This window comes from Klebsiella sp. GB_Kp056, from assembly GCF_040064755.1.
Classification (GTDB): Bacteria; Pseudomonadota; Gammaproteobacteria; order Enterobacterales; family Enterobacteriaceae; genus Klebsiella; species Klebsiella quasipneumoniae.
Window position 1 is genome coordinate 1 of sequence record NZ_JBEAJA010000063.1, and the last position, 57548, is coordinate 57548.

Below are 57548 nucleotides of genomic sequence, written 5' to 3' on the forward strand. Positions count from 1 at the left end.
GAACCAGGGAATGCCGGTATCAAAAACCGGTGCCTTACCGCTTGGCGATACCCCAATACCGTCGCGGTGAACCGCAAATATCGAAGAAATATGGCTGGGGTACCTGGATTCGAACCAGGGAATGCCGGTATCAAAAACCGGTGCCTTACCGCTTGGCGATACCCCATCCGTACAACGCTGACTGGTGAATGGTGCGGGAGGCGAGACTTGAACTCGCACACCTTGCGGCGCCAGAACCTAAATCTGGTGCGTCTACCAATTTCGCCACTCCCGCAAAAAAAAGATGGTGGCTACGACGGGATTCGAACCTGTGACCCCATCATTATGAGTGATGTGCTCTAACCAGCTGAGCTACGTAGCCATCTTTTTTTTCGCGTAACCTTATCGGCGTTGCGGGGCGCATTATGCGTATTGGGCCTGCGAGCGTCAACCTCTTTTTCAAGGAAAATCGTTGTAATGTGACTGTTTGGTTAGGTTGCGAACAGCTCGCTGCAATAATCGGCAATTATTGGTTATTTATCGTTTTTCAGCGGCATAAATCCCGCAAAAAGAAAACGGACCCCGGAGGGTCCGTTTCGCGTTTCATCGCCTGTCAGGGCTTATTTATAGGCCGACTGGTGGACGCCCACCGCGCGGCCTGACGGATCGTTCATGGTTTTGAACGCTTCATCCCATTCAATGGCTTTGGCAGAAGAGCAGGCCACCGACGGACCGCCAGGGACACACTCCGCCGCGCTTGGCAGCGGGAACAGCTCTTCGAAGATCTCGCGGTACAGATAGCCTTCTTTGGAGGTCGGCGTGTTGTACGGGAAGCGGAAGCTTGCGGTTTCCAGCTGCTGGTCGCTGATCTGTTTCGCGGCCACTTCTTTCAGCGTATCGATCCAGCTATAGCCGACGCCGTCAGAGAATTGCTCCTTCTGACGCCACGCCACGCTGGCCGGCAGATAGGATTCAAAGCATTCGCGCAGCACGTGTTTTTCCATTTTACCGTTGCCGCACATCTTATCCTGCGGGTTGATGCGCATCGCCACGTCGAGGAACTTCTTATCGAGGAACGGCACGCGGGCTTCCACGCCCCAGGCGGACATCGCTTTGTTGGCGCGAGCGCAGTCAAACATATGCAGCGCCTGCAGCTTACGCACCGTCTCTTCATGCAGTTCTTTGGCGTTCGGCGCCTTATGGAAGTAGAGGTAGCCGCCGAACACTTCGTCCGAGCCTTCGCCGGAAAGCACCATTTTGATGCCCATGGCTTTTATTTTACGCGACATCAGGTACATCGGCGTCGAAGCGCGAATGGTGGTCACATCGTAGGTTTCGATGTGATAGATAACGTCGCGGATCGCATCCAGCCCTTCCTGAACGGTAAAGTGAATTTCATGGTGCACGGTGCCGAGGTGGTTAGCCACTTCCTGCGCCGCTTTCAGGTCGGGAGAGCCTTCCAGACCGACCGCGAAGGAGTGCAGCTGCGGCCACCAGGCTTCGCTACGCTCCTGATCTTCGACGCGACGGGCGGCGAATTTCTTGGTGATGGCGGAGATGACCGAAGAATCAAGGCCGCCGGAGAGCAGCACGCCGTAGGGCACGTCGGACATCAGGTGGCTTTTCACCGACTCTTCCAGCGCCTGGCGCAGCTCGTTCTTATCGGTAACGTTGTCTTTTACCGCGTCGTAATCGAACCAGTCGCGCTGATAGTACTGGCGAATTTCACCGTCTTTGCTCCACAGGTAGCTGCCCGCCGGGAACTCTTTAATGGTGCGGCACACCGGCACCAGGGCTTTCATTTCTGAGGCGACGTAGAAGTTGCCGTGTTCGTCATGGCCCATATACAGCGGAATAATACCGATATGGTCGCGACCAATTAAGTACGCGTCTTTTTCGCTGTCGTACAGGGCGAAGGCGAACATCCCCTGCAGGTCGTCGAGGAACGCCGGGCCTTTTTCCTGATACAGCGCGAGGATCACTTCGCAGTCGGAGCCGGTCTGGAACTGATAGCGATCGCCATATTCCGCGCGCAGCGCCTGATGGTTGTAGATTTCGCCGTTAACGGCCAGCGCATGGGTTTTTTCGGCGTTGTACAGCGGCTGGGCGCCGGCGTTGACGTCGACAATCGACAGGCGCTCGTGCGCCAGAATCGCTTTGTCGCTGGCATACACGCCAGACCAGTCCGGACCGCGATGGCGCATCAGGCGGGAAAGCTCCAGCGCCTTTTTACGCAGCTCGCCTGCGTCAGTTTTAATATCCAGTACGCCAAAAATAGAACACATAGCCTTCTCCATTACCCTGTCGTGTTTGATGTTGTGCTGGCTTCGTCTCGTGGCGAAGCCTGAGTGCGTGCTTAAGAAAATGCCGTAAAGGGGGAGCCGGCGCAAGGGTTTTACGGCCGGAAAAAGAAAAAACGCAACTGCGATTGTTGAATAGTAAAAAAAGAGTATCTTTTGAACTGCTTTATTGAAGAATACGCAATTATAAGCCGTTTTCATTAGATGGGGGGCTTTTAGCAGGCGTCAGAAATGAACAACCACGTCCTGAGACGTGGCTGGCATTAGAAAATATCGATTTCCGCGACGGAAGGGTAGATCCACGACGGGCGGAACGGCATGCTGTCGATGTCGTCGAGGGTCGAGACGCCGGAGAGCACCAGAATGGTCTCCAGCCCCGCCTGGAAGCCGGCCAGAATGTCGGTGCGCAGATTGTCGCCGACGATCACCGTCTGTTCGGAGTGGGCCTGCATTTTGTTCAGCGCTGAGCGGATGATCCACGGGCTGGGTTTACCGACGTAAAACGGCTTACGGCCGGAGATCTTCTCGATCCCGGCGCACAGGGCGCCGCAGGCCGGGTAGAAGCCGCGACCGTGAGTATCCGGGTTGGTGGCAATGAAGCGGGCGCCATTGGCGACAAAGAAGGCCGCCTTATGCATCATCTCCCAGTTAAAGGAGCGGGTTTCCCCGACGATGACAAAATCCGGGTTGACATCGGTAATGGTAAAGCCGGCTTTATACAGCTCGTGGATCAGCGCCCCTTCACCCACCACATAGGCTTTCTTGCCTTCCTGGCGGCGCAGAAAATCGGCCGTCGCCATCGCCGAGGTGTAAAAGGCGCTATCCGGCACCTCAATCCCGGCGGTGGCGAAACGGTTCGCCAGATCCTGGCCGGTTTGCGACGGGTAGTTGGTCAGCATCACCAGCGGCATGCCTTTATCGAGGATGCGCTTGATAAACTCGGCAGCGCCGGGAACGGCGACGTTATCGTGCATCAGCACGCCGTCAATATCACAAATTATGTTTTGAATGGTCATGGTGGGTCCAGAATCATTAACAAAGACGAAACTATACGCGTCATCGATGCGGTTTCACACCTCTGACGGGCGATGCCCGCCAGTGACAGAGCGACGCGCTTATCTATAAAGGGGGGCGATTAGCTCTCAAGCAAGCGCTGCAGCAGCGTGCCATTGAGCATGGCGCGTTTGACCAGCGCGAAGGCGCCAATCGCTGAGCGATGATCGAGGGTGGAGCGCACCACCGGCAGGTTCTTACGAAACGCCTTCAGCGCCTGGGCGTTAATGCAGCCCTCAATGGCCGGGAGCAGCACTTTCTCGGCTTCCACAATTTCGCCGGCGACGACGATTTTTTGCGGATTGAACAGGTTGATGGCGATGGCGATCGTTTTTCCGAGGTGACGCCCTACGTACTCGATCACCTCGCAGGCCAGGGCATCGCCCTTGTTGGCCGCTTTGCAGATGGTTTTGATCGTGCAGTCATCGAGGGTCAGGCGGCTCTGGTAGCCCTGGTCCAGCAGATGGCGAACGCGATGTTCGATGGCGGCGTTCGCCGCGACGGTCTCCAGGCAGCCGAAGTTGCCGCAGTGGCAGCGTTCGCCCAGCGGATCGACCTGAATATGGCCAATTTCGCCCACGTTGCCGTTACGGCCAATAAAAATGCGTCCGTTGGAGATGATCCCCGCCCCGGTGCCGCGGTGCACGCGCACCAGAATGGAGTCTTCGCAGTCCTGGCTTGCGCCAAAATAGTGCTCGGCCAGCGCCAGACTGCGGATATCGTGCCCGACAAAGCAGGTAACGTTGAAGCGTTTTTCCAGCGCCCCGACCAGGCCCCAGTTTTCCACCGCAATGTGCGGCATATAGCGGATCACGCCGCTTTCCGGATCCACCAGCCCCGGCAGGATCACCGAGATGGCGATCAGCTCGCGGATTTTGCGCTGACAGTTTTCGATAAAAGTGGCGATGATATTCAGCAGGGCGTGTTCCAGCGTTTCCTGGGTGCGCTCGGGCAGCGGGAAATGCTCCTCCTCCAGGGTCTTGCTGCTTAAATCATAGAGGGTCAGGGTGGCGTCATAGCGGCCAAGGCGCACGCCAATGGCGTTGAAGTTACGCGTCTCCGCAATGATGGAGATGGCGCGGCGCCCCCCGGTGGAGGCCTGCTGATCGACTTCTTTGATCAGGCCGCGCTCAATAAGCTGACGCGTGATTTTGGTCACGCTGGCAGGGGCAAGCTGGCTTTGTTCCGCGATCTGAATGCGCGAGATAGGCCCATGCTGGTCAATCAGGCGGTACACGGCCGCGCTGTTCAGTTGTTTTACGAGGTCAACGTTACCAATTTGAGCTTGTCCGCCTGCTGTCATACTTTTACTTACTCAGTGACGACCTCGTTACCATTAACGATGGTCTTGGTGATTTTATAATCGCGTGTAAAGGCGGTCAGGTTAGCGACCATACCCGGCGCAATGCTGCCGAGCTGCTTGTCCACACCAATGGCGCGCGCGGGATAGAGCGTCGCCATCCGCAATACTTCGTCCAGCGCCACACCGCAATGCTCAACCAGATTACGCACCCCTTCAATCATGGTCAGGGAAGATCCGCTGAGGGTGCCGTTTTCATCTACGCACAGCCCGTTGCGGTAGTATATTGTTTTCCCGGCAAAAATGAACTGGTCAATATTCGCCCCCGCCGGCGCGGTGGCGTCGGTGACCAGGCACAGTTTGTCGCCTTTCAGGCGCTTGGCGTTGCGCACGTTGGCGTAATCGACGTGCATCCCGTCGACAATAATACCGCAGTAGACATCCGGCTCGTCAAAAATCGCCCCGGCCAGACCCGGTTCGCGGCCGGTAATGTACGGCATCGCATTATACAGGTGGGTGGCGAAGGTAATGCCCGCGCGGAAGCCCACTTTCGCCTCTTTCAGCGTGGCGTTGGAGTGGCCCGCGGAGACGACGATCCCGGCGGCGACCAGTTTGCGGATCACTTCCGGCTCGACGCGCTCAGGGGCGAGGGTCACTTTGGTGATCACATCGGCGTTGTCGCACAGGAAATCGACCAGCGCCGCGTCCGGTTTACGCACGTAGTCGGGATTGTGGGTGCCTTTCTTAACGATATTCAGCCACGGTCCTTCAAGATGCAGACCCAGCGCCTGGTTCGGGTGCTTTTGCAGGTATTCGCGCATCACGCGGACGCCTTGCTTCATCAGATCGTCGCTGGAGGTAATCAGCGTCGGCAGGAAGCTGGTGCAGCCTGAGCGTTCGTTGGCCTTCTGCATGATTTCCAGCGTTTCGACAGTGACCGCGTCAGGGCTGTCGTTAAACTGCACGCCGCCGCAGCCGTTGAGCTGGACGTCGATAAAACCGGGGGCGAGGATTGCGCCGTTGACTGAGCGCTGCTCGATGTCAGACGGCAAATCTGCCAGCGGACAAAGACGTTCGATAAGGCCATTAGCGATAACAACCGCATGGTCATCGAGAATTTCATGACCGGTATAAACCCGGCCCTGGGTTAATGCATACATTACGACCCCCGGTATATACGCCTCATCAGGCCCGGGAACGTTCGTTTGCCGCCGGCCTGATGATGCATACAAAGAAAAAGATGGTCCCGCGCAAAGTCGCGGGACGCGACTACATTACAGACCTTTAATATTTTCAGCTTCTAATTCGTTGAAATATTTCAGCGTCTTCACTTTCAGCTCCATGGTGGACGGTTCGTCGCAGACGATCACCGCCTTCGGATGCAGCTGCAGACAGGTAATGGTCCACATGTGGTTGACGTTACCTTCAACTGCGGCCTGCAGCGCCAGCGCTTTCTGATGGCCCAGCACCAGAATCATGACTTCTTCTGCATCCAGCAGGGTGCCCACGCCGACGGTCAGCGCATATTTCGGCACCAGATCCACGTCGCCGTCGAAGAAGCGGGAGTTCGCCACACGGGTGTCATGGGTCAGGGTCTTAATACGGGTGCGGGACGCCAGAGAAGAGGCCGGTTCGTTGAACGCGATGTGGCCATCGTTGCCCACGCCGCCCATAAACAGGTGGATTTTACCGTAGGAACGAATTTTTTCTTCATAGCGACGGCATTCCGCATCGATGTCCGGCGCGTTACCATTCAGCAGGTTGATATTTTCTGCCGGAATATCAACGTGGTCAAAGAAATTACGGTGCATGAAGCTATGATAGCTTTCCGGATGCTCTTTCGGCAGGCCAACGTATTCATCCATGTTGAAGGTGACAACGTGCTTGAAGCTAACCTGGCCTGCTTTATGCATTTCAACCAGCGCCTTGTAGGCGGTGAGCGGGGTGCCGCCGGTGGGCAGACCCAGCACGAACGGACGGTCCGCGGTTGGTTTGAATGCATTAATGCGGTTCACGATATGGCGGGCAGCCCATTTACCGACCTGCTCAGCGGTTACCAGGGGGATCAGTCTCATTCTTCACCTCTATAGTTAAAAGTAGAATCTGGCGGATTGGCGCCAGCACTCTGAGGAGAGTATTGCAGCAACTGCGCCGACCGGGGTCAATCCGTGTTGATTTTTTGAATGATAAAATAAGTTTTCGATGTTAGCCAGTCTAAGGGAGGGGTGAATACGATATTTGGTGATAATTATCACAAAAAATACCCGTTTAATTTGCGATACGAATTAATTTTTCACACACTTTGCCGGTAAGTGATAAAACCGACCTTGTTACACAATAAAAAAGTGGCTTTGAAAATGAGCCTCATCGGGGTCTCATAGGGGGAATAAGATGAATATTTTAGGTTTCTTTCAGCGACTGGGTAGGGCGTTACAGCTCCCTATCGCAGTGCTGCCGGTCGCGGCATTGCTGCTGCGTTTCGGGCAACCAGACCTGTTGAATGTACCCTTCATCGCGCAAGCGGGTGGGGCTATCTTCGACAACCTGGCGCTGATCTTTGCTATCGGTGTGGCGTCAAGCTGGTCCAAGGATAACGCCGGTTCTGCGGCGCTGGCCGGGGCAGTAGGTTATTTCGTGATGACCAAAGCGATGGTCACCATCAATCCGGAAATCAACATGGGCGTACTGGCCGGTATCATTACCGGTCTGGTAGCAGGGGCGGTGTACAATCGCTGGGCCGGCATCAAGCTGCCGGACTTCCTGAGCTTCTTCGGCGGCAAACGCTTCGTGCCGATCGCCACCGGCTTCTTCTGTTTGATCCTCGCGGCGCTCTTCGGCTACGTCTGGCCGCCGGTGCAGCACGCTATCCATGCGGGCGGCGAGTGGATCGTTTCCGCAGGGGCGCTGGGTTCCGGTATCTTCGGCTTTATCAACCGTCTGCTGATCCCGACCGGTCTGCATCAGGTGCTGAACACCATCGCCTGGTTCCAGATTGGTGAGTTCACGAACGCCGCAGGCGCCGTGTTCCACGGCGACATCAACCGCTTCTACGCCGGCGACGGCACCGCGGGGATGTTCATGTCCGGCTTCTTCCCGATCATGATGTTTGGTCTGCCGGGCGCGGCGCTGGCGATGTATCTGGCCGCTCCGAAAGCGCGTCGTCCGATGGTGGGCGGTATGCTGCTGTCTGTTGCCATCACCGCGTTCCTGACCGGGGTAACCGAGCCGCTGGAATTCCTGTTCATGTTCCTGGCTCCGCTGCTGTACCTCCTGCACGCGGTACTGACCGGTATCAGCCTGTTCATCGCAACGGCGCTGGGCATTCATGCGGGCTTCTCCTTCTCCGCAGGCGCTATTGACTACGTGCTGATGTACAGCCTGCCGGCCGCCAGCAAAAACGTCTGGATGCTGCTGGTGATGGGCGTGGTGTTCTTCTTCGTCTACTTCCTGCTGTTCAGCGCGGTGATCCGCATGTTCAACCTGAAAACGCCGGGTCGTGAAGACAAAGCCGCTGACGTGGTAACGGAAGAAGCGAACAGCAACACTGAAGAAGGCCTGACCCAGCTGGCGACCAGCTATATCGCCGCGGTGGGCGGAACGGACAACCTGAAAGCGATTGACGCCTGTATCACCCGTCTGCGCCTGACCGTGGGCGATTCGGCGAAAGTCAACGACGCCGCCTGTAAACGTCTCGGCGCGTCCGGGGTGGTGAAACTGAATAAGCAAACCATCCAGGTTATCGTCGGCGCGAAGGCAGAGTCTATCGGCGATGAGATGAAAAAAGTGGTGACCCGCGGCCCGGTAGCGGCAGCGGCAGCCGCGCCGGCTGGCAACGTCGCCACCGCAGCGCCCGCGGCTAAACCGCAGGCGGTAGCGAACGCGAAGACCGTTGAGTCGCTGGTTTCGCCGATTACCGGTGACGTGGTGGCCCTCGAACAGGTGCCGGACGAAGCCTTCGCCAGCAAAGCCGTCGGCGACGGTATCGCGGTGAAACCGACCAGCAATATCGTGGTGGCCCCGGCCGCCGGTACCGTGGTGAAAATTTTCAACACTAACCACGCGTTCTGCCTCGAAACCAACAACGGTGCGGAAATCGTTGTCCACATGGGTATCGACACCGTGGCGTTGGAAGGCAAGGGCTTCAAACGTCTGGTTGAAGAGGGCGCGGACGTGAAGGCGGGCGAGCCGATTCTGGAAATGGATCTGGACTTCCTCAACGCCAACGCGCGCTCGATGATTAGCCCGGTGGTCTGCAGCAACAGCGATGACTACAGCGCGCTGGTGATACTGGCGAGCGGTAAGGTCGTTGCCGGCCAGACGCCGCTGTATGAGATTAAAGGCAAGTAAGGCTCCTGAGTCGAGTTTATGCCTCAGCGGCGAAGGGAAACCTTCGCCGCTTTTTTTTGCAGCAATCGGCTCCATAATCCTCTTCTGATACCTATTTTACGTAACTAATAGTTGTCACTACGCCCTGCTTGTAAGATCATGTGCCGTTATACGTTGTTTACGCTTTGAGGAACCCGTGATGAGTGAGGCAGAAGCCCGCCCGACTAACTTTATCCGTCAGATCATTGATGAAGATCTGGCTACCGGTAAGCACACCACCGTTCACACCCGCTTCCCGCCGGAGCCGAACGGTTATCTGCACATTGGCCATGCGAAATCCATCTGCCTGAACTTCGGCATCGCCCAGGATTATCAGGGCCAATGCAACCTGCGTTTCGATGACACCAACCCGGTGAAAGAAGATATCGAATACGTGGAGTCGATTAAAAACGACGTGCAGTGGTTAGGTTTCCACTGGTCCGGGGACGTTTGCTACTCGTCTGATTACTTTGATCAGCTGCATCAGTATGCGGTTGAGCTGATCAACAAAGGCCTGGCCTATGTTGATGAACTCTCTCCTGATGAAATTCGTGAATATCGCGGCACCCTGAAAGCGCCGGGTAAGAACAGCCCGTATCGCGACCGCAGCGTGGAAGAAAACCTGGCGTTGTTCGAAAAAATGCGCAGCGGCGGCTTCGAAGAGGGCAAGGCCTGCCTGCGCGCGAAGATCGATATGGCGTCGCCGTTCATCGTGATGCGCGATCCGGTGCTGTACCGCATTAAGTTCGCTGAGCATCATCAGACCGGCAACAAGTGGTGCATCTACCCGATGTACGACTTCACCCACTGCATCAGCGATGCGCTGGAAGGCATTACCCACTCGCTGTGTACCCTGGAGTTCCAGGACAACCGTCGTCTGTACGACTGGGTGCTGGACAACATCAGCATCCCGGTTCACCCGCGCCAGTACGAATTCTCGCGCCTGAATCTTGAATACACGGTGATGTCCAAGCGTAAGCTGAACCAGCTGGTGACCGAGAAGCACGTGGAAGGCTGGGACGATCCGCGTATGCCGACTATCTCCGGTCTGCGTCGCCGTGGCTACACCGCTGAATCCATCCGCGAGTTCTGCAAGCGCATCGGCGTGACCAAGCAGGACAACACTATTGAGATGGCGTCGCTGGAGTCCTGCATTCGCGAAGATCTCAACGAAAACGCGCCGCGCGCGATGGCAGTGATCGATCCGGTGAAACTGGTTATCGAGAACTACCCGCAGGGCGAAAGCGAAATGGTGGCGATGCCGAACCATCCGAACAAGCCGGAGATGGGCAGCCGCGAAGTGCCGTTCAGCGCGGAAATCTGGATCGACCGCGCGGACTTCCGTGAAGAAGCCAACAAGCAGTACAAGCGTCTGGTGCTGGGCAAAGAAGTGCGTCTGCGCAACGCCTACGTCATCAAAGCGGAACGCGTGGAGAAAGATGCCGAAGGCAATATCACCACTATCTTCTGTACCTACGATGCCGACACCCTGAGCAAAGATCCGGCTGACGGCCGCAAGGTCAAAGGCGTGATCCACTGGGTGAGCGCGGCGCATGCGCTGCCGGTAGAGATCCGTCTCTACGATCGCCTGTTCAGCGTACCAAACCCGGGCGCAGCGGAGGATTTCCTCGCGGTGATCAATCCGGAATCGCTGGTGATCAAACAGGGTTACGCGGAGCCGAGCCTGGCGCAGGCGGAAGCCGGTAAAGCTTACCAGTTTGAGCGTGAAGGTTACTTCTGCCTCGACAGCCGCTATGCAACCGCAACCAGTCTGGTGTTTAACCGCACCGTCGGTTTGCGCGATACCTGGGCGAAAGCGGGCGAATAACAATTTCCCTACCGTCAAAGCGCCGCACTCTGCGGCGCTTTTTTTGTTTCAGAATCAGCCAATTACTCTTTTTATTTTCGCGAAGCGAATTAATTCTGTTTCAAATCGGAAATAAATAACGCTTCTGATATTTCCTGTCTCATACAAAAAACCAATGTAATCGCTTTCAGGTTTTGCGTTTTTCCCTGATTTTGCAATGACTTCCATGACAAAATCATCAGAGATAAGACTGTAACAAAACGACATAAATTATGTGCGCTTTGTCATAATCTTAAGCTTTGCCTCACGAAAAACATTGATAATTCGCGTCACGAAAAATAGTCTATCTACAGTGGTTTCGCGGCCTTTTTCACCGCCCCACATTTTGCAGTGTTATTTATTTTTTTTAGCGAATGACCCCCTGGTCTTCGCCTTTTAAAACGTCAAAGAGGATATGCACATGCGTACGTTTAGTGGCAAACGTAGTACGCTGGCGCTGGCTATTGCCGCCGTCACCGCGATGTCGGGCTGGGTTGTGATTCCGCAGGCCAGCGCAGCAGGCTTTATCGATGATTCTACTTTAACCGGCGGTATCTATTACTGGCAGCGTGAGCGTGACCGTAAAGATGTGACCGACGGCGACAAATACAAAACCAACCTTTCCCACTCCACCTGGAACGCCAACCTGGACTTCCAGTCCGGCTATGCCGCCGATATGTTTGGCCTTGATATTGCGGCGTTTACCGCGATTGAAATGGCGGAGAACGGCGACAGCGGCCACCCGAACGAAATCGCCTTCTCGTCGCGTAACAAAGCCTATGACGAAGACTACTCCGGCGATAAGAGCGGCATCAGCCTGTATAAAGCCGCTGCGAAATTCAAATACGGTCCGGCGTGGGCGCGCGCGGGCTACATCCAGCCAACCGGTCAGACCCTGCTGGCGCCGCACTGGAGCTTTATGCCGGGTACCTATCAGGGGGCGGAAGCCGGGGCCAACTTCGACTATGGCACCGCGGGCGCGTTAAGTTTCTCCTACATGTGGACGAACGAGTATAAAGCGCCATGGCATATCGAGATGGATGATTTCTACCAGAACGATAAGAAGACCAAAGTCGATTATCTCCACTCCGTCGGCGCCAAATATGATTTCAAAAACGACCTGGTGCTGGAGGCGGCATTTGGTCAGGCTCAGGGCTATATCGATCAGTACTTTGCTAAAGCCAGCTACAAGTTTGACGTCGCCGGCGCGCCGTTGAGCACCAGCTACCAGTTCTACGGCACTCGCGATAAGGTCAGCAACGGCGGGGTCAACGACATCTATGACGGCACCGCATGGCTGCAGGCGTTAACCTTTGGCTATAAAGTGGCGGATGTGCTGGATCTGCGTCTGGAAGGGACCTGGGTGAAGGCCGATGGCCAGCAGGGCTACTTCCTGCAGCGTATGACCCCGACCTACGCCTCCTCCAACGGTCGTCTCGATATCTGGTGGGATAACCGTTCCGACTTCAACGCCAACGGCGAAAAAGCGGTCTTCTTCGGCGCGATGTATGACATGAAAAACTGGGATATGCCGGGCTGGGCGTTTGGCGCGTCTTATGTGTACGCCTGGGATGCGAAGCCGGGCAAAATGTCCTCCCCGGACGCCTACTATGACGCTGATTACCGTCTGAAAGAGTCGGCCTACAGCCTGGATGCGCTGTATACCGTGCAGGAAGGCCGGGCGAAGGGCACGCTGTTTAAACTGCACTTTACCCAGTACGACAACCATTCCGATATTCCGAGCTGGAGCGGCGGCTACGGCAACATCTTCCAGGATGAGCGCGACGTGAAGTTCATGGTTATCGCCCCGTTCACAATTTTCTGATGCCTGCGCGGCGGGCGTGAGCCTGCCGCACCTCTGGGAGAACGACAATGAAAAAAATGCTGCTTATTGCCATGATGGCATCGGCTCTGGTGGCCTGCACCACGTCGCCGGCACCGAAAGAAGACACCAAACTGAAAGATGCCTATAGCGCCTGTATTAATACGGCGGAAGGCAATCCGGACAAAATTGAAGCCTGCCAGAGCGTACTGAATGTCCTGAAAGAGGATAAACAGCACCAGCAGTTTGCTCACCAGGAGAGCGTCCGGGTACTGGATTATCAGCAGTGTATCCAGGCTACCCGTACCGGTAACGATCAGGCGGTGAAAGCGCGCTGCGACCAGATCTGGAAAGAGATCCGCAGCAATAACACCACCCATTAAGCCAGACGGCAGCGGCAAACGGGCGGAGTCTATCTCCGCCCGTTTGTTTTTTTAGCGCTGACTCTCCGCCGGCTGATAGCCGCGACTCAGGCGCACGAACAGCAGCGCGGTGGCGATGAACCCGCACAGCGCAGCGCACATCAGCCACCATCCCGGCGCGCTTTTATCGCCGGTAAGCTCGACCAGGGCAGTGGAGATAGCCGGCGTCAGGCCACCGAAGATGGCGGTGGCGAGGCTGAAGGCCAGCGAAAAGCCCACGGTGCGGACATAAACCGGCATCACTTCGGTGAGCGCCGCCACCATCGCGCCGTTATACATGCCAAAGAAGAAGGAAAACCACAACAGGACCAGCGTCATACGGGTGAAATCCGGCGCGGCGGTGAGCCAGTGCATCACCGGCCAGGTGGTGAGCAGCGCCAGCACGGTAATCCCCATCAGCACCGGGCGACGACCGATCCGATCGGAGATCGCGCCGCCAATCGGTAACCAGATAAAATTGGAGATGCCCACCAGCATGGTGACCAGCAGGCTGTCGCGGGCGCTGAGGTGCAGCACTGCTCTGCCGTAGGTTGGCGTATAGACGGTAATAAAGTAGAAAGTGGTGGTGGTCATCGCTACCAGCAGCGTCCCCGCGGTAATAATGCGCCAGTTTCTGGCGATGGTGGTCAGGATCTCTTTGGTATCCGGGCGATGTTTACGCTGCAGGAATTCCTCGGTCTCCTGCAGCGAGCGGCGCAGCACGAAAACCAGCGGAATGATCATACAGCCAATAAAAAAGGGGATGCGCCAGCCCCAGGCGGCAATCTCCTCATGTTCCAGCGTGGCGTTCAGCGCATAGCCGATCAGCGCCGCCATGATGATAGCCACCTGCTGGCTGGCGGACTGCCAGCTGGTATAGAAGCCTTTATTGCCCGGCGTAGCGATTTCAGAGAGATAGACCGACACTCCGCCAAGCTCGACGCCCGCCGAGAACCCCTGCAGCAGACGGCCCACTAACACGAGGATCGGCGCCAGTACGCCGATAGTCTGATAGCCAGGGACCAGGGCGATGAGTAGCGTCCCGCAGCCCATGATCGCCAGGGTGACCATCAGCCCTTTGCGGCGACCGATTCTGTCGATATAAGCGCCGAGCACCACCGCGCCGATAGGACGCATCAGGAAGCCCGAGCCAAATACCGCAAAGGTGAGCATCAGCGCCGCGAACTCGCTCTCCGCCGGAAAGAAGGTGCGGGCGATATAGGTGGCGTAAAAGCCAAACAGGAAGAAGTCGAACTGTTCGAGAAAATTACCGCTGGTCACGCGGAGGATAGCGCCGACGGTGCCGGCGCGGGTGGGTTGTTGGGTCATAGGGGGTGCTCTCCATTGTCTTTATCTTGTTGTTATCGGGTGCAGAGGGGCAGGTCAGTCGCCGGCGACGCCCGCCTGTTTTCCGCGGCGTTTCTCAATCGCCCACTTGAGTAACGCCGCACAGCGATAAAATCCGTGGGCAAATTTTCCATACGGCAGGGTTAAGAACAGGGCCATCACCACCCCGAGGTGGATGGCGAGCAGGACGCCCATCCACGAAGTATCCCGCCCCGCCAGCAGCGCCAGGCCGGTGAAGCTGGTCAGCAGCAGCAGCAGAATAAATCCGCGATCCATCGGTTTCTGCCGCGCGTCGCCGTGCAGCGGCGAGCGGCGCAGGTTCAGCCACAGCAGGCCCGCCGGGCCGACCAGCAGGCCGATGCCGCCGAGGGTGCCGAGCAGCACCGGCAGGCTGAAGAACGGGTAGGGCGCTTCCTGGCCGGCGATATAGTGATAGCCTGTGGCCACCACGGTGGCGGCGAAACAGAGCATAAAGCCGTAGAAGGTGCAGTGGTGGAAACGGCGGCGCAGCAGGGTGAAGGCGTCATCGGCTTCGTTGCAGCCTTTCCCGTGGCCGCCGTCGAGATATTTCAGCGTCAGCGCATCATGGGATGCCTTCGCAATATCAATCGGTTGCGGCTGGCCCGGGGAGATCTCGCGCCAGAAGCGGATCACCCCGCTCATCAGTAAGCCAATCGCCAGCACAAAGACCGAACCAAACATCCACGCCAGCAGGTTATGGGGGAATATCTGGTAGAAGTCGCCCGCCAGCGGCGGATGGCGCAGCGAGCCTTTGAGCCCCATCGCCAGCAGCAGAAAGACAATCAGGCCGCCGACCAGCGCCAGCACGGTGGTCATGCAGGCCCGACGGTACAGGCTGCCAAAGGCGGCGGGCTGGGCGTAGTGTTGATAGGTCTCGAGCCGGACTTCGGCCATCGCCTTCGGCACGTTAATGGCGAACTCGTGCGGCGGCGCATACTGGCAGGCATGCAGGCAAGCGCCGCAGTTATGGCACAGGTTAGCCAGATAGTTGATATCCGCCTTGCCAAAGGCCAGGCGCTGGGTCATCGCCGGGAACACGGCGCAAAACCCTTCGCAGTAGCGGCAGGCGTTACACACCTGCATCACCCGTTCGACTTCCGCCTCCGGTTCGGTGATGATCTGCGCGTCAATGATCAGCTTTTCAAGCGACTTCATGGTGTTTCTCCTGCTGCGCCGCCCGGGCGGCTTGCTGGCCGGCGATGCGGCCGAAGGTGGTGCCGATCGACATCCCGACGCCGGCGGTGTAGCCCTTGCCCAGCACGTTGCCGGCCATCATTTCCCCGGCGACGAACAGATTACGGCTGGGTTGACCGGCGAAATGGACGGCGGCGGTGTCGTCGACGTAGAGCCCGAGGTAGGTGAAGGTGATCCCCGGCCGCAGGGCGTAGCCGTAGTAAGGCGGTGTATCGATGGGGCGCGCCCAGTGGGTTTTCGCCGGCGTGAGGCCAGAGGTCGCGCAGTTATCCAGGCGGGTGTGATCGAACTGGCCCGGCGCGCAGGCGGCATTATAGTCGGCGATGGTTTGCGCTAAGCGTTCGCCGTCCAGCCCCAGCTGGCGGGCCAGTTCCTCGATGGTATTGGCCTGAGCGCCGGGAAAGACGGGGGGCATAAAGTGGCCGATGGCTTTGCTGTCGATGATCGAGTAGCCGATCTGTCCAGGCTGGTGGGCGACCAGTCGGCCCCAGATGGCGTAGCGTTTAGGCCAGAAATCTTCCCCCTCATCATAAAAGCGCACGGCATCGCGGTTGACCACCACCCCCAGCGAAACGCAGTCGACGCGGGTGCAGATCCCGCCGTCATAGAGCGGCGCCCGGGCGTCAATGGCGACGCAGTGGGACTGGGAAGGATCGCCGATGATATCGGCCCCGGCGTCGATCATAAACTTGAGCAGCACCCCCTGGTTGAAGCGCGTGCCGCGGATGAGAAAGTTATCGGCGGGCCATTCGCCGCGGTCATTTTGCCCCCAGGCCTCGCGCAGCCACTCGCGGTTGGATTCAAATCCGCCGGCGGCGAGGACGCAGCTTCTCGCGACAATCCGTTCCTCGCCCGCCAGCGCGGCGACAAATTCACCGTTGCGCAGTTCCAGAGCCTGCACCGGCGTGTTGTAGCGGATCTGCACCCCCATCCGCTCTGCGCTGCGGTAATAGGCATTGACCAGCGCTTTGCCGCCGCCCATAAAAAAGGCGTTGGTGCGGGCCACGTGCAGGGCGCCGGAGAGCGGCGGCTGAAAGTTAACCCCGTGCTGACGCATCCAGTCCCGGCACTGTGACGAGGTGCGGATCACCAGCCGGGCCAGCGCTTCGTTGGTGTTCCCTTCGGTGACGCGCAGCAGATCCTGCCAGTACTCCTCTTCCGGATAGCTGTCGACCAGCACGTCCTGCGGCGCATCGTGCATACAGCGCAGGTTACGCGTGTGCTGCGAGTTGCCGCCTCGCCACTCCCGCGGCGCCGCCTCCAGCAGCAGCACCGAGGCGCCGGCTTCCCGGGCGGTTAAGGCGGCGCATAGCGCGGCATTGCCGCCGCCAATGACCAGTACATCCACCATTATCGGCTCCCTTACAATTTAATTAATTGTTAAATTTGTAATGGGAATGTAGGCGGTAACGGCGGCGGGGCGCTATGGCGTAACGCTAAAGAGGGGTTTAGTTAACGTAAAGGGTGGCGCCTGGCCAGCGATCGGACTCCACCAGCTGGCGCATGACTTTGCTTAGTATTACCCGTGCCGCAAGGCCTGCCGGGGTGAGCTCATCATCCGACAGGCTGACCAGAAAGTTGGGGCGGCTGAGGATCGGATTAGCGATGCCGATCACCCTCAGCGCCTGATGGTCGAGATGGGAAATAGCGGCCCCGGGCTGCAGAGTGGCGCCCAGTCCGCTGCGCACGGCCTGCATCAGCAGGGCCAGACCGTCAATGTCCGCCACCACCTCAACGCTAAGGCTGTGCTGCTGGCAAACCGCCTCCAGCCTGCCGCGCAGGCCGTGGCCCTGGCTTGGCATAATCAGCGGCAGGGTGGTGAGCTGGTCAGGGGAAACAGGGTCATCCGGCAGCGAGGCCAACAGCGCATGGGTGCCAATCAGGAACAGGCGCTCTTCGAGCACCGGTCTGGCGCTCCAGCGCAGGATCTTCTCCTGCTGGAAGACGATGGCTAAATCCAGCTGGCGGGTGTTGATCATCCGCTCCAGATTGCCGGAGAGGCTTTCCACCAGGTGCAGGCGGACGTCGGGGTAGCTCTCGCGCATCGCGTTGATGAACGGTACGCCAAGAACGGAGGCGGTGCTGGGGGCCATGCCGACGCTGACGTGGCCCGACAGCCGCGCCTCGCGGGCGGCGAGGATGGCATCATCGGCATGACGCAGCGCCAGCTGCGCCTGTGAGTAGAAAGCGAGGCCCGCGCTGGTGGGCGTCACGCCGCGAGAGGTTCGCTGCAGGAGGCGAATGGCCAGCTCATTTTCCAGACGCGCGATCTGCTGGCTGAGCGCCGAGACGCCGATATTCAGATCGAGCGCGGCGCGGCCCATGCTGCCGGTTTCAACAATGCGCGTAAAATAGCGTAGCTGGCGAAGTTCCATATCAACTCTCCGGACAAAGCGGGGACTCGCGAGGGTCGCCGCCGCGACGTGAGCGGGAAGCGCGGCTGAAGCGCCCATAAAAAAGCCAACCGGCTGGTTGGCTTTTCAGAGCAGGCGAAGCAGGGAATTACTTTTCCACCGCGTCGTGGGCGTGTTCGTCCTCGCGGCAATCACCTTCCGCACAGTGACCGTACAGATACAGACTGTGGTTGGTCAGGCGGATGCCGTGACGGGAAGCGATTTCACGCTGGCGCGCTTCGATAGAGTCATCACTGAATTCGATCACTTTGCCGCAGTCGAGGCAGATCAGGTGATCGTGGTGATGCTGCTGGGTCAGTTCGAAAACGGATTTACCGCCTTCAAAATTATGACGAGTCACGATACCGGCGTCATCAAACTGGTTGAGGACGCGGTAAACGGTCGCCAGACCAATCTCTTCGCCCATGTCGATCAGGCGTTTATATAAGTCTTCCGCACTGACATGATGGTTATCCGGTTCCTGCAGCACTTCAAGGATTTTCAGTCGAGGAAGTGTGACTTTCAGGCCAGCCTTCTTTAATGCGGTATTGTTGTCAGTCATGCGGAATCTGTCCTGTTGCTAAACGATCTACTTCCTTCAACGGAAGTCATACAGAAATTAACCCGACGTAATGCGTCTCATTATAGAACTGCCACTGGTAAATGAAAACTGCAAGCATCGGGCCTGGTTTGCTGTCAAAAACGAGGCACCAGCTACAAACTGCGTCACGTGCCTCGTAGAATCAGAGGACATTGTACAGATATGTGATTAAAAGTTAAAAACTTGTAGCTATTAGTTTGATTGCTTTTGTCTATTAATACGACGCAACTCAACGATTGCGCCGCTTAATTATCAGGCGTTTTTGATTTCTTCGAGGTGCAGCTCTTCAGCCACCTGCTTCACCCACTTCTCAACGCGCTCGTTGGTCAGTTCCGGCTGACGGTCTTCATCAATGGCGAGGCCGACGAAGTGGTCGTCATCCGCCAGGCCTTTGGAGGCCTCGAAGTGATAGCCGGCAGTCGGCCAGTGGCCAACGATGGTCGCGCCGCGCGGCTCAATGATGTCGCGGATGGTGCCCAGCGCATCGCAGAAGTACTCTGCGTAGTCTTCCTGGTCGCCGCAGCCGAACAGCGCCACCAGCTTGCCGTTAAAGTCGATCTCTTCCAGCGTCGGGAAGAAGTCGTCCCAGTCACACTGGGCTTCACCGTAGTACCAGGTCGGGATGCCGAGCAGCAGAATGTCGTGGGCTTCCAGATCTTCTTTGCTGCTTTTGGCAATGTCGTGAACATCAGCAACATCTTTACCAAGCTGCTTTTGAATCATTTTTGCAATATTTTCGGTGTTGCCGGTGTCGCTGCCAAAAAAGATGCCGATGATTGCCATGAGTAAAATAACCTCTTGAAACTTAAATGATGTGGTAGGGACGTGATGCCCACAGATAACGGCAATCATAGCAGAACAGGCAAGGACGCGGAAACAGCAATCACGCCCGACTGCACACTCTGCTACATGAATGCGGATTTTTCGCGGAAAGTTAGACTTTTCCCTGGCTGCGCAGGGCGGTTAATTGCGTCATCAGCATCTCTTCGATGAGATCGCTGCGGCTCATATTACGCGCTTCCGCCAGTTCGTTAAGCGCATCGACCGCGTCGGCGTTGAGCTTTAGCTCCACGCGCTTCAGCCCGCGCACTTTATCGCGTTTCAGCTGATTACGTTTGTTGATGCGCAGTTGTTCATCGCGCGACAGCGGATTGGTTTTTGGTCTTCCCGGGCGACGCTCGTTTGCGAACAAATCTAATGTCGTACGGTCCGTTTGTTCTTTTGCCATGATTCTGAGTGACTTCGGGGAAACAAGCTGCCGGGCTCTAGCCGGCGCAGATAGCGCGCCATCATACATCAGGCGAACGGCTGCGCCAACGACCGCGGGCATTCTGCGGCGCGGTCGGGCATATTTTAGCCAATCAGGCGCCAATGCTCGTGAGATAGCGGCGGATCGCGCGCAACACCGCTTCGGGTTTCTCGGCATGGACCCAGTGTCCGGCGCCGGCGATGACGTGGGCCCGGGCCTGCGGGAACTGGGCCAGCAGCGCGTCGCGGTAGGCGTCGGTCACGTAGGGTGAGTTGCCGCCGGGAATAAACTGCGTCGGGTGCGGCCAGGCCGGGATGGTTTCCCAGCCGACGATATGCGGGTACTGGTCCCACAGCACCGGGACGTTGAAGCGCCAGTCGCCGTCGACGAAAGATTTCAGCAGGAACTGAATCACCCCCTCTTCCTGCAGATGCTCGCGCATCACCTGCGCCGCCTGCTGGCGGGTGCTGGCGGCGGATTCGCTGACGGCGCGAATAGCGGCGAAGATCTCATCATGGCGGCGAACATGATAATCCACCGGGGCGATATCGATCGCCACCAGACCGTTGATGCGCTCCGGCGCCAGGGCGGTCAGCGCCATCACCGCTTTGCCGCCCATCGAATGGCCGATAAAGGTGGCGCGCTCAATCTGGTGCGCGTCGAGCGTATCGAGCAGATCCTGCGCCATCGCGGGGTAGGTCATCTCTGGCGACCGCGGCGACAAACCGTGGTTGCGCATATCGACCTGCAGAATATCGTGGTCGGCGACCAGGTCGCGGGCGAGGATGCCCAGGTTGTCCAGGCTGCCAAACAGACCGTGGACCAGCACGATCGGGGGGTGGTTGTGCGGATTCTGTGCAGATTGCGCTCGGCTATTTAATTTCATGGCAAAGTTCTTTTTTTCGCTCCGTCGGGTTAGGGTATTATGTTGGACATTCTGCCATCCGGCTGCAAGACCCAGAAGTTTTCTGAGTTTTACCGCCATCCTGGTTTGACGCTATCCGCGGTTGGGATTTGTACTTATAATCCCAACGATTTGTATTCAGAAAAGATATCGCACTGGATTAAGATGAAAACAATTGAAGTTGATGATGAACTCTATCGCTATATTGCCAGCCACACTCTGCATATCGGCGAGAGCGCATCCGACATTTTACGGCGCATGCTGAAATTTTCCGCCGTTTCCCAACCGGCTACACAGGTCAGCAAAGCCGCGCCGGCGCTGGCGCCCGCGCCTGCCGTTGAGGTGAAACCCGCTAACCCGGCGAAAGATAAAGTCCGCGCCATGCGCGAGATGCTGTTATCTGATGAATACGCCGAGCAGAAGCGCGCGGTGAACCGTTTTATGCTGGTGTTGACCACCCTCTACTCCCTGGACAGTAAAGCATTTGCCGAGGCGACGGAGTCTCTGCATGGCCGCACGCGCGTCTACTTCGCGGAAGATGCGCGTACGCTGCTGAAAAGCGGTAATCAGACCAAACCGAAACAGGTTCCTGGTACACCGTGGTGGGTGATCACCAATACCAATACCGGCCGTAAATGCAGCATGATTGAGCACATCATGCAGTCGATGCAGTTCCCTGCGGAGCTGATTGAAAAGGTTTGCGGCACGATCTAGCTTTTTAACATTTGCACCAGAAGGATCAGGCAATGGCAATCGATAAACGTGCGGGGCAGCCTGCGCAACAGAGTGATTTGATTAACGTCGCCCAACTGACTGCTCAGTACTACGTGCTGAAGCCTGAAGTCGGTAATGCGGAGCATGCGGTCAAATTCGGCACCTCCGGCCATCGCGGCAGCGCGGCGCGTCACAACTTCAACGAACCGCATATCCTGGCCATCGCCCAGGCGATTGCGGAAGATCGTGCGAAGAACGGGATCACCGGTCCGTGCTATGTCGGTAAAGATACCCACGCCCTGTCCGAGCCGGCGTTTATTTCGGTGCTGGAAGTGTTAACCGCCAACGGCGTTGACGTGATCGTGCAGGAAAACAACGGCTTCACCCCGACGCCGGCGGTCTCCAACGCGATTCTGGTGCATAACAAAAAAGGCGGTCCGCTGGCGGACGGCATTGTGATCACCCCGTCACACAACCCGCCGGAAGATGGCGGTATCAAGTACAACCCGCCAAACGGCGGTCCGGCTGATACCAACGTCACCAAAGTGGTGGAAAACCGCGCCAACGAACTGCTGGCCGCTGGCCTGCAGGGCGTGAAACGCCTTCCTCTGGACGCGGCGCTGGCTTCCGGCCACGTCAAAGAACAGGATCTGGTGCAGCCGTTTATTGAAGGCCTGGCGGATATCGTCGACATGGCGGCGATCCAGAAAGCGGGCCTGACGCTGGGCGTCGATCCGCTGGGCGGTTCCGGTATCGAATACTGGAAGCGCATTGGCGAGCACTACAAGCTCAATCTGACCATTGTGAACGACCAGGTAGACCAGACCTTCCGCTTTATGCACCTCGATAAAGACGGCGCCATCCGCATGGACTGCTCCTCGGAATGTGCGATGGCGGGCCTGCTGGCGCTGCGCGATAAGTTCGATCTGGCGTTTGCCAACGACCCGGATTACGACCGTCACGGGATTGTCACCCCAGCCGGGCTGATGAACCCGAACCACTATCTGGCGGTGGCGATTAACTACCTGTTCCAGCATCGTCCGCAGTGGGGCAAAGAGGTGGCGGTCGGTAAAACCCTGGTCTCCTCGGCGATGATTGACCGCGTAGTGAACGATCTGGGCCGCAAGCTGGTGGAAGTGCCGGTGGGCTTTAAGTGGTTCGTCGACGGCCTGTTCGACGGCAGCTTCGGTTTCGGCGGCGAAGAGAGCGCCGGGGCCTCCTTCCTGCGCTTCGACGGCACGCCGTGGTCCACCGATAAAGACGGCATTATCATGTGCCTGCTGGCGGCGGAAATCACCGCAGTGACCGGCAAAAACCCGCAGGAGCACTATAACGAGCTGGCGGAGCGCTTTGGCGCGCCGAGCTACAACCGTCTGCAGGCTTCCGCGACCTCCGCGCAGAAAGCGGCGCTGTCTAAGCTGTCGCCGGAAATGGTCAGCGCTGACACCCTGGCGGGGGATCCGATCACCGCCCGTCTGACCGCAGCGCCGGGCAACGGGGCGGCGATTGGCGGCCTGAAAGTGATGACCGACAACGGCTGGTTCGCGGCGCGTCCGTCAGGCACCGAAGACGCCTACAAGATCTACTGCGAAAGCTTCCTCGGTGAAGAACATCGCAAACTGATCGAAAAAGAAGCGGTAGAGATTGTCAGTGAAGTGCTGAAGAACGCCTAAAGGCGCACGACCATCAGGCCCCTCGCGGGCCTGATTTTTTTCGCAAGGATAGCGATGAAAATACAGCGGAAGTCCCTGTTTTTGTTCTGGGCGTGGATGGATCTCTTTTTCGTCCTGCAATTCTTATGGTGGAATATTGCCCACCGCCGACTCCCTTTTTACGACGACCTGCTGGCTTATCTCCAGCTGCTGCACGCCTGGGGCGCTGCGGCGGTCTGGCTCTATCCGCTGAATGTGCTGCTGATTATCAGCATCCCGCTGTCGATGATCCTCTTTTTCCGTCAGAGCCGCTATGGGCTGTGGCTGGCCTGGGGGCAGGCGCCGCTCAGGCTGGTGTTTATGCAGCCCTCGCTTTCTGTGGGTCTGTGGCTGATTCAGGCCGCCGGCGTCCGGCATTTCGCGATCCTGGCAGGCTTCCTGCTGCTCTCTGAAGGGCTGAAAATCGCCAGCCTCTGGTACTGCAGAGGCGGGGCTCAGGGCATAAAGCGATAGCCAATCCCGGTTTCGGTCAGCAGATGCTGCGGGCGCGCCGGATCGGCCTCCAGCTTTTGCCGCAGGTGACCCATATAGATCCGCAGATAATGGCTGTGCTCCACGGCGTTAGGGCCCCACACCTGATTCAGCAGCTGGCGCTGGGTAAGCACTTTACCGGGATTATTCAATAGCGCCGCCAGCAGGCGAAACTCGATGGGCGTCAGGTGGATCTCTTCGCTGCCGCGCAGGATGCGGCGGGCGGGGATATTGACCTCCAGGTCGGCGAAGCGCACCACCGGCTCGTCGGCCTGCGCCGCGCCGTGACGACGCAGTGCGACGCGCAGGCGGGCCTGCAGCTCGCCGATGCCAAAGGGTTTACTTAAGTAGTCATCGGCGCCGGCATCCAGGGCGGCAATTTTGTCGTGCTCTTCGCTACGCGCTGACAGGACGATAATCGGCATCTGACTCCACTGGCGCAGGTCGCGAATAAAATCAATGCCGTCGCCATCCGGCAGGCCGAGATCGAGGATCGCGAGGTCGGGCTTACGGGTGGCGGCTTCGATCAGCCCGCGCTGCAGGGTTTCCGCTTCAAATACGCGCATGCCGTCGGCTTCCAGCGCGGTGCGCAGAAAGCGACGGATAGCGTGTTCGTCTTCGATAATCAGAACGTTAATCACAATTCCTCAGATAGCTCTTCCAGTTCAGGGGGCGTTTCTCCCGGCAGTGTAACACGGAATGAGGCGCCGCCTTCCGGCCGGTTGCTGGCGGAGATGGTCCCGCCGTGGACGTCGACGATGGCCTGACAGATGGCAAGGCCCAGCCCGACGCCGGGGATCGCCGACTCTTTGTTGCCGCGGGCGAATTTATCAAAGATAGCCTGTTCCTGACCCGCCGGGATCCCCGGACCATTATCCCATACCTCCAGCGACAGCTGCCGGGCGTCCGCTTCGGCGCGAATACCGATGTCCGCCCGGGCGCCGGCATACTTATGGGCATTCTCCAGCAGATTGATCAGCACCCGCTCGAACAGCGGCCCGTCGACATGCACCAGCTGCAGCGGGTCGGGTAAATCCAGTTGAACGTGCTGGCCGCCGAGGCTCGGCTCGAGCATACGCAGCGCGCTGCCGACCACTTCCTCCAGCGTCAGCCACTCTTTGTGCAGATTAAAGCCGCCGGACTGGATCCGCGCCATATCCAGCAGGTTGTTCACCAGCCGGGTGGTATTGAGCACATGCTGGCGGATTTCATTGGCCTGCGGGGCATGCTTCGAACCCTCGCTGGCCAGATCGAGGGTCAGGATTTCCGCCTGGCCAAACAGCACGGTGAGCGGGGTACGCAGATCGTGGGACAGGGCGGCGAGCAGCGAGTTACGCAGGCTTTCGCGCTCGCTGGTCAACCGGGCCTGCTCTTCGCTGGCGGTCAGGGTGAGACGCTCCAGGGCGCTGGCCACCAGCAGGGTGAAGGTCTCCAGCAGCCGCTGCTGCTCCGGGATCATCAGCTGGCGCAGATTCGCCGGCTCCACCACCAGCAGTCCCCAGGTGCGGGCGGCGCTCTTCAGGGGCAGGATCTGATACGGCACGCCGGGCAGGGTATCGGTGCCGGCGCCGGCGGGTTGACCCTTATCAAAGCTCCAGCGGGCGATGGCGTCATCCCACGGCGTCAGCCCGGGCTGGTGGGTTAAGGGCAGCAGTTTCCCCTGGGCGTCCGGGAGCAGCAGCTGGCTGCGAGCCTGAAAGGTGGAGGCGATAAACCGCTCGCTGGTGGTGGCGATATCCTGCTGGCTACGGCCCACCGCCAGCGCTTTGGACATTTCATACAGGTGGCGGGTACGCCGCTCGCGATAGCGCGCCACCCGCGCCTGGTAGCGCACGCCGGCGGTGAGGTTACCGATAAGCAGGCCAACGGTGAGCATCACGCCGAAGGTGAGCAGATACTGGACATCTGACACCGCCAGCGTGCCGCGCGGGGCGACAAAAAAGAGATCGAAGCTGATAACGTTGATCACCGTCGCCAGCACCGACGGCCAGCGGCCATAGAGCAGGGCGATGATCACCACCCCCAGCAGATAGAGCATGACCAGGTTGGCGGCTTCGAAGGCCATCAGCCACTGCATGGCCACCAGGGTAATAATGGCGCACAGGGCCACCGCCAACGCGCAGCCCTGCAGCTGCAGCCGCCATTTCTCCAGCGCCGGACGAGTGTCGCTGGCGCGCGCCGGAAGGGGGAAGGGCTTTTCATCCAGGGCGATGACCACCAGATCGAGGTCCGGCGCGTGACGAGCCAGACGGTCGGCGAAGCCGCTGCGATCCCACCAGCGGCGCTTGCTCTGGCGGCCGATGACAATTTTTCCGAGGTTATGTTCGCGAGCGTAATGGAGGACCGCTTTCTCTTCAGACGGGTCGGAGAGGGTGGCGGTTTCGGCGCCCAGCTCCTGGGCCAGACGCAGCGCGGCGAGGATGGCCCGCCGCCGGGATTCCGGCAGGCGGTGCAGGGAAGGCGTTTCGACATATACCGCATGCCAGACGCTGCCCAGACGGGCGGCGAGGCGGGCGGCGGTACGCACCAGCTTTTCGCTGCCGGTGTTGTGCCCGATACAGAGCAGAATGGCGTCGCGGGTGTGCCAGACTTTCTCCTGGCCCTGGCGGTCGCGCCAGGCGCGCATCTGCTCATCGACGCGATCGGCGGTACGGCGCAGAGCCAGTTCGCGCAGCGCAATCAGGTTCCCTTTGCGGAAAAAGTTCTCGATAGCGCGCTCGGCCTGGCCGCCGATGTAGACTTTGCCCTCATTGAGCCGCTGGCGCAGATCGTCAGGGGGGAGGTCCACCAGCACCACGTCGTCCGCGGCGTCAAAAAAGGGATCGGGGACGGTCTCCCGCACCTGCACGCCGGTGATCCCGCTGACAACGTCGTTCAGGCTTTCCAGATGCTGAACGTTAACGGTGGTGAAGACGTCAATCCCGGCCTCCAGCAGTTCGTCCACATCCTGCCAGCGCTTCGGATGACGGGAGCCGGGGGCATTACTGTGCGCCAGTTCATCCACCAGAATCAGCGCCGGGCGGCGGGCGAGGGCGGCGTCGAGGTCGAACTCATACACGTAGCGCCCGCGGTGAGCGAGCCGCCGCGGCGGCAGGGTGCTCAGGCCCTGCAGCATCGCGGCGGTCTCTTTCCGGCCGTGGGTCTCCGCCACGCCAATCAGAATATCCAGCCCCTGGGCCCGCAGCCGCTGCGCTTCCGCCAGCATCGCCCAGGTTTTCCCCACCCCGGCGCAGGCGCCGAAGAACACTTTCAGTTTGCCGCGATGCGGGGCGGCGGTGTGCTGCAGCAGGCGGTCAGGGTCCGGACGCAGCGGCTCGTCACTCATTTACTTATCCTTCAGGGCATCCAGCGCCATATTGAGTTGCAGTATATTGACCACCGGCTGGCCAAGGAAGCTCAGCAGCGGCGTTTGTGTGGCCTGATTAACCAGCGCGGTCACCTGGTCGACGCTCAGCTGGCGCGCTTTGGCCACCCGGGGCGCCTGCCACAGCGCGGCGGCCGGGGTCAGGTTGTTATCGAGACCGCTCGCCGAGGTGGTGACCAGTTCGACTGGCACCCGCGGGTCGGCATCCGGGTTCGCGGCGCGCAGGGCCTGCACCCGCTCGCTCACCGCCTTATCCAGCGCCGGGTTGCTGGCGGCGAGGTTGCTGCCGCCAGAGGCCATCGGGTTATCCGCTGTCTCCGCGGTGGCTGACGGGCGGCCCTGGAAATAGCCTGCGGCGGTAAAGTTCTGGCCAATCAGCGCCGAGCCGCGCACCTCGCCGTTCAGGCGGATCAGCGAGCCATTGGCCTGTGAGTTAAACCACCACTGTCCCAGGCTGGTGGTCAGCAGAGGATAAACGCCGCCGGTGAGCAGGGTTAACAGAATAAATAGCACAAGTGCTGGACGAATCAATGACATAGTTTGTTCCTCACACCAGACCGCTCAGGGTCAGCAGCAGGTCAATGGCTTTAATACCGATAAATGGCACCAGCAGACCGCCGAGGCCGTAGATCCACAGGTTGCGGCGCAGCATCGCCGAGGCGGAGAGCGGGCGATAGCTCACCCCTTTCAGGGCCAACGGGATCAGGAAGACGATGATCAGCGCGTTGAAGATAACGGCGCTGAGGATCGCCGACGATGGCGAATGCAGGCCCATCACGTTTAGCATCGCCAGCTGGGGATAGACCGCGGCAAACGCCGCCGGAATAATGGCGAAATATTTCGCCACGTCGTTGGCAATACTGAAGGTGGTCAGCGAGCCGCGCGTCATCAGCATCTGTTTGCCGATATGGACCACCTCAATCAGTTTGGTGGGGTTGGAATCCAGGTCGACCATGTTGCCCGCCTCTTTCGCCGCCTGGGTGCCTGAGTTCATGGCCACCGCGACGTCGGCCTGGGCCAGCGCGGGCGCGTCGTTGGTGCCGTCGCCGGTCATCGCCACCAGCCGACCTTCCGACTGATACTGGCGGATCAGCGCCAGCTTGGCTTCCGGCGTCGCTTCGGCGAGGAAATCGTCGACGCCGGCCTCGGCGGCGATCGCCGCGGCGGTGAGGCGGTTATCGCCGGTGATCATCACCGTTTTAATGCCCATTTTGCGCAGCTGGGCGAAACGCTCTTTGATGCCGCCTTTGACGATATCTTTGAGCGAAATAATTCCCAGCACCTTTTCACCTTCGGCAACCACCAGCGGCGTGGCCCCCTGGCGGGCGACCTCTTCCACCTGCTTCTCGACATCGGCAGGGAAGTGGCCGCCGTTGGCCTCCACGTGACGGCGAATCGCGTCCACCGAGCCTTTACGGATCATGCGCTGATCGATATTGATGCCGCTCATCCGCGTTTGCGCGGTAAAGGGGACAAAGGTGGCGTGCAGCGACTGCAGATCGCGTTCGCGCAGGTTGAAGCGCTGCTTCGCCAGCACCACGATGCTGCGTCCCTCAGGGGTTTCGTCCGCCAGCGAGGAGAGCTGGGCGGCGTCGGCGAGGGTTCGCTCTTCCACACCGCGCGCCGGCAGGAAGGCGGAGGCCTGGCGGTTGCCGAGCGTAATGGTCCCGGTTTTATCCAGCAGCAGGACATCGACATCGCCAGCGGCCTCCACCGCGCGGCCGCTGGTGGCGATCACGTTGGCGCCCAGCATACGGCTCATCCCGGCGACGCCGATCGCCGACAGCAGACCGCCGATGGTGGTCGGGATCAGGCACACCAGCAGAGCGACCAGCACGGTGACGCTCACCGCATTGCCGCTCCAGGCCGAGAAGGGCCAGATGGTGGCGGTGGCCAGCAGGAACACCAGCGTCAGGGCGATCAGCAGGATCGTCAGGGCGATTTCGTTCGGCGTTTTACGGCGCTGGGCGCCTTCCACCATGGCGATCATCCGGTCGAGGAAGGTTTCTCCCGGGTTGACGCTGCAGCGGATCACCAGCCAGTCGGAGAGGATGCGCGTCCCGCCGGTCACCGAGGCGAAATCGCCGCCGGATTCGCGGATCACCGGCGCGGACTCGCCGGTAATGGCGCTTTCGTCCACCGAGGCGCCGCCTTCGATGACTTCGCCATCGCAGGGGATAATATCCCCGGCTTCCACCAGCACCACGTCGCCTTTGCGCAGGTCTTCCGCCGGCACATGGTCGACCGTCGCGTCATGCTGCGGGGCGCGCAGCTTACGGGCGAAGGCCGTTTTTTTCACCCCTTTCAGGCTATAGGCCTGGGCTTTGCTGCGGCCTTCCGCCATCGCTTCGGCAAAGTTGGCGAATAGCACGGTAAACCATAACCAGATACTGATGGCGGCGGTAAACGTGGCGCTGCCGGTCAGGGCGCCGCCAGCCATGGCGATGGCCAGCAGGGTGGTTAACAGGCTGCCCACCCAGACGATAAACATCACCGGATTGCGCCACTGCACCATCGGGCTGAGTTTTTTCACGGCATCCAGCAGCGCCTGGCGCACCAGCGTCGGCTCCAGCAGGGCTAATTGTTTGCGACTCATAACAGGGGGCTCCGCATCGCTCAAAGTAAGGAAAAGTGTTCGGCCAGCGGGCCAAGCGCCAGCGCAGGAATAAAGGTCAGGGCGCCCACCAGCAGCACGGTGCCGATCAGCAGACCGATAAACAGGGCGTCGTGGGTGGCCAGGGTACCGGGGCTGGCCGGTTGAATTTTCTTCGTCACCAGCGAGCCGGCGATAGCCATCACCGGAATGATGACGGCGAAGCGTCCAGCCAGCATGCAGAACGCCAGCAGCAGGTTCCAGAAGGGCGTCGCCGCGCCCAGGCCGGCGAAGGCGCTGCCGTTGTTATTGGCCGCCGAGGTGACGGCGTACAGCACTTCGCTAAAGCCGTGCGCGCCGGGGTTGAACATCCCGGCGCGGCCGGCCTCGGTCATCATCGCCAGCGCCGTGCCGAGCAGTACCAGCGTCGGGGTGACCAGAATAGCCAGGGCGATCATTTTCATTTCCCGGACATCGATTTTCTTCCCGAGGTACTCCGGGGTGCGGCCGACCATCAGCCCGGCGATAAACACCGCCAGCATAACGAACAGCAGCATGCCATAGAGACCCGAGCCGACGCCGCCGAACACCACTTCGCCAATCTGCATCAGCCACATCGGCACCATCCCGCCCAGCGCGGTGAAGGAGTCATGCATCGCGTTGACCGCGCCGCAGGAGGCGGCGGTGGTGATCACCGCGAACAGACTGCTGGCGAGAATACCGAAGCGGCTCTCTTTACCTTCCATATTCAGGCTGCTGTCGGCGCCCAGCGTCAACAGGTGCGGGTTGCCGCGGGTTTCCGCCCACATCACCACGGCGACGCAGAGGATAAAGATCAGCGTCATCGCCCACAGAATAGCGCGCCCCTGGCGGCGATCGCTCACCACCTCGCCGAAGGCGAAGCACAGCGCCGCCGGGATCAGGAAGATGGCCAGCATCTGCACGAGATTGGTCAGCGCCGTCGGGTTTTCAAACGGATGGGCGGAGTTAGCGTTAAAGAAACCGCCGCCGTTGGTGCCCAGCAGCTTAATCGCTTCCTGTGAGGCGACAGGCCCCATCGGCAGCAGCTGGTGCGCCCCTTCGAGGGTGGTAAAGGGCTGGTAAGCCTGCAGGTTCTGCGGCACGCCTTGCTGAATAAAGAACAGGGCCGCCAGCAAAGAGAGCGGCAGCAGCAGCCACAGGGTAATGCGCGTCAGGTCGACCCAGGCATTGCCGAGGGTGGACATTTTCTGTCGGGCGAAGGCGCGGGTCAGGGCGAAGACCACGGCGATGCCGGTGGCGGCGGAGAGGAAATTCTGCACCGTCAGCCCCACCATCTGGCTGAGATAGCTCATGGTGCTTTCGCCGGCATAAGCCTGCCAGTTGGTATTACTGACAAAGCTGACCGCGGTGTTGAGCGCCAGATCCCACGGCAGCCCCGGCAGGTGCTGCGGGTTAAAGGGCAGCACGCCCTGGAGCATCAGCAGGGCAAACAGCGCCAGGCCGCCGAGGGCGTTAAACAGCAGGATCGCCAGCAAATACTGCAGCCAGCCCATCTCTTCGGCGCGGATCCCGGCCACGCGCCACAGGACGCGCTCGACGCCGGCCAGGCCGGGAGGCGGGATGTCGTTCACCATTCTCGCCAGACACATCCCCAGCGGGCGCGCCAGCGCCAGCAATACCAGCAGATAGCTGGCTAATAATAAAAATCCCTGGGCAGCCATCAGAATGCCTCCGCATGTATCAAGGCATAAACCAGATAAGCCAGTAACAGGAACACCAGCCCAACGCCAGTGAGTACGCCTGCAGTCACAATCCACCTCCGGGTGTGTTTTTGATTTACCAGGAGAATAGAAATTACGGCGCAAAGATTTCGCAAAAATCCGCGGGCGCGGTGTAAAAAAAGTATAAAAATGGCAAAGGCACAATTTAACTGATGGTTAGTATTAATTTAACTTTTTCGTAACTAATTTACGGGATGAATGTAAATTAAGTATAAATACGTGCTTTTTAGTGGTCGGATGAGTAGTAAAATTACAACCAACGCGGTACTATTTTGCTCAAACAAACATGGTAATTTTTTACCGGCGCGACTTGCCGGCCTGACAAAGGGGAGAGAAATGATGGCGTTGTACAAAGCTTATCCTGCTCATATTATTTTGCTGCGTCGGGCTTTCGCCGTCGTGGCTGGCGTCGCGGCGCTGCCGGTGATGCTGTTCTGGAAAGATCGCGCCCGCTATTACAGCTGGCTGCACCGGGTGTGGTCGAAAACCAGCGAGCAGCCGGTGTGGATGGCGCAGGCGGAAAAAGCCGCTCACGACTTCTACTGATTCGCCCTGCTGCAATGAAAGCCAATAACCGCCGGTTGCCCCCGGCGGTTTTTTTTCGTCGCTTGTCTACACTCGTTGCAAGCGCCGCAGCGGAATTGGCAGGTGCTTATTTTGCCGGAGCGCGCTATTTTTTCCGGCTTAGATCATGAGATGAGTTTTGCTGACGGATAATGAGGAGTGATATGGCCACCCATCTGGTCTGGTTACGCACGGATTTACGCATTCACGATAACCTGGCGCTGGCCGCCGCCTGCCGCGATCCGCAGGCGCAGGTGCTGGCGCTCTATATTGCCACCCCGGGGCAGTGGCGCGAGCATCATATGGCGCCGCGGCAGGCCGCTTTTATCGCCAGCCATTTGCACAGTCTGCACGCCGCGCTGGCGGAGCGTGGCATACCGTTGTGGGTAGAAGAGGCGGACGATTTTAGCGCCAGCGTCGAGCGTCTGGCCCAGTTTTGCCAGCAGCACCAGGTCAGTCACCTGTTCTACAACTATCAGTACGAATTCAATGAACGCCAGCGCGATGCCGCCGTTGAGAACACCTTGCGCGAAGTGATTTGCCAGGGATTTGACGATAGCGTCCTGTTGCCGCCCGGCAGCGTACTGACCGGCGGCGGCGAAATGTATAAAGTCTTCACTCCGTTTAAGAATGCGTTTATTCGCCGGCTGCGGGAAGGGCTGCCGGCGTGCGTGGCCGCGCCAAAGCCGCGCGAGGCACCCGCCCGCCAGGCGCCGCCGCCGCCGGAACTCAACTATCCGCAAACGCCGTTCGATGGGCTGCTGTTTGCCGCGGATGAAAAAACGGCGCTGGCGCGGCTGCGCGCGTTTTGTCAGCAACCGGCGGCGGATTATGAGGGGCAGCGCGACTTCCCGGCCGTGGAAGGGACCAGTCGTCTGTCGCCCTGCCTGGCCACCGGGGTGCTGTCGCCGCGCCAGTGCCTGCATCGGCTGCTGACGGAACACCCCGCCGCGCTGGACGGCGGGGCAGGCGCCACCTGGCTTAATGAGCTGATTTGGCGCGAGTTTTACCGCCATCTGATGGTCTACTATCCGAAACTCTGTAAAGGACGGCCGTTTGTCGCCTGGACCGATCAGGTCGCCTGGCGCGAAGAGGATGGCGCCCTGCAGGCCTGGCAGCGCGGGGAGACCGGCTTTCCGATTGTCGATGCCGCCATGCGCCAGCTTAACGCCACCGGCTGGATGCATAACCGGTTGCGCATGATCGTCGCCAGCTTCCTGACTAAAGATCTGCGCCTCGACTGGCGGGCAGGGGAGCGCTATTTCATGAGCCAGCTGATTGATGGCGACCTGGCGGCGAACAACGGCGGCTGGCAGTGGGCGGCTTCGACGGGCACCGACGCCGCGCCCTATTTCCGCATATTTAATCCCACCACCCAGGGCGAGAAGTTTGATAAGCAGGGGGTGTTTATGCGTCGCTGGCTGCCGGAGCTGGCAAAGGTGCCGGAGAAGGCGCTGCATCAGCCGTGGGCGTGGGCGGATAAACAGGGGATTACGCTGGATTATCCGCGCCCGATAGTCGATCACAAGCAGGCGCGGCAGGAGACGCTGGCGGCCTGGGAGGCCGCCAGAAAGGGGATTACTCCACCGCCAGACGGCGGGTCCTGACCTTCAGCGAGTGATACAGCCAGATGACCAGCACCACGCCGACGCAGGCCAGCGCGCCCCAGGTGATCTGGCTGAAGACGTTGATGTAGGCGTCAATGGAGTAGTTCACCGCCCCGGCGGCGTCGAATGACGCCTGCGAGGTCTGGTCGGCGATAACGCCGGCCAGATAGTTGGCGATGGCCCCGGAGAGCAGCATATAGATGCCGGTCAACACCCCGGTGACCCCCGGGATCTCAATGCGGGTGATTTGCGACATCGCGACCGGGTCGATAAACAGTTCGGCAAAACCCATCACCGCCAGCCCCAGCACCATCAGCGGCATGGACGACTGACCATAGGCCGCCGACCAGCGGGCGCTGAGGGTTAGGATGCAGAACCCGGCGCTCATCAGGCCCAGACCGAGGGCAAATTTTCCCCAGATGCGCACGGTGCGATTACCGCCGACGCTCTCTTTCACCAGCCACGCCAGCACCATGCCGCAGAGCATCACCGCGAAGGCATTGATCGACTGGAACATAGCGGTAGGGACTTCGTAGCTCATGATATGGCGGTTAACGAAGCGGTCAATATACAGGCTGATGGAACTGCCGCCCTGTTGGGCGAAGGCCCAGAACAGCAGGCTGAAAGCGGTCAGGACGACGATCAGGCGCAGATCCTTGCGCTGTTTATCGGTCTCGGCGCGCAGGTAGATCCGCGCCAGCACCGCGAGGCCAATGGCCGTGGCCACGATCAGGGCATATACCGACCACTCCTGCCAGAACAGCACGGCAATCAGCAGGGGAGCAGTGACCAGCAGCACCAGCAGCCAGCCCCAGTTCGGCAGCAGGAAACGACGGGCGCACAGCGCCTGGCGGTTCACGCCGGCGGTATGCTGGAAGTGACGGTTGCCGCAGAGGAAAATCACCAGTCCCGCCACCATGCCGATGGCCGCCAGGGCAAAGCCCATCGCCCAGCTATACTCCTCCTGGACGTAGCCGCAGGCGATCGGCGCGATGATCGAGCCGATATTGCCCGCGGCATACATCAGCGAGAAACCGCCATCGCGACGCGGATCGGCGGGTTCGTACAGCTCGCCCAGCAGACAGCTGACGTTGGATTTAAACAACCCGTAGCCGCAGACGATGATCGCCAGCGACAGGTAGAGGAAGACCGGGGCGGTTTCGCTGGCCCCGAGCACCAGATGGCCAATGGCCATCAGCAGCGCGCCGAGCATGACCGCCATCCGGTTGCCTAACAGCTTATCGGCCAGATAGCCGCCGAGGATCGGCGTCACATAGACCAGCGAACAGTAGGCGCTGAACAGGGCGTAAGCGTGGTTATCGTCATATTTAAGCTGATTGGTGAGATAGAGGATCAGCAGGGCGCGCATGCCGTAGAAGCTAAAGTATTCCCAGATTTGCAGCGCCACGACGTAGTAAATCGCCCGCGGTTGCGATGATGTTGTCTTCATGAGAAGTGTGTTTCCTGGCGTAAAGCGAAAGTCGATCGTTCTGCATGAATAGCGTTTAATTAGTCATATTCATGGCTTGAGGGGCTTTCTGATTATTTAATATGCTTTATTAGTGCATAAATATACACGAATGCGCGGCGGGATGAATAGACAAATTGCGCTATTCGGTAAAAAGTCATCGTCAGTGTCGGAGGCGGACTATCGACGACCCGAATGGATCTGGTTATGTTATGCCTTTGTATACCCTGATTATCTGCTGGAGTGGCGATGAAAAATAGCGAACTGGAACAACTGATAAACGACAAGCTCAATAGCGCAGCCATCAGTGACTTCGCCCCTAACGGTCTGCAGGTGGAAGGGCGCGATACGGTGCACAAGATCGTCACCGGAGTCACGGCCAGCCAGGCGCTGCTGGATGAGGCCGTCCGCCTGCAGGCGGATGCGGTAATCGTCCATCACGGCTATTTCTGGAAAAACGAATCGCCAGTGATCCGCGGCATGAAGCGCCGGCGCCTGAAAACCCTGCTGGCCAACGATATCAATCTCTACGGCTGGCACCTGCCGCTGGATGCCCATCCCGAGCTGGGCAATAACGCGCAGCTGGCGCATCTGCTGGGGATTAACGTGCTGGGCGAAATCGAACCGCTGGTGCCCTGGGGCGAACTGTCGATGCCGGTGTCCGGCCTCGAGCTGGCCTCGTGGATTGAAGCGCGGCTGGGACGCAAGCCGCTGTGGTGCGGCGATACCGGGCCGGACACCGTCAGCCGCGTCGCCTGGTGTACCGGGGGCGGCCAGAGCTTTATCGACGCCGCGGCGCGCTTTGGCGTGGACGCGTTTATCACCGGCGAGGTGTCGGAACAAACCATCCACTCTGCCCGCGAGCAGGGCCTGCATTTTTATGCCGCCGGCCACCACGCCACCGAGCGGGGCGGCATTCGCGCCCTCAGCGAATGGCTGACGGAAACCACCGACCTGGATGTCACCTTTATTGATATTCCTAACCCTGCCTGACGGGAGAGAGAAAAGTGCAGCGAGCGCGTTGTTATCTGTTAGGAGAAACGGCTGTCGTGCTGGAGCTGGAGCCGCCGGTTACCCTTGAAAGCCAGCAACGGATCTGGGGATTAGCCCAGCGTCTGGCGAACCATGAAGAGGTGATTGACGCCATTCCCGGCATGAACAATATCACTGTGGTGCTCCGCCGCCCGCAGGAGGTGGCGTGGGAGGCGATAGACCGTCTGCAGCGCTGGTGGGAGGAGAGCCTCGCGATCGAGCCTGAGTCGCGCTCGCTGTCTGTTCCGGTCGTCTACGGCGGCGAGGCCGGACCGGACCTCGGGGTAGTGGCGCAGCACAGCGGCCTGAGTGAAAAACAGGTCGTGGAGCTGCACGCCTCGGTGGAATATCTGGTCTGGTTTATTGGTTTTCAGCCGGGATTTCCCTACCTGGGCGGGCTGCCTGCGGCGCTGGCGACACCGCGTCGCGCCGAACCGCGCGTGCTCGTCCCGGCCGGGTCGGTGGGTATCGGCGGCGCGCAAACCGGTATCTATCCGCTGGCGACGCCCGGCGGCTGGCAGCTGCTGGGGCGCACCGCGCTGACGCTGTTCGACCCGGCGCGGAAGGAGCCTGCGCTACTGCGCGTGGGCGATAAAATTCGCTTTGTGCCGCAAAAGGAGGGGGTATGTTGACCTTGATCCGCGCCGGCCTGTACACCTCGGTACAGGACGGTGGACGAGAAGGCCTGCGCCAGTCTGGCATCAGCCGCTGCGGCGCCCTGGATTATCCCTCGCTGGTGATTGCCAATCTGCTGGTTGGCAACGAGGCGAATGCCGCCGGGCTGGAGATTACCCTCGGCCAGGTGGAGATCGAATTTGCCCGCAGCGGCTGGTTTGCGCTGACCGGCGCCGCCTGCGAAGCGACGCTGGACGGTAAAGCGGTCTGGGTGGGCTGGCGCACCGCCTACCGGGCCGGGCAGCGGCTGGTGCTGAAAACGCCGCAGCATGGCATTCGTAGCTATCTGGCGGTGGCGGGCGGGATTGCGGTCCCCGAGGTCCTTGGCTCGCGCTGCACGGATCTCAAGGCGGGGATTGGCGGTCTGGAAGGACGCCGCCTGCAGGATGGCGACAAGCTGAAGCTCGGGAAAGCCGCCCGCCGCTTCACCACCCCGCGCGGCGTCAAGCAGCTGCCGCTGGGCAACCGCATTCGTGCGCTGCCCGGGCCGGAGTACCATGAATTTGACGAGGCCTCGCAGGCGTCATTCTGGCGCGCCCCCTGGAAGCTCAGTCCGCAGAGTAACCGCATGGGGTACCGTCTGCAGGGGCAGCCGCTGAAACGCACCACCGATCGTGAAATGCTGTCGCACGGCCTGCTGCCGGGCGTGGTGCAGGTGCCGCACAACGGCCAGCCCATTGTGCTGATGAACGACGCGCAAACCACCGGCGGCTATCCGCGGATCGCCTGCATTATCGATGCCGATATGTACCAGCTGGCGCAGATCCCGCTGGGGCAGCCGATCCATTTCGTGGCCTGCTCGCTGGAGGAGGCGCTGAAGGCGCGGGCCGATCGGCAGCGTTATCTGGAACAACTGGCCTGGAGACTCCACGATGATGATTGATCTTAATGCCGATCTCGGAGAAGGCGGGGCGAACGATAGCGCGCTGCTCCAGCTGGTGTCATCGGCGAATATCGCCTGTGGTTTTCACGCCGGCGACGCCGGGCTGATGGTGCAGAGCGTGCGCGAGGCGCTGAAGTACGGCGTGGCGGTTGGCGCCCATCCGGGATATCCCGACCGGGAAAATTTTGGCCGCACGGCGATGGATCTGCCGCCGGAAACGGTCTATGCCCAGACGCTGTATCAGATTGGCGCTCTGGCGGCGATCGTTCAGGCGCAGGGCGGCGAGATGCAGCACGTGAAGCCGCACGGCATGCTCTACAACCAGGCGGCCAAATCGCCGCCGCTGGCCGACGCGATCGCCCGCGCGGTCCGCGATGTTAACCCGCGGCTGGTGCTGGTGGGTCTGGCGGGCAGCGAATTGATCCGCGCCGGACAGCGCTATGGTCTGACGACGCGTCAGGAGGTGTTTGCCGATCGCGGTTATCTGGCCGACGGCAGCCTGGTGCCGCGCAGCCAGCCCGGGGCGCTGATAGACAGCGAAGAGCAGGCCCTGGCGCAAACCCTCGAGATGGTGCAACACCACCGGGTGCGCAGCGTCAGCGGCGAATGGGCGAATGTGGTGGCGCAGACGGTATGTCTGCACGGTGATGGTCCGCATGCCCTCGATTTTGCCCGCCGTTTGCGGGCGGCGTTCGCCGGGCGCCATATTCTGGTCAGCGCTCAGCCTGAGGCTGAGATATGACAATCGGCATGACCGCGAAGGAGAGGATGGTGGCGGGAGTATTACTCACCGGTTTCGAACCCTTTGACGGCGAGACGGTGAACCCTTCCTGGGAAGTGGTGCAGCAGCTTGACGGCACTATGATTGCTGGCCAGCCGGTGACCGCCCGGCAGCTTCCCTGCGTGTTTGGCGAGGCGCTGTCGGCGCTCGACGCGGCGATAGAGGACCTGCAGCCGAAGCTGGTTATCGCGGTGGGGCAGGCCGGCGGTCGGGTCGATATCAGCGTCGAACGTGTGGCGATCAACGTCGATGATGCGCGCATCCCCGATAACAAAGGCCAGCAACCCATCGACACGCCGATCGTCGACGGCGGGCCGGCGGCGTGGTTCAGCACCTTGCCGATCAAAGCGATCGTCAACGCGCTGCGCGATCGCGGGATCCCGGCCTCGGTGTCGCAGACCGCCGGCACCTTCGTCTGCAACCACGTCATGTACGGCCTGTTGCATAGGCTGCAGGGTCAGGCTGAGGTGAGAGGCGGTTTTATCCATATTCCATGGCTACCGGCGCAGGCGGCGGCCCATCCCGGCGAGCCGAGTATGGCGATCGCCACCGTGCGGGAGGCGCTGAAGACGGCCATTGCCGTGGCCCTGCGCCAGCCGGTGGACAGTAAACTGGGCGGCGGCGCCACCCACTGACAAAAGGATGACAGTATGCCGGAAGGTCCGGAGATCCGCCGCGCGGCGGATACACTGGAGGCGGCAATCAAAGACGAACCCTTAACTGACGTCTGGTTCGCCTTTCCCCGGTTGCAACCCTACCAAACCCCGCTGATAGGTCAGCGGGTGACCCATATCGACACCCGGGGCAAAGCCCTGCTGACCCGCTTCTCCGGCGGCCTGACCCTGTACAGCCATAATCAGCTGTACGGCGTCTGGCGCGTGGTTGACGCTGGCGAACAGCCCGCCTCTAACCGGGTGCTGCGCGTCAGGCTCCAGACCGCCAGCAAGGCGATTTTGCTCTACAGCGCGTCGGACATTGAGATGCTCACAGCGGAGCAGGTGGCCAACCATCCGTTCTTGCTGCGCATCGGTCCGGACGTACTGGATATGACGTTAACCGCGGAGCAGGTGAAAGCGCGGCTGCTGTCGGCCAAATTCCGCCATCGTCAGTTTTCCGGCCTGCTGTTGGATCAGGCTTTTCTTGCCGGGCTGGGAAACTATCTGCGGGTGGAAATCCTCTGGCAGGTGGGGCTGACCGGGCAGCATAAGGCCTCGGAGCTGAATGCAATACAACTGGATGCGCTGGCGCACGCGCTGCTCGATATCCCGCGGCTTTCTTATCGTACCCGCGGCCAGCCCGATGACAACAAGCACCACGGCGCGCTGTTCCGCTTTAAGGTGTTCCATCGCGATGGCGAACAGTGCGAGCGCTGCGGGGGCGTGATTGAGAAGACGATGCTCTCCTCGCGGCCGTTTTACTGGTGCCCGCGCTGCCAGCATTAAGCCGGCGGCCAGGCAGCGCCAGACCTCATCGTCAGGCATAAAAAAACGCGCCATCAGGCGCGTTTTTATCATCCGGACAGCGAGATTAACGCTTGATGTCGGACTGGAAATCGCGTTTTTCGTAGCCGGTATAGAGCTGACGCGGACGGGCGATTTTCATGCCATCGCTGTGCATTTCGTTCCAGTGCGCAATCCAGCCCACGGTACGCGCCATGGCGAAGATAACGGTAAACATGGAGGACGGAATACCCATCGCTTTCAGGATGATACCGGAGTAGAAGTCGACGTTCGGGTAAAGTTTCTTCTCGATGAAGTACGGGTCGTTCAGCGCGATATGCTCCAGCTCCATGGCCACCTGCAGCAGGTCGTCTTTGGTGCCCAGCTCTTTCAGCACTTCATGGCAGGTTTCACGCATCACGGTGGCGCGCGGGTCGTAGTTTTTGTACACACGATGGCCGAAGCCCATCAGGCGGAAAGAGTCATTCTTGTCTTTCGCACGACGAACAAATTCCGGAATGTGCTCAACGGAGCTGATCTCTTCCAGCATTTTCAGCGCCGCTTCGTTGGCGCCGCCGTGCGCCGGTCCCCACAGGGAGGCGATGCCGGCTGCGATACAGGCGAACGGGTTAGCGCCGGAAGAGCCCGCGGTACGTACCGTCGAGGTCGAGGCGTTCTGTTCGTGATCGGCGTGCAGGATCAGAATACGGTCCATTGCGCGCTCCAGCACCGGATTGACTTCGTACTCTTCGCACGGCGTGGCGAACATCATGCGCAGGAAGTTGCCGGCGTAGGAGAGGTCATTGCGCGGATAAACAAACGGCTGGCCGATAGAATACTTGTAACACATGGCTGCCATGGTCGGCATTTTGGACAGCAGGCGATAGGCGGCAATTTCACGGTGACGCGGGTTATTCACGTCGAGGGAGTCGTGATAGAACGCCGCCAGGGCGCCGGTGATCCCGCACATAACGGCCATCGGGTGAGAATCGCGACGGAACGCATGGAACAGACGAGTAATCTGCTCATGGATCATGGTGTGGCGGGTGACGGTGGTTTTGAATTCGTCATATTCGGCCTGGGTCGGTTTTTCACCGTTTAGCAGAATGTAACAAACTTCAAGATAGTTTGATTCGGTCGCTAACTGGTCGATCGGGAAGCCACGGTGCAGCAGGATCCCCTCGTCACCATCGATAAACGTAATTTTAGATTCACAGGAAGCGGTAGATGTGAAACCTGGGTCAAAGGTAAATACGCCTTTTGAACCAAGACTACGAATATCAATAACATCCTGACCGAGCGTGCCTTTTAGCACATCCAGTTCAATAGCAGTGTCACCACCCAGGGTGATTTTTGCTTTAGCATCAGACATTTATGGTCTCCTTAGCGCCTTTATTGCTTAAGACTGCCGGGTGGTGGATTTGCTTTCGGCCCGCGCCCGTATACGTTACCAGTTTGTTATGTTGCACACAGCTCTGCGTCAGCGAAAAGGGCAGGGTACAGAGCAACGGCGCTTGATGGCACGTTCTTCAGGGCTGCGGTGAAACAACAGCAAATCAGCGTTTTAGCAGTCCGAATATTAAAACCTGTATACCACTAATAACTGTCCTGATTACATCGGTCAATACTGACACACTGTTACATAACTTATTCTCAGGTGAAAGCATGACCTCATAACTTTTGAGCATTATTGCATTTAACTGGTAATGGTTGTAACAAGAATGTTTAATATTTGTCAAATCAGGTGATTAAAAATTAAAAAAATGTTGTTATCGTGACCTTGATCACTGTTCCGGAGAAAACCCAACAAACTATATGTAGGTTAATTGTAATGATTTTGTGAACGGCCTATACTGCGGCCAGGTCTCCGGAACACCCTGCAATCCCGAGCCACCCAGCGTTGTTTAGTGATGTTTTAATGCCTGAAAAGACGTTTTAACATGACTTCTGGTTATAGAAAGGACGCTGTCTGACCCGCAAGCAGACCGGAGGAAGGAAACAATAAGAACAGCATGTGGGCGTTATTCATGGTAAGAAATGTGAAAAAACAAAGACCTGTCAATCTGGATCTACAAACGATACGGTTCCCAATCACGGCGATAGCGTCCATTCTCCATCGCGTTTCCGGTGTCATCACCTTCGTGGCGGTCGGAATTCTGCTTTGGCTGCTGGGCACCAGCCTCTCCTCCCCTGAAGGTTTTCTGACGGCGGCCTCGATCATGGATAGCTTCTTTGTGAAGTTCATCATGTGGGGCATTCTCACCGCGCTGGCCTATCACGTCGTTGTTGGTATCCGCCATCTGATGATGGACTTTGGCTACCTGGACGAAACCCTCGAAGCAGGGAAACGTTCCGCCAAGATTTCTTTTGTTATTACTGTCGTGCTTTCACTTCTCGCAGGAGTCCTCGTATGGTAAGCAACGCCTCAGCACTGGGACGCAACGGCGTACATGACTTTATTCTGGTCCGTGCTACCGCCATCGTTCTGACCCTCTACATCATCTACATGGTTGGCTTCTTCGCTACCACCGGTGAAATCTCATGGGAAGTGTGGACCGGATTCTTTGCCTCCGGCTTCACTAAAGTCTTCACTCTGCTGGCTCTCGTTTCCATTCTTATCCATGCCTGGATCGGGATGTGGCAGGTGTTAACGGACTACGTTAAACCACTGGCTCTGCGCCTGGTTCTGCAACTGGCTATCGTTGTGGCGCTGGTGGCTTACGTTCTTTATGGATTTGTTGTGGTGTGGGGTGTGTAATGAAATTGCCAGTCAGAGAGTTTGATGCTGTTGTCATCGGTGCCGGCGGCGCAGGTATGCGCGCGGCGCTGCAAATTTCCCAGAGCGGACAGACCTGTGCGCTGCTCTCCAAAGTTTTCCCGACCCGTTCGCACACCGTATCCGCGCAGGGTGGTATCACCGTCGCGCTCGGTAACTCCCATGAAGATAACTGGGAATGGCATATGTACGACACCGTAAAAGGGTCGGACTATATCGGCGACCAGGACGCCATCGAATATATGTGTAAGACCGGCCCGGAAGCGATTCTCGAGCTGGAGCATATGGGCTTGCCGTTCTCCCGTCTTGACGACGGTCGTATTTATCAGCGCCCGTTCGGCGGCCAGTCGAAGAACTTCGGCGGCGAGCAGGCGGCGCGTACCGCGGCGGCGGCTGACCGTACCGGCCACGCCCTGCTGCACACCCTGTACCAGCAGAACCTCAAAAACCACACCACTATCTTCTCCGAATGGTATGCCCTCGATCTGGTGAAAAACCAGGACGGCGCGGTGGTGGGTTGTACCGCCCTGTGCATCGAGACCGGCGAAGTGGTCTACTTTAAAGCCCGCGCCACCGTGCTGGCGACCGGCGGCGCAGGCCGTATCTATCAGTCCACCACCAACGCCCACATCAACACCGGTGACGGCGTCGGGATGGCCATTCGCGCCGGCGTGCCGGTGCAGGATATGGAAATGTGGCAGTTCCACCCGACCGGTATCGCCGGGGCAGGGGTTCTGGTCACCGAAGGTTGCCGCGGCGAAGGCGGTTATCTGCTGAATAAACACGGCGAGCGCTTTATGGAGCGTTATGCGCCGAACGCGAAAGACCTGGCGGGTCGTGACGTGGTGGCGCGTTCCATCATGATCGAGATCCGCGAAGGCCGCGGCTGCGACGGTCCGTGGGGCCCGCACGCGAAACTGAAACTGGATCACCTGGGTAAAGAGGTTCTGGAATCTCGTCTGCCGGGTATCCTTGAGCTGTCCCGTACCTTTGCTCACGTCGATCCGGTGAAAGAGCCGATCCCGGTTATCCCAACCTGCCACTACATGATGGGCGGTATTCCGACCAAAGTGACCGGCCAGGCGCTGACCGTCAATGAGAAGGGCGAAGACGTGGTGATCCCGGGTCTGTTCGCGGTGGGCGAAATCGCCTGCGTATCGGTCCACGGCGCCAACCGTCTGGGCGGCAACTCGCTGCTCGACCTGGTGGTCTTCGGCCGCGCGGCAGGCCTGCATCTGCAGGAGTCTATCGCCGAGCAGGGCACGCTGCGCGACGCCAGCGAATCCGATATCGAAGGCTCGCTGGACCGCCTCAACCGCTGGAACAACACCCGTTCCGGTGAAGATCCGGTGGCGATCCGCAAAGCGCTGCAGGAATGTATGCAGCATAACTTCTCGGTGTTCCGCGAAGGCGATGCGATGCACAAAGGTCTGGAACAGCTGAAAGTGATCCGCGAGCGCCTGAAAAACGCCCGTCTCGACGATACCTCCAGCGAGTTCAACACCCAGCGCGTTGAGTGCCTGGAGCTGGATAACCTGATGGAAACCGCGTACGCGACCGCCGTATCCGCTAACTTCCGTACCGAGAGCCGTGGCGCTCACAGCCGCTTCGACTTCCCGGATCGTGATGATGAAAACTGGCTGTGCCATTCCCTGTATCTGCCAGAGTCGGAATCCATGACGCGTCGTAGCGTCAACATGGAACCGAAACTGCGTCCGGCATTCCCGCCGAAGATTCGTACTTATTAATGCGGAGACAGGAAAATGAAACTCGAGTTTTCAATTTATCGCTATAACCCGGATGTTGACGACGCTCCGCACATGCAGGATTACACCCTCGACGCGGAAGAAGGTCGTGACATGATGCTGCTGGATGCGCTGATCCAGCTGAAAGAAAAAGATCCGTCGCTGTCGTTCCGCCGCTCCTGCCGTGAAGGGGTCTGCGGTTCCGATGGCCTGAACATGAACGGGAAAAACGGTCTGGCGTGCATCACGCCGATCTCCGCGCTGAATCAGCCGGGCAAGAAGATTGTTATCCGCCCGCTGCCAGGATTACCGGTTATCCGTGATTTGGTGGTGGACATGGGGCAATTCTATGCACAATATGAGAAGATTAAGCCTTACTTGTTGAATAATGGGCAAAATCCTCCGGCTCGCGAGCATCTGCAGATGCCTGAGCAGCGTGAGAAGCTCGATGGCCTGTACGAGTGTATTCTGTGCGCATGTTGTTCGACCTCGTGCCCGTCGTTCTGGTGGAACCCGGACAAGTTCATCGGCCCGGCAGGCCTGCTGGCGGCGTATCGCTTCCTGATCGACAGTCGCGATACCGAAACCAGCGAGCGTCTGGACGGCCTGAGCGATGCTTTCAGCGTATTCCGCTGTCACAGCATTATGAACTGCGTCAGTGTGTGTCCTAAGGGGCTGAACCCGACGCGCGCCATCGGCCATATTAAGTCGATGCTGCTGCAGCGCAGCGCGTAAGTTGTTTTAGTTGCCGGATGGCGACGTAAACGTCTTATCCGGCCTACAGGAGCATATTTTGTAGGCCTGATAAGCGAAGCGCCATCAGGCAATAGATATAGCAGGAAATCTTTAAAAACCGCCAAATATGTACCAGTAATCAAGGCGTTCAGAGCGAGGTAAGGCGGCAACTGAACGCATCCCCGGGAGCATAGTGAACTATGTGACCGGGGAAAGTGAAGGCAGCTAACGCAACCGCAGCCTGAACGCCGAAGATTAATGGCAGTTTTTAAAGGTTCCTTAGCGGATAGAAACCACAACTCGTCCGCAACAAGTGAACCCCGGCACGTGCACTCGGTGTGCGTGGTAGTTTCTACGGCGAAATAAGCATATGAATGCTTAAGGGATCACGATGCAGAACGGCGCAATGAAAGCCTGGCTGGACTCTTCTTACCTCTCTGGTTCGAACCAGAGCTGGATAGAACAGCTCTATGAAGACTTCTTAACCGATCCTGACTCTGTTGACGCCAACTGGCGTTCAATGTTCCAGCAGTTACCTGGCACCGGAGTTAAACCGGATCAATTTCATTCCAAAACGCGTGATTATTTCCGTCGACTGGCGAAGGATGCCTCACGTTACACTTCTTCGATTTCCGACCCAGACACCAATGTGAAGCAGGTTAAAGTCCTGCAGCTCATCAACGCATACCGTTTCCGTGGCCACCAGCATGCGAATCTCGATCCGCTGGGGCTGTGGAAGCAAGAGAGAGTGGCGGATCTCGATCCGGCCTACCACGATCTGACCGAGGCCGATTTCCAGGAAAGCTATAACGTAGGTTCATTTGCCATCGGTAAAGACACGATGAAGCTGGGCGAGCTGATTGCCGCCCTTAAGCAAACCTACTGCGGCTCCATCGGCGCGGAATACATGCATATCACCTCTACCGAAGAAAAACGCTGGATCCAGCAGCGCATTGAATCGGTAGCCGGCAAAGCGAGCTTTACCGCGGAAGAGAAAAAGCGTTTCCTCGGCGAACTGACTGCCGCGGAAGGGCTGGAGCGCTACCTCGGCGCCAAATTCCCGGGGGCGAAGCGCTTCTCGCTGGAGGGTGGCGACGCCCTGATCCCCATGCTCAAAGAGATGATCCGCCATGCGGGTAAGAGCGGCACCCGTGAAGTGGTGCTGGGCATGGCGCACCGTGGCCGTCTCAACGTGCTGGTCAACGTGCTGGGTAAAAAACCGCAGGACCTGTTCGACGAGTTTGCCGGCAAACATAAAGAACACCTCGGTACCGGCGATGTGAAGTACCACATGGGCTTCTCTTCCGATATAGAAACCGAAGGCGGTCTGGTGCACCTGGCGCTGGCGTTTAACCCGTCGCACCTCGAGATCGTCAGCCCGGTGGTGATCGGTTCCGTACGCGCCCGTCTGGATCGTCTGGACGAGCCGAGCAGCAACAAGGTTCTGCCGATCACTATCCACGGCGACGCCGCGGTGACCGGTCAGGGCGTGGTTCAGGAAACCCTGAACATGTCCAAAGCCCGCGGTTACGAAGTGGGCGGGACCGTGCGCATCGTTATCAACAACCAGGTGGGCTTCACGACCTCTAACCCGCTGGATGCGCGTTCGACCCCGTACTGCACCGACATCGGTAAAATGGTGCAGGCGCCGATTTTCCACGTCAACGCCGACGATCCGGAAGCGGTCGCTTTCGTCACCCGTCTGGCGCTGGATTTCCGCAATACCTTCAAACGCGATGTCTTCATCGACCTGGTGTGCTACCGCCGTCACGGCCATAACGAAGCCGATGAGCCGAGCGCAACCCAGCCGCTGATGTATCAGAAGATCAAAAAGCACCCGACCCCGCGCAAAATCTATGCTGACAAGCTGGAGCAGGACAAGGTCGCGACCCTGGAAGATGCTACCGAGCAGGTTAACCTCTACCGCGATGCGCTGGATGCCGGCGAATGCGTGGTGAAGGAATGGCGTCCGATGAACATGCACTCCTTTACCTGGTCGCCGTACCTCAACCATGAGTGGGACGAGAGCTATCCGGATAAAGTGGAGCCGAAGCGTCTGCAGGAGCTGGCCAAACGCATCAGCACGGTGCCGGAAGGTATCGAAATGCAGTCCCGCGTGGCGAAAATTTACGCCGACCGCCAGGCGATGGCGGCAGGTGAGAAGCTGTTCGATTGGGGCGGCGCTGAAAACCTGGCCTACGCCACGCTGGTTGACGAAGGTATTCCGGTGCGTCTGTCCGGGGAAGACTCCGGTCGCGGCACCTTCTTCCACCGTCATGCGGTGATCCATAACCAGACCAATGGTTCAACCTACACCCCGCTGCAGCATGTCCATAACGGTCAGGGCCAGTTCCGCGTTTGGGACTCCGTGCTGTCTGAAGAAGCGGTGCTGGCGTTTGAATATGGTTACGCCACTGCAGAGCCGCGCACCCTGACCATCTGGGAAGCGCAGTTTGGCGACTTCGCCAACGGCGCGCAGGTGGTGATCGACCAGTTCATCTCCTCCGGTGAGCAGAAGTGGGGCCGGATGTGCGGCCTGGTGATGCTCCTGCCGCACGGCTACGAAGGCCAGGGCCCGGAGCACTCCTCCGCCCGTCTGGAGCGTTATCTGCAGCTGTGCGCTGAGCAGAATATGCAGGTATGCGTGCCGTCCACGCCGGCGCAGGTGTACCACATGCTGCGTCGTCAGGCGCTGCGCGGTATGCGTCGTCCGCTGGTGGTGATGTCGCCGAAGTCGCTGCTGCGTCATCCGCTGGCGGTCTCCAGCATGGATGAGCTGGCAAACGGCACTTTCCTGCCGGCCATCGGTGAAATCGATCAACTTGATCCGCAGGCTGTGAAGCGCGTGGTGCTGTGCTCTGGTAAGGTTTACTACGACCTGCTGGAACAGCGCCGTAAAAACGAGCAAAAAGATGTCGCTATCGTTCGTATCGAGCAGCTCTATCCGTTCCCGCATCAGGCGGTGCAGGATGCGCTGAAAGCGTATGCGCACGTACATGATTTTGTCTGGTGCCAGGAAGAGCCGCTCAACCAGGGCGCATGGTACTGCAGCCAGCATCACTTCCGTGAAGTGATTCCGTTTGGGGCCTCTCTGCGTTATGCAGGCCGCCCGGCCTCCGCCTCTCCGGCGGTAGGGTATATGTCCGTTCACCAGAAACAGCAACAAGATCTGGTCAATGACGCGCTGAACGTCGATTAATTAAAGGATACACAATGAGTAGCGTAGATATTCTGGTTCCCGACCTGCCTGAGTCCGTAGCTGACGCAACCGTCGCCACCTGGCACAAAAAACCGGGCGACGCGGTCGTCCGTGACGAAGTCCTGGTCGAAATCGAAACTGACAAAGTGGTACTGGAAGTACCGGCATCAGCGGACGGCATTCTGGATGCAGTGCTGGAAGACGAGGGCGCTACCGTCCTGTCTCGCCAGATCCTTGGCCGCCTGCGCGAAGGTAACAGCGCAGGTAAAGAAAGCAGCGAAAAAGCCGATGCGAAAGCGTCCACGCCGGCGCAGCGTCAGCAGGCCTCTCTGGAAGAGCAGAACAACGATGCGCTGAGCCCGGCGATCCGTCGTCTGCTGGCTGAACACAACCTCGACGCGGCGGCCATCAAAGGCACCGGCGTCGGCGGCCGCCTGACCCGCGAAGATGTCGAGAAACATCTGGCGAAAGCCCCGGCGGCGGCAGAAGCCAAAGCGCCAGCCGCTGCCCCGGCAGCCGCGCCGGCGCCGCAGCTGGGCCACCGCTCTGAAAAACGCGTCCCGATGACCCGCCTGCGTAAACGTGTGGCCGAGCGTCTGCTGGAAGCGAAAAACTCCACCGCCATGCTGACCACGTTCAACGAAGTCAACATGAAGCCAATCATGGATCTGCGTAAGCAGTACGGCGACGCGTTCGAAAAACGTCACGGCATCCGTCTGGGCTTTATGTCCTTCTACGTGAAAGCGGTCGTGGAAGCGCTGAAACGCTATCCGGAAGTGAACGCCTCTATCGATGGCGACGACGTGGTGTACCACAACTACTTCGACGTCAGCATGGCCGTATCCACTCCACGCGGCCTGGTCACCCCGGTTCTGCGTGACGTTGACCTGCTGGGCATGGCGGATATCGAAAAGAATATTAAAGAGTTGGCGGTGAAAGGCCGTGACGGCAAGCTGACCGTAGACGACCTGACCGGCGGTAACTTCACCATTACCAACGGCGGCGTGTTCGGCTCCCTGATGTCCACGCCGATCATCAACCCACCGCAGAGCGCCATCCTGGGTATGCATGCCATTAAAGACCGTCCGATGGCGGTGAATGGCAAGGTAGAGATCCTGCCGATGATGTACCTGGCGCTCTCCTACGACCACCGTCTGATCGACGGACGTGAATCGGTAGGCTTCCTGGTGGCGATTAAAGAGCTGCTGGAAGATCCGACCCGTCTGCTGCTGGACGTGTAGTCAGCAAGCGTATTACCTACCGTAGGCCGGATAACACGCGTTAACGCCGTTATCAGGCCTACAGGTTTAAAGATAATTACACCCTGAAGGATGGACTGAACACATGAACTTACATGAATATCAGGCAAAACAACTTTTTGCCCGCTATGGCTTACCGGCGCCGGTGGGTTATGCCTGTACTACTCCGCGTGAAGCAGAAGAAGCCGCTTCAAAAATCGGCGCGGGTCCGTGGGTAGTGAAATGTCAGGTTCACGCTGGTGGCCGCGGCAAAGCGGGCGGTGTGAAAGTGGTGAAGAGCAAAGAAGAGATCCGCGCATTTGCCGAGCACTGGCTGGGCAAACGTCTGGTGACCTATCAAACAGATGCGAACGGCCAGCCGGTTAACCAGATCCTGGTTGAAGCGGCGACCGATATTGACAAAGAGCTGTACCTGGGCGCGGTCGTGGACCGTAGCTCCCGTCGCGTAGTGTTCATGGCCTCTACCGAAGGCGGCGTGGAAATCGAAAAAGTGGCGGAAGAGACCCCGCAGCTGATCCACAAGATCGCCATCGATCCGCTGGCGGGCCCGATGCCTTATCAAGGTCGTGAACTGGCGTTCAAACTGGGTCTGGAAGGTAAACAGGTTCAGCAGTTCACCAAGATTTTCATGGGTCTGGCGACCATTTTCCTGGAGCGCGATCTGGCGCTGATCGAAATCAACCCGCTGGTTATCACCAAGCAGGGCGACCTGATCTGCCTCGACGGCAAACTGGGCGCTGACGGCAACGCGCTGTTCCGCCAGCCGGATCTGCGCGAAATGCGCGACCAGTCGCAGGAAGATCCGCGTGAAGCGCAGGCGGCGCAGTGGGAACTGAACTACGTCGCGCTGGACGGCAACATCGGCTGCATGGTTAACGGCGCAGGCCTGGCGATGGGTACCATGGACATCGTTAAACTGCACGGCGGCGAACCGGCTAACTTCCTCGACGTGGGCGGCGGTGCGACCAAAGAGCGCGTCACCGAAGCGTTCAAAATCATCCTCTCTGATGACAACGTGAAAGCGGTGCTGGTGAACATCTTCGGCGGTATCGTGCGTTGCGACCTGATCGCTGACGGCATCATCGGTGCGGTAGCGGAAGTTGGGGTTAACGTTCCGGTCGTGGTTCGTCTGGAAGGTAACAACGCCGAACTGGGCGCGAAAAAACTGGCTGACAGCGGCCTGAATATTATTGCAGCGAAAAGTCTGACGGACGCAGCACAGCAGGTTGTTGCCGCAGTGGAGGGGAAATAATGTCAGTTTTAATTAATAAAGATACCAAGGTTATCTGCCAGGGCTTCACCGGTAGCCAGGGGACCTTCCACTCTGAACAAGCGATCGCTTACGGTACGCAAATGGTTGGCGGCGTGACGCCAGGCAAAGGCGGCACCACTCACCTGGGCCTGCCGGTGTTCAACACCGTGCGCGAAGCCGTTGAAGCGACCGGCGCCACCGCGACCGTGATCTACGTTCCGGCGCCGTTCTGCAAAGATTCCATTCTGGAAGCGATTGACGCGGGCATTAAGCTGATTATCACCATCACCGAAGGTATCCCGACGCTGGATATGCTGACCGTGAAAGTGAAACTCGACGAAGCGGGCGTGCGTATGATCGGCCCGAACTGCCCAGGCGTGATCACGCCGGGCGAATGCAAAATCGGCATCATGCCGGGTCACATTCACAAGCCGGGTAAAGTGGGCATCGTTTCCCGTTCCGGTACCCTGACCTATGAAGCAGTTAAGCAGACCACCGACTACGGCTTCGGTCAGTCTACCTGCGTCGGTATCGGCGGCGACCCGATCCCGGGCTCTAACTTCATCGATATCCTGAAGCTGTTCCAGGAAGACCCGCAGACCGAAGCGATTGTGATGATCGGTGAGATCGGCGGTAGCGCGGAAGAAGAAGCGGCTGCCTACATCAAAGAGCACGTAACCAAGCCGGTTGTCGGTTACATCGCGGGCGTGACCGCGCCGAAGGGCAAGCGTATGGGCCATGCTGGCGCCATCATCGCTGGCGGTAAAGGTACTGCCGATGAGAAATTCGCAGCCCTGGAAGCAGCCGGTGTGAAAACCGTTCGCAGCCTGGCCGATATCGGCGAAGCGCTGAAAGCTATCATCAAGTAAACCCTCTCTGCTTATCCGCAAGCAGAAATCTGTCCGATTTCGACATGGTTGGCCACCGTCAGGTGGCCTTTTTTTTTGGCCGTTGTCCGCTTCTTCCGAAAGCCGCTGCGTCAGCAAACCCTGCGTTTGGCAAAAACCTTATCTATCATATTGATTTTATGAATTATTTCATAAATATTATCGACGCGCGGTTGTCGGAAATGAAAATTTGCCCTGGTCGTACCGCAGGGTAACGAAACAGACAGTAAAAAAAAGAGTGGGGGAGGGGAGAAGAAAGCAGGAAAAAATACTGTGAGCGGTCTAGCATTAATCGGATCGGCTCTTTTTTTTATTTTTTTCCTGTGGCGTTAAATAATATTACCTATGATTCTCATCTTTCCCTTTTTAGTAACCAATCAAGGCATACTTTAAACACAGTATTAACATTGGGTTTACCAATATTCTTTATTGAGCTACATAATTAACACGTAGAGTAAAAATTGATTTATATCAATACTTAATGCTTGGAAAAATCCTTCAAAAAACGTTAAATTGTCTCAAGTCAAATTGGCCTAAACCGGCCATCTTCGCTATATATTGATCACCGTCGAAAAATGTAAAACTGGAACAATAAAAACATATTTATTGTAAGGTTATTGCGGCGTAATATATTGGGGAATCAATTGGGTTTTTCGTTAACGTATTTGTAACCTTGTCCTGGCGTGGTTTCACTTTTGGTTGAAACCCGCTCCGGGCGGGCGACAAATAAAAATTTGTATTGGGGCATGCGTATGAGCCAGAGCTTCTCGGTTCATTTTCGGAGTCTTCATGCGATGAGCAAGGAGTCATGATGTTAGATATAGTCGAACTGTCGCGCTTACAGTTTGCCTTGACCGCGATGTACCACTTCCTGTTTGTGCCACTGACGCTCGGTATGGCGTTCCTGCTGGCCATCATGGAAACGGTCTACGTCCTTTCCGGCAAACAGATTTATAAAGATATGACCAAATTCTGGGGCAAGTTGTTTGGTATCAACTTCGCGCTGGGTGTGGCGACCGGTCTGACCATGGAGTTCCAGTTCGGGACTAACTGGTCGTATTACTCACACTACGTGGGCGATATCTTCGGTGCGCCGCTGGCCATTGAAGGTCTGATGGCCTTCTTCCTCGAATCCACCTTTGTAGGTCTGTTCTTCTTCGGTTGGGATCGTCTGGGTAAAGTTCAGCATATGGCCGTCACCTGGCTGGTCGCTCTGGGCTCCAACCTCTCCGCGCTGTGGATCCTCGTCGCTAACGGCTGGATGCAGAACCCTATCGCATCGGACTTCAACTTTGAAACCATGCGTATGGAGATGGTCAGCTTCTCCGAACTGGTGCTCAACCCGGTTGCTCAGGTGAAATTCGTTCACACTGTGGCGTCTGGCTATGTCACCGGTGCGATGTTTATCCTGGCTATCAGCTCCTGGTACATGCTGAAAGGTCGTGACTTTGCCTTTGCTAAGCGCTCCTTCGCCATCGCAGCCAGCTTCGGTATGGCGGCGATCCTCTCCGTTATTGTGCTGGGTGACGAATCCGGTTACGAAATGGGTGACGTGCAGAAAACCAAACTGGCGGCTATCGAAGCAGAGTGGGAAACCCAGCCTGCGCCGGCGGCCTTTACCCTGTTTGGTATTCCCGATCAGAATGCGCAAACCAACCACTTCGCCATCCAGATCCCCTACGCGCTGGGCATCATTGCCACCCGCTCGGTGGATAAGCCGGTTATCGGTCTGAAGGATCTGATGGTTCAGCACGAAGAGCGTATCCGTAACGGCATGAAAGCCTACGCGCTGCTGGAGCAACTGCGCGCCGGTTCCACCGACCAGGCCGTTCGCGACCAGTTCAATAACGTGAAGAAAGATCTCGGCTATGGTCTGCTGCTGAAACGCTATACCCCGAACGTCGCTGACGCCACGGAAGAGCAGATCGCCAAAGCCACCAAAGACTCTATTCCAAGCGTCGCACCGCTGTACTTCGCCTTCCGTATCATGGTGGCGTGCGGCATTCTGATGCTGTTGATTATCGGCGCCTCCTTCTGGAGCGTGATTCGTAACCGTATCGGCGAGAAAAAATGGCTGCTGCGCGCCGCGTTCTATGGCCTGCCGCTGCCGTGGATTGCCGTGGAGTCGGGCTGGTTTGTTGCCGAATACGGCCGTCAGCCGTGGGCGATTGGTGAAGTCCTGCCGACGGCGGTGGCCAACTCGTCGCTGACCGCGGGCGATCTGATCTTCTCTATGTTGCTGATCTGCGGTCTGTACACGCTGTTCCTGGTGGCTGAACTGTTCCTGATGTTCAAGTTTGCCCGCAAAGGACCTAGCAGCCTGAAAACCGGCCGCTATCACTTTGAACAGTCCTCTGCGGCTATTCAGTCGGCACGCTAAGACAGGAGTCGTCAAATGATCGATTATGAAGTATTGCGTTTTATCTGGTGGCTGCTGATTGGCATCCTGCTGATTGGCTTCGCCGTCGCCGACGGGTTCGACATGGGGGTGGGCATGCTCACCCGCTTCCTCGGCCGTAACGACACCGAGCGTCGGATTATGATCAACGCCATCGCCCCGCACTGGGACGGTAACCAGGTGTGGCTGATCACCGCCGGCGGCGCGCTGTTCGCTGCCTGGCCGATGGTCTACGCCGCGGCGTTCTCCGGTTTCTATGTGGCGATGATTCTGGTGCTGGCCTCGTTGTTCTTCCGTCCGGTCGGTTTCGACTACCGTTCCAAGATCGAGGACACCCGCTGGCGCAACATGTGGGACTGGGGCATCTTCATCGGCAGCTTCGTGCCGCCGCTGGTGATTGGCGTGGCCTTCGGCAACCTGCTGCAGGGCGTGCCGTTCCATGTCGACGAATACCTGCGTCTGTTCTATACCGGTAACTTCTTCCAGCTGCTGAACCCGTTTGGTCTGCTGGCCGGTATCGTCAGCGTGGCGATGATCCTCACCCAGGGCGCGACCTACCTGCAGATGCGTACCGTAGGCGAACTGCATCTGCGCACCCGCACCGTCTCCACGGTGGCGGCGCTGGTGACGCTGGTCTGCTTCGCGCTGGCGGGCGTGTGGGTCTACTACGGCATCGACGGCTATGTGGTGAAATCGGTGATTGACCATACCGGCCCGTCTAACCCGCTGACCAAAGAAGTGGTGCGTGAAGCGGGCGCGTGGATGGTGAACTTTAACAATATGCCAGCGCTGTGGGCGATCCCTGCCCTGGGCGTGGTGCTGCCGCTGCTGACCGTCGTTTCGACCAAAGCGGATAAAGGCGCCTGGGCATTCCTGTTCTCCTCGCTGACCCTGGCCTGCATCATTCTGACTGCCGGTATCGCGATGTTCCCGTTCATCATGCCGTCCAGCACCATGCTGAACGCCAGCCTGACGATGTGGGACGCGACCTCCAGCCAGCGGACGCTGAACCTGATGACCTACGTGGCGATTGTCTTCGTGCCGATCATTCTGGGCTACACCAGCTGGTGTTACTGGAAGATGTTTGGCCGCATCACCCGTGAAGACATCGAAAAGAACACCCACTCGCTGTACTAAGGTAAGGAGCTATATATGTGGTACTTCGCATGGATTTTGGGAACGCTTCTTGCCTGTGCCTTTGGGGTGATTACCGCGCTGGCGCTTGAGCACGTGGAAGCCACCAAAGCAGGTAAAGAAGAACACTGATGAGTATTATCGTGATGCGATATACGAAATCATTCGGGTTGCATCGAGGCGGCAAGTCTGTGAATCCCCAGGAGCTTACACCAGTAAGTGACTGGGGTAAGCAGACGTAGCCAACAAAGAGGCGACGTGAATGATAAAGTATATGTATGCGATAATGGACAAGCGCCCGTTAAGGGCGCTTTCCTTGTTGATGGCGCTGCTGCTGGCAGGCTGCATTTTCTGGGATCCGTCGCGCTTTGCCGCGAAGACCAGCGAGCTGGAAATCTGGCACGGTTTCTTGCTGATGTGGGCGGTTTGCAGCGGCGTAATTCACGGCGTGGGCTTCCGCCCGCGTGCCGTTCACTGGCAGGGGATTTTTTGTCCGCTTATCGCTGATATCGTGCTCGCTTTAGGTCTCTTCTTTTTCTTCTTTTGAATAAGAGATCTCTGTTAATGCTATGGGCTTGCATAAGCCCATAAAAATTTACGCCCCGTTTACTTTCCCCCATTCCAAACCACCTTTCCCGCGCGTATAGTAGCGAAGTTTGAAAGCTCTAACCTTTTTTTGCATTACCGGGATGTAAAGTGAATACAACGCTGTTTCGATGGCCGGTTCGGGTCTACTACGAAGATACCGACGCCGGTGGTGTGGTTTACCACGCCAGTTACGTCGCTTTTTATGAAAGAGCACGCACAGAGATGCTGCGCCACCATCACTTTAGTCAACAGGTTCTGTTGGCTGAACGCGTTGCCTTCGTGGTTCGCAAAATGACGCTGGAGTATTTTGCCCCCGCCAGACTCGACGACATGCTCGAAGTTCAGACGGAAATTACCTCGATGCGCGGCACCTCTTTGGTTTTCACGCAGCGAATCGTCAACGCCGAGAATACAGTGTTAAACGAAGCTGAGGTTCTCATTGTGTGCGTTGATCCACTCTTAATGAAGCCACGTGCGCTTCCCAAGTCTATTGTCGCGGAGTTTAAGCAGTGACTGACATGAATATCCTTGATTTGTTCCTGAAGGCGAGCCTTCTGGTTAAACTTATCATGTTGATTTTGATTGGTTTTTCTATCGCTTCCTGGGCTATCATTATTCAGAGAACGCGTATCCTTAACTCGGCCGCGCGCGAAGCTGAAGCGTTCGAGGACAAATTCTGGTCCGGGATTGAACTGTCCCGTTTGTATCAGGAGAGCCAGGGACGTCGCGATAATCTGACCGGTTCGGAGCAGATCTTCTACAGCGGCTTCAAAGAGTTTGCGCGCTTGCATCGGGCTAACAGCCATGCGCCGGAGGCGATCGTCGAAGGGGCATCGCGCGCGATGCGTATTTCGATGAACCGCGAGCTGGAAACGCTGGAGACCCATATTCCGTTCCTCGGCACCGTAGGCTCCATCAGCCCGTATATCGGTCTGTTCGGCACCGTCTGGGGGATCATGCACGCCTTTATCGCCCTTGGCGCGGTGAAGCAGGCCACCCTGCAGATGGTGGCGCCGGGTATCGCCGAAGCGCTGATCGCCACCGCGATCGGTCTGTTCGCCGCTATCCCGGCGGTGATGGCGTACAACCGCCTGAACCAGCGGGTGAACAAGCTTGAACTGAATTACGACAACTTTATGGAAGAGTTCACCGCTATTCTGCACCGTCAGGCCTTTACCACCAGCGAAAGCAATAAGGGGTAAGCCATGGCCAGAGCACGTGGACGCGGACGTCGCGAACTGAAGTCCGAGATCAACATCGTTCCGCTGCTGGATGTCCTGCTGGTGCTGTTGCTGATCTTTATGGCAACGGCGCCGATCATTACGCAGAGCGTGGAGGTCGATCTGCCGGACGCCACGGAATCGCAAGCGGTGAAAAGCAATGACGATCCGCCGGTGATTGTGGAAGTCTCCGGGGTAGGGCAGTACAGCGTGAAAGTGGGGCAGGAGACGCTGTCCCAGCTGCCGCCGGAGCAGGTGATTGCCGAAGCGAAGCGTCGTCTTGAAGCCAATGAGAAAACGGTATTCCTGATCGGCGGTGCGAAAGACGTCCCTTACGATGAAATTATTAAAGCGCTGAACCTGTTGCATAGCGCAGGGGTTAAATCGGTCGGCTTGATGACCAAACCTATTTAATCGCTTCAGGTAGGTGCGTCCGCACGGCGTTCGGCGGCGAGTATCGCTCGCCGTCGGTGCGCATCGCGGGTACAGGCGAACAGTTTTTGGGAACCGATAG

At 58.5% G+C, this 57548-nt stretch carries 52 protein-coding genes, 3 tRNA genes and 1 pseudogene (1 of these 56 running past the window's edge); 31 read left to right on the plus strand and 25 right to left on the minus strand.

Annotated elements, in window-relative coordinates; translation table 11 throughout:
- Positions 1 to 91 precede the first annotated feature (91 nt).
- From ABLV52_RS22000 to nagB, 8 genes are all read right to left on the minus strand, one after another.
- Positions 92 to 166: transfer RNA gene (locus ABLV52_RS22000), tRNA-Gln, on the minus strand.
- 23 nt (positions 167 to 189) lie between these two features.
- Positions 190 to 274 (minus strand) — tRNA-Leu (locus ABLV52_RS22005).
- Between the two features lie 10 nt (positions 275 to 284).
- A tRNA-Met gene (locus ABLV52_RS22010) sits at positions 285 to 361 on the minus strand.
- 238 nt (positions 362 to 599) lie between these two features.
- Positions 600 to 2264 carry an asparagine synthase B gene (gene asnB / locus ABLV52_RS22015; RefSeq protein ID WP_004885914.1) on the minus strand — a complete coding sequence of 555 codons (1665 nt, stop codon included), beginning with the start codon at positions 2262 to 2264 and terminating at the stop codon, positions 600 to 602.
- A 278-nt stretch (positions 2265 to 2542) separates the two neighbouring features.
- Positions 2543 to 3295, minus strand: a complete 753-nt coding sequence (locus tag ABLV52_RS22020; protein WP_023288846.1) for an HAD-IIA family hydrolase — start codon at positions 3293 to 3295, stop codon at positions 2543 to 2545.
- A 119-nt stretch (positions 3296 to 3414) separates the two neighbouring features.
- A complete protein-coding gene (locus tag ABLV52_RS22025) occupies positions 3415 to 4635 on the minus strand; it encodes an N-acetylglucosamine repressor (protein ID WP_032455136.1) in 1221 nt (406 codons plus the stop codon).
- An 8-nt stretch (positions 4636 to 4643) separates the two neighbouring features.
- Complete coding sequence (gene nagA, locus ABLV52_RS22030; RefSeq protein WP_032455137.1) at positions 4644 to 5792, minus strand: N-acetylglucosamine-6-phosphate deacetylase; 1149 nt, start codon at positions 5790 to 5792, stop codon at positions 4644 to 4646.
- A gap of 114 nt (positions 5793 to 5906) precedes the next feature.
- Positions 5907 to 6707: a glucosamine-6-phosphate deaminase gene (nagB, locus tag ABLV52_RS22035; RefSeq protein WP_012542446.1), complete on the minus strand. Its 801-nt coding sequence runs from the start codon at positions 6705 to 6707 to the stop codon at positions 5907 to 5909.
- Positions 6708 to 7023: 316 nt separating this feature from the next.
- On the opposite strand from nagB, the gene nagE reads away from it, so the two are divergent.
- Positions 7024 to 8979 carry a PTS N-acetyl glucosamine transporter subunit IIABC gene (nagE, locus tag ABLV52_RS22040; RefSeq protein WP_023288849.1) on the plus strand — a complete coding sequence of 652 codons (1956 nt, stop codon included), beginning with the start codon at positions 7024 to 7026 and terminating at the stop codon, positions 8977 to 8979.
- Positions 8980 to 9157: 178 nt separating this feature from the next.
- Positions 9158 to 10825: a glutamine--tRNA ligase gene (gene glnS, locus ABLV52_RS22045; RefSeq protein ID WP_004885933.1), complete on the plus strand. Its 1668-nt coding sequence runs from the start codon at positions 9158 to 9160 to the stop codon at positions 10823 to 10825.
- Positions 10826 to 10879: 54 nt separating this feature from the next.
- On the opposite strand, the pseudogene ABLV52_RS22050 reads toward glnS, so the two are convergent.
- A pseudogene (locus ABLV52_RS22050) lies at positions 10880 to 11188 on the minus strand (methionine synthase).
- A gap of 76 nt (positions 11189 to 11264) precedes the next feature.
- Between ABLV52_RS22050 and chiP the strand changes: the two are divergent.
- The gene (gene chiP / locus ABLV52_RS22055; protein WP_023288850.1) at positions 11265 to 12668 is read left to right on the plus strand and encodes a chitoporin; all 1404 of its coding nucleotides are present in this window, start codon (positions 11265 to 11267) and stop codon (positions 12666 to 12668) included.
- Positions 12669 to 12715: 47 nt separating this feature from the next.
- Positions 12716 to 13048 carry a ChiQ/YbfN family lipoprotein gene (chiQ, locus tag ABLV52_RS22060; RefSeq protein ID WP_101861816.1) on the plus strand — a complete coding sequence of 111 codons (333 nt, stop codon included), beginning with the start codon at positions 12716 to 12718 and terminating at the stop codon, positions 13046 to 13048.
- Positions 13049 to 13099: 51 nt separating this feature from the next.
- On the opposite strand, the gene ABLV52_RS22065 is transcribed toward chiQ, so the two are convergent.
- From ABLV52_RS22065 to ybfF, 8 genes are all read right to left on the minus strand, one after another.
- Positions 13100 to 14395 carry an MFS transporter gene (locus ABLV52_RS22065; protein ID WP_348890931.1) on the minus strand — a complete coding sequence of 432 codons (1296 nt, stop codon included), beginning with the start codon at positions 14393 to 14395 and terminating at the stop codon, positions 13100 to 13102.
- A 54-nt stretch (positions 14396 to 14449) separates the two neighbouring features.
- Complete coding sequence (gene tcuB, locus ABLV52_RS22070) at positions 14450 to 15589, minus strand: tricarballylate utilization 4Fe-4S protein TcuB (protein WP_348890932.1); 1140 nt, start codon at positions 15587 to 15589, stop codon at positions 14450 to 14452.
- Positions 15576 to 16979, minus strand: coding sequence for an FAD-dependent tricarballylate dehydrogenase TcuA (gene tcuA, locus ABLV52_RS22075; RefSeq protein ID WP_032455143.1), 1404 nt, complete (start codon positions 16977 to 16979; stop codon positions 15576 to 15578). The genes tcuB and tcuA overlap by 14 nt, the downstream gene beginning before the upstream one ends.
- A gap of 97 nt (positions 16980 to 17076) precedes the next feature.
- Entirely contained in the window at positions 17077 to 18003 is a 927-nt protein-coding gene (tcuR, locus tag ABLV52_RS22080) for a tricarballylate utilization LysR family transcriptional regulator TcuR (RefSeq protein WP_049014752.1), read from the minus strand.
- Between the two features lie 127 nt (positions 18004 to 18130).
- Positions 18131 to 18583, minus strand: coding sequence for a ferric iron uptake transcriptional regulator (fur, locus tag ABLV52_RS22085; protein WP_004885952.1), 453 nt, complete (start codon positions 18581 to 18583; stop codon positions 18131 to 18133).
- A gap of 291 nt (positions 18584 to 18874) precedes the next feature.
- A complete protein-coding gene (fldA, locus tag ABLV52_RS22090) occupies positions 18875 to 19405 on the minus strand; it encodes a flavodoxin FldA (RefSeq protein ID WP_002894765.1) in 531 nt (176 codons plus the stop codon).
- 151 nt (positions 19406 to 19556) lie between these two features.
- A complete protein-coding gene (gene ybfE / locus ABLV52_RS22095) occupies positions 19557 to 19850 on the minus strand; it encodes a LexA regulated protein (protein WP_002894767.1) in 294 nt (97 codons plus the stop codon).
- A 133-nt stretch (positions 19851 to 19983) separates the two neighbouring features.
- A complete protein-coding gene (gene ybfF / locus ABLV52_RS22100) occupies positions 19984 to 20757 on the minus strand; it encodes an esterase (protein ID WP_348890933.1) in 774 nt (257 codons plus the stop codon).
- A gap of 183 nt (positions 20758 to 20940) precedes the next feature.
- Between ybfF and seqA the strand changes: the two genes are divergently transcribed.
- The 3 genes from seqA to ABLV52_RS22115 are packed head-to-tail and all read left to right on the plus strand — an operon-like array spanning position 20941 to position 23654.
- A complete protein-coding gene (gene seqA / locus ABLV52_RS22105; RefSeq protein ID WP_032428668.1) occupies positions 20941 to 21489 on the plus strand; it encodes a replication initiation negative regulator SeqA in 549 nt (182 codons plus the stop codon).
- Between the two features lie 32 nt (positions 21490 to 21521).
- Positions 21522 to 23162, plus strand: coding sequence for a phosphoglucomutase (alpha-D-glucose-1,6-bisphosphate-dependent) (pgm, locus tag ABLV52_RS22110; protein WP_023288859.1), 1641 nt, complete (start codon positions 21522 to 21524; stop codon positions 23160 to 23162).
- 54 nt (positions 23163 to 23216) lie between these two features.
- A complete protein-coding gene (locus ABLV52_RS22115; RefSeq protein ID WP_048334415.1) occupies positions 23217 to 23654 on the plus strand; it encodes a hypothetical protein in 438 nt (145 codons plus the stop codon).
- Here ABLV52_RS22115 and kdpE read toward each other — a convergent pair.
- Genes kdpE through kdpF form a run of 6 tightly spaced genes read right to left on the minus strand, consistent with a single transcriptional unit; the run spans position 23636 to position 31421 of the window.
- Positions 23636 to 24313, minus strand: coding sequence for a two-component system response regulator KdpE (gene kdpE / locus ABLV52_RS22120; RefSeq protein ID WP_002894776.1), 678 nt, complete (start codon positions 24311 to 24313; stop codon positions 23636 to 23638). The two genes, ABLV52_RS22115 and kdpE, sit on opposite strands and share 19 nt — an antisense overlap.
- Positions 24310 to 26997, minus strand: coding sequence for a two-component system sensor histidine kinase KdpD (gene kdpD, locus ABLV52_RS22125; protein ID WP_032455149.1), 2688 nt, complete (start codon positions 26995 to 26997; stop codon positions 24310 to 24312). Before kdpD ends, kdpE begins: the two co-directional genes overlap by 4 nt.
- Positions 26998 to 27573 (minus strand): potassium-transporting ATPase subunit KdpC, encoded by a 576-nt coding sequence (gene kdpC, locus ABLV52_RS22130; RefSeq protein WP_023288862.1) that lies wholly within the window; start codon positions 27571 to 27573, stop codon positions 26998 to 27000.
- A gap of 10 nt (positions 27574 to 27583) precedes the next feature.
- Entirely contained in the window at positions 27584 to 29632 is a 2049-nt protein-coding gene (kdpB, locus tag ABLV52_RS22135) for a potassium-transporting ATPase subunit KdpB (RefSeq protein ID WP_348890934.1), read from the minus strand.
- A 20-nt stretch (positions 29633 to 29652) separates the two neighbouring features.
- A complete protein-coding gene (kdpA, locus tag ABLV52_RS22140; protein ID WP_348890935.1) occupies positions 29653 to 31332 on the minus strand; it encodes a potassium-transporting ATPase subunit KdpA in 1680 nt (559 codons plus the stop codon).
- Positions 31332 to 31421, minus strand: a complete 90-nt coding sequence (gene kdpF / locus ABLV52_RS22145; RefSeq protein WP_020323459.1) for a K(+)-transporting ATPase subunit F — start codon at positions 31419 to 31421, stop codon at positions 31332 to 31334. The genes kdpA and kdpF overlap by 1 nt, the downstream gene beginning before the upstream one ends.
- A gap of 307 nt (positions 31422 to 31728) precedes the next feature.
- Here kdpF and ABLV52_RS22150 point away from each other — a divergent pair, with 307 nt between their 5' ends.
- Together ABLV52_RS22150 and phrB are read left to right on the plus strand one after the other, a co-directional pair.
- Positions 31729 to 31938, plus strand: coding sequence for a DUF2517 family protein (locus tag ABLV52_RS22150; protein ID WP_004142243.1), 210 nt, complete (start codon positions 31729 to 31731; stop codon positions 31936 to 31938).
- Between the two features lie 182 nt (positions 31939 to 32120).
- Positions 32121 to 33563, plus strand: coding sequence for a deoxyribodipyrimidine photo-lyase (phrB, locus tag ABLV52_RS22155; protein WP_348890936.1), 1443 nt, complete (start codon positions 32121 to 32123; stop codon positions 33561 to 33563).
- Here the strand turns inward: phrB and ABLV52_RS22160 are convergent.
- Positions 33535 to 35013, minus strand: a complete 1479-nt coding sequence (locus ABLV52_RS22160; RefSeq protein WP_032455154.1) for an MFS transporter — start codon at positions 35011 to 35013, stop codon at positions 33535 to 33537. The genes phrB and ABLV52_RS22160 overlap by 29 nt on opposite strands.
- Positions 35014 to 35280: 267 nt before the next feature.
- On the opposite strand from ABLV52_RS22160, the gene ABLV52_RS22165 reads away from it, so the two are divergent.
- From ABLV52_RS22165 to nei, 6 genes are read left to right on the plus strand one after another with little or no spacing between them, the layout of a single operon-like run.
- Positions 35281 to 36024, plus strand: coding sequence for a type 2 GTP cyclohydrolase I (locus tag ABLV52_RS22165; RefSeq protein WP_004885970.1), 744 nt, complete (start codon positions 35281 to 35283; stop codon positions 36022 to 36024).
- 14 nt (positions 36025 to 36038) lie between these two features.
- Positions 36039 to 36695, plus strand: coding sequence for a 5-oxoprolinase subunit PxpB (gene pxpB, locus ABLV52_RS22170; protein WP_044521671.1), 657 nt, complete (start codon positions 36039 to 36041; stop codon positions 36693 to 36695).
- A complete protein-coding gene (gene pxpC / locus ABLV52_RS22175) occupies positions 36689 to 37621 on the plus strand; it encodes a 5-oxoprolinase subunit PxpC (protein ID WP_023288869.1) in 933 nt (310 codons plus the stop codon). The genes pxpB and pxpC overlap by 7 nt, the downstream gene beginning before the upstream one ends.
- Positions 37611 to 38363 carry a 5-oxoprolinase subunit PxpA gene (pxpA, locus tag ABLV52_RS22180; RefSeq protein ID WP_348890937.1) on the plus strand — a complete coding sequence of 251 codons (753 nt, stop codon included), beginning with the start codon at positions 37611 to 37613 and terminating at the stop codon, positions 38361 to 38363. Before pxpC ends, pxpA begins: the two co-directional genes overlap by 11 nt.
- Before the next feature lie 29 nt (positions 38364 to 38392).
- Positions 38393 to 39037 carry a pyroglutamyl-peptidase I gene (gene pcp / locus ABLV52_RS22185; RefSeq protein WP_348890939.1) on the plus strand — a complete coding sequence of 215 codons (645 nt, stop codon included), beginning with the start codon at positions 38393 to 38395 and terminating at the stop codon, positions 39035 to 39037.
- Between the two features lie 15 nt (positions 39038 to 39052).
- Positions 39053 to 39844: an endonuclease VIII gene (gene nei, locus ABLV52_RS22190; RefSeq protein ID WP_032455160.1), complete on the plus strand. Its 792-nt coding sequence runs from the start codon at positions 39053 to 39055 to the stop codon at positions 39842 to 39844.
- A gap of 85 nt (positions 39845 to 39929) precedes the next feature.
- On the opposite strand, the gene gltA is transcribed toward nei, so the two are convergent.
- The gene (gene gltA / locus ABLV52_RS22195) at positions 39930 to 41213 is read right to left on the minus strand and encodes a citrate synthase (protein WP_023288873.1); all 1284 of its coding nucleotides are present in this window, start codon (positions 41211 to 41213) and stop codon (positions 39930 to 39932) included.
- A gap of 640 nt (positions 41214 to 41853) precedes the next feature.
- Between gltA and sdhC the strand changes: the two genes are divergently transcribed.
- The 16 genes from sdhC to tolA form a co-directional block, all read left to right on the plus strand.
- Entirely contained in the window at positions 41854 to 42258 is a 405-nt protein-coding gene (sdhC, locus tag ABLV52_RS22200) for a succinate dehydrogenase cytochrome b556 subunit (RefSeq protein ID WP_004142216.1), read from the plus strand.
- Entirely contained in the window at positions 42252 to 42599 is a 348-nt protein-coding gene (sdhD, locus tag ABLV52_RS22205) for a succinate dehydrogenase membrane anchor subunit (RefSeq protein ID WP_002894949.1), read from the plus strand. Before sdhC ends, sdhD begins: the two co-directional genes overlap by 7 nt.
- Complete coding sequence (sdhA, locus tag ABLV52_RS22210) at positions 42599 to 44365, plus strand: succinate dehydrogenase flavoprotein subunit (protein ID WP_004179067.1); 1767 nt, start codon at positions 42599 to 42601, stop codon at positions 44363 to 44365. The genes sdhD and sdhA overlap by 1 nt, the downstream gene beginning before the upstream one ends.
- 15 nt (positions 44366 to 44380) lie before the next feature.
- Positions 44381 to 45097, plus strand: a complete 717-nt coding sequence (sdhB, locus tag ABLV52_RS22215; protein WP_023288874.1) for a succinate dehydrogenase iron-sulfur subunit SdhB — start codon at positions 44381 to 44383, stop codon at positions 45095 to 45097.
- Positions 45098 to 45488: 391 nt separating this feature from the next.
- A complete protein-coding gene (gene sucA / locus ABLV52_RS22220; protein WP_023288875.1) occupies positions 45489 to 48296 on the plus strand; it encodes a 2-oxoglutarate dehydrogenase E1 component in 2808 nt (935 codons plus the stop codon).
- 14 nt (positions 48297 to 48310) lie between these two features.
- Positions 48311 to 49537 (plus strand): 2-oxoglutarate dehydrogenase complex dihydrolipoyllysine-residue succinyltransferase, encoded by a 1227-nt coding sequence (gene odhB / locus ABLV52_RS22225; RefSeq protein WP_023288876.1) that lies wholly within the window; start codon positions 48311 to 48313, stop codon positions 49535 to 49537.
- A gap of 103 nt (positions 49538 to 49640) precedes the next feature.
- A complete protein-coding gene (gene sucC / locus ABLV52_RS22230) occupies positions 49641 to 50807 on the plus strand; it encodes an ADP-forming succinate--CoA ligase subunit beta (protein ID WP_348890938.1) in 1167 nt (388 codons plus the stop codon).
- The gene (gene sucD / locus ABLV52_RS22235) at positions 50807 to 51676 is read left to right on the plus strand and encodes a succinate--CoA ligase subunit alpha (RefSeq protein WP_004885990.1); all 870 of its coding nucleotides are present in this window, start codon (positions 50807 to 50809) and stop codon (positions 51674 to 51676) included. The genes sucC and sucD overlap by 1 nt, the downstream gene beginning before the upstream one ends.
- Positions 51677 to 52505: 829 nt before the next feature.
- On the plus strand, positions 52506 to 54074 hold the full coding sequence (gene cydA, locus ABLV52_RS22240) for a cytochrome ubiquinol oxidase subunit I (protein ID WP_002895047.1): 1569 nt from the start codon (positions 52506 to 52508) through the stop codon (positions 54072 to 54074).
- 15 nt (positions 54075 to 54089) lie between these two features.
- Positions 54090 to 55229: a cytochrome d ubiquinol oxidase subunit II gene (cydB, locus tag ABLV52_RS22245; RefSeq protein WP_004885993.1), complete on the plus strand. Its 1140-nt coding sequence runs from the start codon at positions 54090 to 54092 to the stop codon at positions 55227 to 55229.
- Positions 55230 to 55244: 15 nt separating this feature from the next.
- Positions 55245 to 55358 (plus strand): cytochrome bd-I oxidase subunit CydX, encoded by a 114-nt coding sequence (cydX, locus tag ABLV52_RS22250; RefSeq protein ID WP_004100325.1) that lies wholly within the window; start codon positions 55245 to 55247, stop codon positions 55356 to 55358.
- A gap of 130 nt (positions 55359 to 55488) precedes the next feature.
- Positions 55489 to 55773 carry a cyd operon protein YbgE gene (gene ybgE / locus ABLV52_RS22255; RefSeq protein ID WP_008805691.1) on the plus strand — a complete coding sequence of 95 codons (285 nt, stop codon included), beginning with the start codon at positions 55489 to 55491 and terminating at the stop codon, positions 55771 to 55773.
- A 149-nt stretch (positions 55774 to 55922) separates the two neighbouring features.
- Complete coding sequence (ybgC, locus tag ABLV52_RS22260) at positions 55923 to 56327, plus strand: tol-pal system-associated acyl-CoA thioesterase (RefSeq protein ID WP_002895056.1); 405 nt, start codon at positions 55923 to 55925, stop codon at positions 56325 to 56327.
- Positions 56324 to 57016 (plus strand): Tol-Pal system protein TolQ, encoded by a 693-nt coding sequence (gene tolQ, locus ABLV52_RS22265; RefSeq protein WP_004152221.1) that lies wholly within the window; start codon positions 56324 to 56326, stop codon positions 57014 to 57016. The genes ybgC and tolQ overlap by 4 nt, the downstream gene beginning before the upstream one ends.
- Before the next feature lie 3 nt (positions 57017 to 57019).
- On the plus strand, positions 57020 to 57448 hold the full coding sequence (gene tolR, locus ABLV52_RS22270) for a colicin uptake protein TolR (protein WP_002895061.1): 429 nt from the start codon (positions 57020 to 57022) through the stop codon (positions 57446 to 57448).
- Between the two features lie 99 nt (positions 57449 to 57547).
- On the plus strand, position 57548 holds a 1-nt sliver of the coding sequence (gene tolA / locus ABLV52_RS22275) for a cell envelope integrity protein TolA (protein ID WP_004885996.1). Its footprint extends 1340 nt past the window's final position; only 1 of the gene's 1341 nt is visible here; its start codon straddles the right edge of the window (only 1 of its three bases is visible, at position 57548); its stop codon lies beyond the right edge, outside the window.

Bases quoted from the DNA above. Each gene is read 5' to 3' on its own strand.
- tolR (WP_002895061.1), top strand. From the start codon at position 57,020: ATGGCCAGAGCACGTGGACGCGGACGTCGCGAACTGAAGTCCGAGATC.
- nei (WP_032455160.1), top strand. From the start codon at position 39,053: ATGCCGGAAGGTCCGGAGATCCGCCGCGCGGCGGATACACTGGAGGCG.
- nagA (WP_032455137.1), bottom strand. From the start codon at position 5,792: ATGTATGCATTAACCCAGGGCCGGGTTTATACCGGTCATGAAATTCTC.
- kdpB (WP_348890934.1), bottom strand. From the start codon at position 29,632: ATGAGTCGCAAACAATTAGCCCTGCTGGAGCCGACGCTGGTGCGCCAG.
- sucC (WP_348890938.1), top strand. From the start codon at position 49,641: ATGAACTTACATGAATATCAGGCAAAACAACTTTTTGCCCGCTATGGC.
- ABLV52_RS22165 (WP_004885970.1), top strand. From the start codon at position 35,281: ATGAAAAATAGCGAACTGGAACAACTGATAAACGACAAGCTCAATAGC.
- kdpC (WP_023288862.1), bottom strand. From the start codon at position 27,573: ATGTCATTGATTCGTCCAGCACTTGTGCTATTTATTCTGTTAACCCTG.
- nagE (WP_023288849.1), top strand. From the start codon at position 7,024: ATGAATATTTTAGGTTTCTTTCAGCGACTGGGTAGGGCGTTACAGCTC.
- ABLV52_RS22020 (WP_023288846.1), bottom strand. From the start codon at position 3,295: ATGACCATTCAAAACATAATTTGTGATATTGACGGCGTGCTGATGCAC.
- sdhA (WP_004179067.1), top strand. From the start codon at position 42,599: ATGAAATTGCCAGTCAGAGAGTTTGATGCTGTTGTCATCGGTGCCGGC.
- tcuA (WP_032455143.1), bottom strand. From the start codon at position 16,979: ATGGTGGATGTACTGGTCATTGGCGGCGGCAATGCCGCGCTATGCGCC.
- pxpA (WP_348890937.1), top strand. From the start codon at position 37,611: ATGATGATTGATCTTAATGCCGATCTCGGAGAAGGCGGGGCGAACGAT.
- ABLV52_RS22065 (WP_348890931.1), bottom strand. From the start codon at position 14,395: ATGACCCAACAACCCACCCGCGCCGGCACCGTCGGCGCTATCCTCCGC.
- sucD (WP_004885990.1), top strand. From the start codon at position 50,807: ATGTCAGTTTTAATTAATAAAGATACCAAGGTTATCTGCCAGGGCTTC.
- sucA (WP_023288875.1), top strand. From the start codon at position 45,489: ATGCAGAACGGCGCAATGAAAGCCTGGCTGGACTCTTCTTACCTCTCT.
- cydX (WP_004100325.1), top strand. From the start codon at position 55,245: ATGTGGTACTTCGCATGGATTTTGGGAACGCTTCTTGCCTGTGCCTTT.
- ABLV52_RS22115 (WP_048334415.1), top strand. From the start codon at position 23,217: ATGAAAATACAGCGGAAGTCCCTGTTTTTGTTCTGGGCGTGGATGGAT.
- fldA (WP_002894765.1), bottom strand. From the start codon at position 19,405: ATGGCAATCATCGGCATCTTTTTTGGCAGCGACACCGGCAACACCGAA.
- odhB (WP_023288876.1), top strand. From the start codon at position 48,311: ATGAGTAGCGTAGATATTCTGGTTCCCGACCTGCCTGAGTCCGTAGCT.
- kdpD (WP_032455149.1), bottom strand. From the start codon at position 26,997: ATGAGTGACGAGCCGCTGCGTCCGGACCCTGACCGCCTGCTGCAGCAC.
- tcuB (WP_348890932.1), bottom strand. From the start codon at position 15,589: ATGAAGTCGCTTGAAAAGCTGATCATTGACGCGCAGATCATCACCGAA.
- ABLV52_RS22150 (WP_004142243.1), top strand. From the start codon at position 31,729: ATGATGGCGTTGTACAAAGCTTATCCTGCTCATATTATTTTGCTGCGT.
- sdhB (WP_023288874.1), top strand. From the start codon at position 44,381: ATGAAACTCGAGTTTTCAATTTATCGCTATAACCCGGATGTTGACGAC.
- asnB (WP_004885914.1), bottom strand. From the start codon at position 2,264: ATGTGTTCTATTTTTGGCGTACTGGATATTAAAACTGACGCAGGCGAG.
- cydB (WP_004885993.1), top strand. From the start codon at position 54,090: ATGATCGATTATGAAGTATTGCGTTTTATCTGGTGGCTGCTGATTGGC.
- pgm (WP_023288859.1), top strand. From the start codon at position 21,522: ATGGCAATCGATAAACGTGCGGGGCAGCCTGCGCAACAGAGTGATTTG.
- phrB (WP_348890936.1), top strand. From the start codon at position 32,121: ATGGCCACCCATCTGGTCTGGTTACGCACGGATTTACGCATTCACGAT.
- sdhC (WP_004142216.1), top strand. From the start codon at position 41,854: ATGTGGGCGTTATTCATGGTAAGAAATGTGAAAAAACAAAGACCTGTC.
- fur (WP_004885952.1), bottom strand. From the start codon at position 18,583: ATGACTGACAACAATACCGCATTAAAGAAGGCTGGCCTGAAAGTCACA.
- seqA (WP_032428668.1), top strand. From the start codon at position 20,941: ATGAAAACAATTGAAGTTGATGATGAACTCTATCGCTATATTGCCAGC.
- cydA (WP_002895047.1), top strand. From the start codon at position 52,506: ATGTTAGATATAGTCGAACTGTCGCGCTTACAGTTTGCCTTGACCGCG.
- tcuR (WP_049014752.1), bottom strand. From the start codon at position 18,003: ATGGAACTTCGCCAGCTACGCTATTTTACGCGCATTGTTGAAACCGGC.
- ybfF (WP_348890933.1), bottom strand. From the start codon at position 20,757: ATGAAATTAAATAGCCGAGCGCAATCTGCACAGAATCCGCACAACCAC.
- gltA (WP_023288873.1), bottom strand. From the start codon at position 41,213: ATGTCTGATGCTAAAGCAAAAATCACCCTGGGTGGTGACACTGCTATT.
- ybgE (WP_008805691.1), top strand. From the start codon at position 55,489: ATGATAAAGTATATGTATGCGATAATGGACAAGCGCCCGTTAAGGGCG.
- nagB (WP_012542446.1), bottom strand. From the start codon at position 6,707: ATGAGACTGATCCCCCTGGTAACCGCTGAGCAGGTCGGTAAATGGGCT.
- ybfE (WP_002894767.1), bottom strand. From the start codon at position 19,850: ATGGCAAAAGAACAAACGGACCGTACGACATTAGATTTGTTCGCAAAC.
- chiP (WP_023288850.1), top strand. From the start codon at position 11,265: ATGCGTACGTTTAGTGGCAAACGTAGTACGCTGGCGCTGGCTATTGCC.
- kdpA (WP_348890935.1), bottom strand. From the start codon at position 31,332: ATGGCTGCCCAGGGATTTTTATTATTAGCCAGCTATCTGCTGGTATTG.
- sdhD (WP_002894949.1), top strand. From the start codon at position 42,252: ATGGTAAGCAACGCCTCAGCACTGGGACGCAACGGCGTACATGACTTT.
- pxpC (WP_023288869.1), top strand. From the start codon at position 36,689: ATGTTGACCTTGATCCGCGCCGGCCTGTACACCTCGGTACAGGACGGT.
- glnS (WP_004885933.1), top strand. From the start codon at position 9,158: ATGAGTGAGGCAGAAGCCCGCCCGACTAACTTTATCCGTCAGATCATT.
- ABLV52_RS22160 (WP_032455154.1), bottom strand. From the start codon at position 35,013: ATGAAGACAACATCATCGCAACCGCGGGCGATTTACTACGTCGTGGCG.
- ABLV52_RS22025 (WP_032455136.1), bottom strand. From the start codon at position 4,635: ATGACAGCAGGCGGACAAGCTCAAATTGGTAACGTTGACCTCGTAAAA.
- chiQ (WP_101861816.1), top strand. From the start codon at position 12,716: ATGAAAAAAATGCTGCTTATTGCCATGATGGCATCGGCTCTGGTGGCC.